Below are 55,485 nucleotides of genomic sequence, written 5' to 3'. Positions count from 1 at the left end.
ACGGCGGCGGATTTCGGATCGGCGCTCATACGCCGGATGTTCCGGGGCAGCAGTGGCCGTGAGGGAGAAGAGCTCCCCGCGACGGCTGGGCGGCAGGCCGCCCGGTTATACGAAGCCGAAGAGGAAGGACGCTCTGTGTCGAAGGTCGAAGAGTCCGTCGAGGTCGAGGTCCCGGTACGCACCGCGTACGACCAGTGGACCCAGTTCGAGACGTTCCCGCAGTTCATGGATGGCGTCGAGCGCATCGAGCAGCGCACCGACCGGCTGACCCACTGGGTGACGAAGATCGGTGGCGTCAGCAAGGAGTTCGACGCCGAGATCACCGAGCAGATCCCCGACGAGCGGGTCGCCTGGCGGGCCGTGGGCGGCGAGGTCAAGCAGGCCGGTGTGGTGACGTTCCACCGCTTGTCCGCGGACCGGACCAAGGTCATGCTTCAGCTCGACTACGAGCCGGAGGGGCTCACCGAGAACGTCGGTGACAAGCTCGGGATCGTCAAGAGCAAGATCACCGGCGACCTGAAGCGGTTCAAGACGTTCATCGAGGACCGCGGCCGCGAGACCGGCGCCTGGCGCGGCCAGGTCTGACCCGGCCCCCGGCCGCGAGTCCCGGAATTCCCGGCCGGAATTCCAGGGCCCTCGGACCTCGGGGCGGCCCCCGTGCGAGCACCTCGCGCGGGGGCCGCCCCTTTTTTCGTCCTCGGGTTTTCTGCCGTCAGGACTTCTTGTGGACCACCTTGCGGACGTTCTCCACGCTGCCGCAGTCGTCCTTCAGGTACTCCTCGCGCGCGCTCAGGAAGGCCGAGCCGAGTTCCGTGCGCCGGGAGTCGGCGACGTTCTCGCGGGCCCCGTTGAGGATGGTGCGCTCCTCCTCGTCCAGGTGGTGCGTGACCGCCTCGACCAGTTCCTCCAGCTTCTCGTCCCAGTCGTCGGAGCCGACCTCCTCGACCTCCAGGAGGGCCAGCAGGGCCTCGTTGCCCTCGTCGTGCTCCTCGGAGCCGTGCTCGACCTCTTCGTCGTCGATGTTCTTGTAGCGCTTGAGAGCGGGGTACACCTCGTCCTCCTCCGCCTCCCCGTGCGCGATCAGCAGCGCGGAGAACTCCCGCAGCGCCCCGGCCCGGTCGTCCTCCACGCTGCGCATCCGGCGGAACAGCTCCTCCATCCGGCGGTGGTCCTCCAGGATCAGCTCCACCACGTCCTGCGACTGCTGTGCCACGGTCTTCTCCACATCGGTAGGCGGCAACGTCCCCCCTCGGGTACCCCGTCCCACGCCGTCACCCCCTTCCGACTGGGCCGAATGCGTTTGCGCACCGGTCTCACTGTTCGTGGGACTCGCCGCCGGCGTCGCGGGGGCCGCTGCGGGGGTCGCCGAAGGAGACCTCGTCCGCCTTGACGACGTCGGCATCCATATTGCGCTCCATCATCTGCAGGGCCGCCTCGGCGAGGTCCTCGTGGATGTGGGCGACCGCGTCGCGCGGGATCGTCACCCGCAGGTGGCGGATGTGCGCGTCCAGGGCGGAGTACAGGACGCACTGCTCGGTGACCTGGCCGCACAGCACGATGTGCTCCCTGCCCTGCTCCCTGAGCAGATAGCTGAGCGGGGTCTCGTAGAAGATCGAGTGCCGGGCCTTGAGGACGAAGAGCGACCGGTCGTCCGGCACCAGCGGACGCACGAGGTCGGCGTGCGGCCCCTCCAGCGCCCGGTCGAGAATTTCGCCCTGGTGGGAACGCCATGCGCCGTAGTTGTCGTTGACGTAGATGACCGGGACGTCCAGCCCGCGGGCCCGCTCGATGAGCCGGACGATCGCGGGGAGAGCGGTTTCGGCCGACGGGAGCAGGAGGTGGGCGTCGTCGTGTTCGTAGGTATTGATCATGTCGATGACGATGAGCGCCGTCGGCCCGGTCTCGTCCCGCCCCGTGTCGTCGCGCCCGGTGTCGTCCCGTCCCGTGTCGTGACCCGTGCCCCGGCCGGTGTCCCGTTCCGCGTCCTGCCCCGCTTCCTGTTCCGTGTCCTGGTCCATGTCCTGTGCCGTGCCCTGTTCCATGCCCTCCACCTTGCCCTTCGCGTACGCGTTCCGCCCCTTCACCTGCCCAGGACCGCCGCCTTCTCCCGAATCCCCGTGCGTCGCCGGGGGTACGGTCCGGCTTCCCGGGTACTGCGAGGTGGAGCGTCCGCCCCCCGATCCGCTGAGGAGTCCCCGTGTCCCTCCCCGACGAGCAGCCGACCGACCGGTCGACAAGCGTGACCACGTCGACCGCCGCCGCCGAACTGCTGGCCGGACTCCAGGTCGACGAGCAGCGCCCGGAGCAGCCCGTGCTGCTGAACGAGGACGGCGGGCCCCTGCAGACCTGGCGGGAGAACTACCCGTACGACACGAAGCTGCGCCGCGCGGCGTACGAGCGGCAGAAGCGCATCCTCCAGATCGAGCTGCTGAAGCTCCAGAAGTGGGTGCGCGACACCGGGCAGCGGGTGGTGGTCCTGTGCGAGGGGCGGGACGCGGCGGGCAAGGGCGGCACCATCAAGCGCTTCACCGAGCGCCTCAATCCGCGCGGGGCCCGGGTCGTGGCGCTGGACAAGCCCACCGACCGCGAGCGCGGCCAGTGGTACTTCCAGCGGTACATCACCCAACTGCCCGCCGCCGGGGAGATCGTCTTCTTCGACCGGTCCTGGTACAACCGGGCCGGGGTCGAGCGGGTCATGGGCTTCTGCACGCCCGAGGAGTACCGGCACTTCTACGCGCAGGCGCCGGTCTTCGAGCAGATGCTGGTCGACGACGGGTTCGTGCTGGTGAAGTTCTGGTTCTCGGTGTCGCAGGGCGAGCAGCGCACCCGGTTCGCGATACGCCAGGTCGATCCCGTACGGCAGTGGAAGCTGTCCCCCACCGACCTGGAGTCGCTGGACCTGTGGGACGCGTACACGGCGGCGAAGGTCGACATGTTCCGCGCCACGGACACCGAGCACGCGCCGTGGACGGTGGTGAAGAACAACGACAAGCGGCGGGGGCGCATCGAGGCGATGCGGCACCTGCTGCTGCGCTGCGACTACACGGCCAAGGACGAGGAGGCGATAGGCGTCGCCGACCCCCGCATCATCGGGGCCGCCGACACCCTGCTGGAGTCCGGCGAGGCACCGACCGCCCTGTCCCCGACCCCGCTCCTGTCGCAGCCGGAGGGGGACGGTCCCGGACGCCATCCGGAGACCGGGAGGCCCGGGGAGGCCGAGCGGACCGGGAAGCCGGAGGAGAAGGTGAAGGGGGCCGGGAAGCCGGAGGAGGAGGCGGACGGGGCCGGGAAGACCGAGGGGTAAGCCGCTCAGGCCACTGCCCGGAGCCTGGCCGCGGCCAGGGCCTCCTTGACCTCGCGGGCGACGCGGGCGGCGTCCGCGGGGTTGTTCACCACGTCGGTGCACGTCATGTCCACGACGAGGACGTCGCTGGCCGAGTAGTGCAGGTGCACCCAGTCGTCGTAGCCCGACCACAGCGTGCGGTAGTACTCGACGAGGCCCGCGTCCTGCTCGAAGTCCCGGCCGCGCAGCCCGATGCGGTGCAGCACGGTCTCGAAGTCCGCCTTGAGGTAGACCATCAGGTCGGGGGCCTTGCGGTAGGGCAGGCCCTCGATCTCGCCCATCATCTCGCCGAGCAGGCCCTCGTACACCCGCATCTCCAGGGCGGTGATCCGGCCCAGGTCGTGGTTGACCTTGGCGAAGTACCAGTCCTCGTAGATGGAGCGGTCCAGGACGCTGTCGTCGTTCTTGTAAGCCTCCTTGATCGAGGCGAACCGGGTCTGCAGGAAGTAGAGCTGGAGGAGGAAGGGGTAGCGCTTGGCCTGGATCTCCTCGGGGCTCGCCGTGTAGAAGAGCGGGAGGATGGGGTTGTCGTCGACGCTCTCGTAGAAGACGTCGCTGCCCAGCTCCTTGGCGATCAGTTCGGCGACGCTCGTCTTGCCGATCCCGATCATGCCACCGACGCAGATCACTGCCATTCCTCGCTTCTCCCCCGGGGTTCTCGCACGCGCGGCCGGGCGGGCCGGGCGCCCCGCACCGCGGGGAGACGGGCCGGCGGGCCGCGGTGTCCCCCGGGTTGCTTCCCGGTGGTCCCTGCCGGGCCACGCGGCGACGAGTCGCTGCCCCGCGACCGGCTAGAAGCATAGACGACGCCTTGGCCACGACTCGCGCGCCGGTCCGCGCCCGCCGGGAGCCCGCTCGCACGCGCTCCCGCGCCCGCCGGGGGCCCGCTTGGGCTCGCACGTGTTCGCGAAGGGAGACCGGATGGAGTGGCTGTGCGACTCACGTGTTCCATGTTCGGCTCAACTGGCCTACGTTCGTTGGCACTTGCCACCCGCCGTTGCCGAAGGCGGGTTTCGGGAACGGAGGGGCGGCGCGGTGACGACTGCCGGTGAGGAGTGGGGCGAGCGGGCCAGGTGCCTGTCCCTCGATCCGGACGACCTGTTCGTGGAGGGCGCGGCCCAGAACAGGATGAAATCGGTGTGCGGGAGCTGTCCGGTGCGCACGGAGTGCCTGGCGCACGCACTGGACCGGCGCATCGAGCACGGCGTCTGGGGCGGCATGACCGAGCGCGAACGCCGTGCCCTGCTGCGCCGCCGTCCCCTGGTGACCTCCTGGCGCGGTCTGCTGGAGGCGGCCCGCCGCGAGCACGAGCGCGACAGCCGGGCGTCACGGGCGGGGTGAGGCCGGGCGGGGGGCGGCGGCCCCTCCGCCACCCCCTGTCAGTTGAGCCGGATCAGCGCCTCCACCAGGCCCGGCCTGGTCTGCGGGAAGTCCAGCGGCACGACGCCCGGGCCGCGTCGGCCCCCGGCCTCCGGGCGGCTCAGCAGGGCGTGCACCTTCGGGTTGAGGCGGTCGGAGTTCCAGCGGGGCGGGAGCCCGGCGGCGGCGCTCACGAGGTTGACGTACTGCTTGCCCGGCCGGGCCACCGCCTCCCGGAACCGGGCCTCGATCCGCGGGTACTTCGCGAACGGCTCGGCCTGGCAGTCGTCCTGGATGTCGGAGACCGGGGAGTCGCCCCAGCGGATTCCGCCCGGCAGTCCGCTGTCGTCGGCGAGCAGGACGACCCGGCCGCGCGCCTGGCCCAGGGTGGGCGGCGCGTCGGCGACGAGGAAGAGCGGGCGCCCCCCGGCGGTCGAGGCAGTCCGTGAAGAGGGCCCCGAACTCCGCCCCGGAGACCTCGGAGTACTCGTGCTTGACCCGCATCAGCACCGTCTCCGACGGGTGCGCGGCGAGGGAATCGCGGCAGGCGCTCAGCACATCGGCGAAGTCGAGGCGTTGGTAGAACGCGCCGTGATGGATCGTGTACGAGCCCTCGAAGACCCGGCACCGTATGCCGAGGGAGCGGATGCCGGACGCCAACTGCTGGGCGACGGTGGTGTTCTGGCACTCCGCCCACGGCCCGCCGCACCGCGCTCCCGAGTCGTGGGTGCCGGACACCGTCAGCGTACGCAGCGGCCGGCCCGCGTCGAGCCCGGCCGTCCAGTCCCCCGTGCCGAGGGCCCGGGCGCTCTCACCGGCCCGGGCCGTTCCCGTACCGGCGCGGGCCAGTGCCCCGGCGGCGGAGAGGGCCACCGCTCCTCTGAGGAATCCACGCCGATCCACGCGCAACCCGTCTCCCCGGTGTCGCCGCGGTCAGAGGGACGCAGCGAAGCACACCTGACGCCCCGTCAGCCAGGGTGCGCGCCGGGCCGGCCTCCCACTGGCGGCCCCTTCGTCGCGCGCGCAGACTGGTCCGCATGGTCAAGGACAAGGACACGCGCCCCGGCCGGCGCAGCGCCGGCCTCCTGCTCTTCCGCCGCACCGGCACGGCCGGGCCGCAGGACGTCGAGGTGTTGATCGGCCACCTGGGCGGCCCCTTCTGGGCACGCCGGGACAAGGCCGCCTGGTCGGTCCCCAAGGGCGAGTACGGCCCCGACGAGGAACCGGCGGCGGCCGCCCGCCGGGAGTTCCAGGAGGAGCTGGGCCTGCCCGTACCGGAGGGAACGTGGCTGCCGCTCGGCGAGGTGCGCCAGAACAACGGCAAGACGGTCGTGGCCTGGGCCCTGGAGGCGGACCTCGACCCGGCGGACGCGGTGCCGGGGACCTTCGTCATGGAGTGGCCGCGCGGCTCCGGCGTGCAGCGGGAGTTCCCGGAGATGGACCGCTTCGCCTGGTGCACCCCCGCGCAGGCGGCCGAACGGCTGGTGTCGGGCCAGTCCGCCTTCGTCGACCGCGTCCTCGCACTGGTCCGGCCCTCCTCCTAGCCTCCGGCTCCCTTGGCCGGGGACGGGTACCGGCGGGCCGTGCCGTCAGGGCCGGCCGGGGAGAGCGTTGTACAGGGGGTCGAGCGGTTCGCCCTCGGCCCCGACGACGAGACAGGCCACCGCGAGCGGCCCCCGGGTGCGCTCCAGGAGCCGGGCGAGGACCGCCGCCTCGGACGGCAGCCCGGCCGGTTCGAGACCCAGCGCCCGGGCTGCGCGGTCGCGCCTCAGGTCGAGGTCCGGCAGGTCCTCCCGATACTCGTCGGCAAGCCACCGGAGTTCTTCGGCCGTCCGCCCGGGAGCGTCCCGCCACCACGGTGCCACCAGACACAGCCCGGCCAACTCCGGCAGACCGAGCGCGAGCGGCCCGGCCTGCCCGTCAAGGCTGACGTACACCACCGGGCGTTCCTCTCCGCCCTCGCCGACGAAGCAGTACGCGTCTCCCGAGGCCGCCCGCGCGAACTGTTCCAGCCGGTCCCCCGAGGCGAGACGCACTCCGTCCTCCAGCTCGTGGTCAGCCGGGCTCGTCGCGTCGAGGTCCGCGACCCCGGCGAAGTACGCGGCGGCCTCCGGGTCGGCAGCCAGGAAGGGCAGCAGTGCGGCGGGACGGGCGGGGTCCGCCGGTGCGTTCGATCCGTTCACCTGGTGACCGTAACCGGAGGCTGTGCTCTCAGGAGCGGGAACGGACAGAGTCCGTAACCGCGGGGCCGCTCATCCCGTCCGGCCGTTCGGGCTCAGCGTCTCGTCGAAGAAGTCGGCGACGTGTGCCAGGACGTGGGCGCGGTCGGATCCCGGGAGTCCCATGGCGACATGGGTGCTGAAGCCGTCCAGCAGGGCCCGGACGCGGGTGGCGATGCGCTCGGCGTCCACGGCGCGGAACTCGCCCCGGGACGCGCCCTCGACGAGGAGGGCCACCAGGTCGCGGTGCCAGGACAGTTCGATGTCCAGGAGCCGGTCGCGGGCGGCGTCGTCGAGGGAGCGGGCCCGGTTCCAGAGCTCCAGCCAGAGCGTCCAGTGGGGATCGCGGGGCGCCTGGGGAACGTACAGCCGCACGAAGGCGTCGAGCCGCTCCCGCACCGGGACCTGGCGGGCCAGGGCCTGGCGGCGCTCCACGCCGAGCTGTTCCTCGCTCCACTCCAGGGTGCGCAGCAGCAGCTCGTCCTTGGAGCGGAAGTAGTAGAGGAGGTGGCCGCTGCTCATGCCGACCTCCCGCCCGAGTCCGGCCATGGTCAGCCTGTCGAGGCCGTCCTCGGCGATGGCGGCCATGGCGGCGGCGAACACCGTCTCGCGCGGCGGCGCGGTCCTGCGCCGCCGCGGGGCGGGACCGGACGCGGGACCGGGGCCGGGCACGGAGCCGGGCGGGGGGTCGGCAGGGGCGTTGTTCACTCGTACGTTCTACCTGATCGGTGCGGTACGGAGGGGGGCGGTGCCGTCGGGGCCGGTCAGGCCCCGGTCGTCGGGCGGGCGGGCTGCTGCTGGGTGATGCAGTGGATGCCGCCGCCGCCCGCGAAGATCGTGCGGGCGTCGACGAGCACCACCTCGCGGTCCGGGAAGAGGCGGCGGAAGAGCGCGGCGGCCTCCTCGTCGCGGGGGTCGTCGAAGGCGCACAGGACGACGCCGCCGTTGCAGAGGTAGTGGTTGATGTAGGAGTGGTCGAGCCAGTGGCCCTCCTCGTCCTTCACGCCCGCCGGGGCGGGGACCTCGATGACGGTCAGGGGGCGGCCCTTGGCGTCCGTCTCCGTGCGGAGCTGCACGGCGATGTTCCGGCAGAGCTCGTGGTCGGGGTGGGCGGGGTCGGGCTGGGAGTGGACCAGGACCACGCCGGGGGCGGCGAACGCGGCGACGATGTCGACATGGCCGAGGGTGCCGTAGCCGTGGGGAGGGTAGTCGCCGGTGAGGCCGCGGGGCAGCCAGATCGCCTTGGTGGTGCCCAGCCGGGCGTGGATCTCGGCCTCGACCTGCTCGCGGGTCCAACCGGGGTTGCGCTCCGGGCCGAGCTGGACGGTCTCGGTGAGCAGGACCGTGCCCTCGCCGTCGACGTGCAGGCCGCCGCCCTCGTTGACCAGGCGGGAGGCGTGGGTGGGGACGGACACCAGGTCCGCGACGTGCGCGGCGACCTTGGAGTCGTGCTCCCAGGAGGCCCATTCCTGGGCGCCCCAGCCGTTGAACACCCAGTCCACGGCGGCCAGTCGGCCCGACTCGTCGTCGGTGACGAAGGTCGGCCCGATGTCGCGCATCCAGGCGTCGTCCAGGGCGTGCTCGACGAGGTCCACGTCCGGCCCGAGCAGGGCGGCGGCGCTCTCGGGGTGGCCCGGGGCGACGACCATCGTGACGGGTTCGAAGCGGCGCACCGCGCGGGCGACGGCGGCCCAGGCCTCGCGGGAGGCGGCGAGTTCGGCGGGGTCGTGGAAGGTGGTGTTGGGGCCGGGCCAGGCCATCCAGGTGCGCTCGTGCGGGGCCCATTCGGGGGGCATGCGGAACATGGTCGTGTCCTTGTGTCAGGGGGCGGCGGGGCTCAGGGGGTCGGCGGGGCTCAGGGGGCAGCGGGGCTCAGGGGAGCGGCCGGTCAGCCGGACGGTCGGTCCGCCGGTCAGAGGAAGTACAGGCGGTTGAGCGAGACCGAGTCCGAGGGCTCGGAGCGCAGCGGGTCGCCGTCCAGGGTGACCAGGCCGGTGCGGCCGTCCACGTCGACGGAGCCCGTGCGGGAGTTGCGGAGCAGGTCGGCCGGGCCGATGTTCCGGGTGCCCCGGACGGCGACCCGGCGCCGGCGGGTCGGCATGCTGTCGTTGCCCTGGTCGAGGGCGGCCTGCGCGACGAAGGCGACGGAGAGGTCGGCGGGGGCGGCGCCGTGCGCGCCGAACAGGGGGCCCAGCACGAGGGGCTCGCACGTGTCGGTGGCGGCGTTCGGGTCGCCCGTGACCCCGTACGCGGGGAAACCCGACTTCAGCACCATCTGGGGCTTCGCACCGAAGGAGTCGGGCCGCCAGAGCACGATGTCGGCCATCTTGCCGACCTCCACCGAGCCGACCTCGTGGGCGAGGCCGTGGGCGATGGCGGGGTTGATGGTGAGCTTGGCCAGGTAGCGCAGGACGCGGGCGTTGTCGTCGTCGCCCTCCGCGCCGCGTTCGGCCTTCATCTTCCCGGCGAGCTGGAAGGTGCGGCGCACGGTCTCGCCCGCGCGGCCCATGCCCTGGGCGTCGGAGGAGGTGATGCCGATGGCCCCGAGGTCGTGCAGCACGTCCTCCGCGCCCATCGTCCCGGCGCGGATGCGGTCGCGGGCCATGGCGGCGTCGCCGGGCAGGTCCGTCTTGAGGTCGTGTACGGAGACGATCATCCCGTAGTGCTCGGCGACGGCGTCGCGGCCGAAGGGGAGGGTGGGGTTGGTGGAGGAGCCGATGACGTTCGGCACACCGGCCATCTTCAGCACGTTCGGGACGTGTCCGCCGCCGCAGCCCTCGATGTGGAAGGCGTGGATCGTACGGCCTTCCAGGACGCGCAGGGTGTCCTCGACGCTGAGGCATTCGTTCAGCCCGTCGCTGTGCAGGGCGACTTGGACGTCGTGTTCGTCGGCGACGCGCAGGGCGGTGTCCAGGGCGCGGGTGTGGGCGCCCATGTCCTCGTGGACCTTGAACCCCGAAGCTCCGCCCTCCGCGAGCGCCTCGACGAGGGGCGCGCCGTGCGAGGAGGAGCCCCGGGCCAGGAAGCCGATGTTGACCGGCCACGCGTCGAAGGCGCTGAACGCGTGCCGCAGCGCCCACGGCGAGTTGACCCCGACGCCCCACACCGGTCCGAACTCCTGGCCGATGATCGTGGTGACGCCGCTCGCGAGCGAGGCCTCCATGATCCTGGGCGACAGCAGGTGGACGTGCGTGTCGACGGCCCCGGCGGTCGCGATGAGCCCTTCGCCCGAGACGATGGTGGTCCCGGTCCCGACCACCACGTCGACGCCGTCGAGGGTGTCGGGGTTGCCGGCCCGGCCGACGCCGGAGATCCGGCCCTCCCGGATGCCGATGGAGACCTTGCGGATGCCCTGCACCGCGTCGAGCAGCAGCACGTTGCTGATCACCACGTCGCAGGTGTCCCGCACGGCGGCGGCCTTGAGGTGCAGCCCGTCCCGCGCGGTCTTGCCGAACCCGGCGAGGAACTCGTCCCCGGGCGACTGCGAGTCGCTCTCCACGCGCACGACGAGCCCGGAGTCCCCGAGCCGCACCCGGTCCCCGGCGCGGGGGCCGTGCACGGCGGCGTACTCGTAGGGGGTGATGGCAGGGCTCATCGGTTCGCCTCCGTCGGACGGGGGGTGGGTTCAGCGGGCACGGAAGGGGTGGACGGGGCTGCGGTCCCGGGCCGCCCGGCACCGGCGGAGCCGGCGGGCACGGCACGGGCCGGGGAGGCGGAGGCGTACGGCACCGCCCCGACGGGGCCGGGACCGGGGGCGGCCGGGGGGCGGGTCACAGCGCCGCTCCCAGATAGCCGCACGCCACCGCCCTGCGCAGGGCCTCCTCCTTGGCGCCCGGCGCGTCGAGCGGGCCGTCGACCAGTCCGGCGAAGCCGATCGCGACGCGGGCGCCGCCGATCGGGACCAGGCCCACCTCGGCGCGCTCGCCGGGGCCGAAGCGGAAGGAGGACCCGGCGGGGACGGCCAGGTGCATCCCGTACGCGGCGGCGCGGGGGAAGTCCAGGCGGGGGTTCGCCTCGAAGAAGTGGAAGTGCGAGGTGACGGACACCGGGACGTCGGCGGTGTTGTGCACGGTGATGCGCACCGTCGCGGCGGGGTCCTCGTAGCCGGGGCCCGGCAGGAGGGCGCCGGGGGCGTCGTCGCCGAGTGCGCCGCCCCGGAAGGGGTCGCTCACGACCGCGAGCCGCGAGCCGTCGTCGAAGACCGCCTCGACGTGGACCTCGGTGACCACGTCGGCGACCCCGGGCAGGACGTCCTCCGGTCCGAGGACGCCGCGCGCCGCCTCGATGGCTTCCGCGAGCCGTCGTCCGTCGCGTGCCGCCTCGCAGACGGTGTCGGCGATCAGGGCGGTGGCCTCGGGCACGTTGAGCCGCAGCCCGCGCGCCCTGCGGGCCCGGGCCAGCTCCGCCGCCCCGAAGAGCAGCAACCGGTCACGTTCGGTCGGGGTCAGTCGCACGCCGTCACTCCTCCACGCACTGTTTAGAACGGCACTCTAAACAGACTGAGGGCCAGAAGGGAAGCGGCGACGTGCAGGTATCTGTGAGAGGCGTCGCCTCGTGCCGCGCTTGTTTGACCGCTGCTCAATGCCCGCCTCCGCGCTCGGGCGGCCCGACGGCCCCCTCTCCGTACGGCGGGACGCGCCTGCATACCCCCCTTCCGGCAGCCCACACGATGGCGCACTTCACACCGCTCGCCTGTCCGATCGGTCAGTTCTGACCGATCGGACAGTTACGGTGGGGGCATGGCACGCCCTGCGTCCGCGATGCGCGGAGACATCCTGAGATCAGCCCTGCGCCTGTTCGCCTCGAACGGGTTCAGCGGTACGTCCCTGCACGCCATCGCGGCCGACGCGGGCTGCTCGAAGGCGTCGCTGATCTATCACTTCAGCACCAAGGAAGCGATCCTCACCGAGCTGCTGACCCCGGCGGGCGAAGAGCTGGCCGCGCTGGCCGCACGCCTGGACGCCCTGCCCGGCGAGGAGCGCGTGACGGCGACGGTCACCGGCTTCGTGGACCTCGCCCTGCGCTACCGGCGCGAGGTCAAGATCCTCTTCGAAGACACCCCCACGATGATCTGCAACCCCGCACTGGGCGACATCCCGGCCCTCGGCCAACGCCTCGTCGCGGCCATGAGCGGCGGCTCGCAGGAGCCCGGCCGCGTCGTCGGCGCGCACATGGTGCTCGGGGCGGTCTTCGTCACCTGCGCCGGGGAGGTCGACGTGCCCGACGGGGTACTGCGCGAGGAACTGATCGCCGGTGCCCTGCGGACGCTCGGCCACCCTGCCGGGTAGGCCGACCCCGAGCGACCCGCGCTCCACACACGCCCCACGCGACCCGCGCTCCACACACGACCCACGCGACCCACGCCCCCCGCGCGCCCGCCCCGACCTCCTCCCCCCTCCGCACCGAACGCCCCTCGTGGCCGTACCGAACCAGGAGTCACACCTCCGCATGGCATCCCTGCTCTACCGGCTCGGCCGGTTCTCCTTCCGCCGCCGGGGCCGCATAGCCGCCGGCTGGCTGGTCCTGCTCGCCCTGCTCGGCACCCTGGCCCTGCTCTTCCACGGCCAGACGACCGACAAGTTCACCATGCCGGGCACCGAGTCGCAGCGTGCCCTGACCTCGCTCAAGGAGGAGTTCCCCGAGGCGAGCGGGACGACCGGCACGATCGTGGTGGCCGCTCCCGAGGGCGAGAAGCTCACCCCGGCCCGGGTCGCCCCGGTCGTGGCCGAGGCCAAGGACGTGCCCGGCGTGCTGGGCGCGATCGACCCCTTCCAGGCGAAGGCCCTCTCCCCCGACCTGCGGTACGCCCTGGTCCAGGTGCAGTTCGACAAGAGCGCCGAGGACGTCACCGACGCCGAACGCACCGCCTACGAGAAGGCCGGCGCCTCCGCGAAGGGGCTGACCGTCGAGCACGGCGGCGAGGTGATGACCGCCAAGGTCGAGGTCGGCTCGACCGAGGCGATCGGCGTCGCGGTCGCGGCCGTGGTCCTCGTGGTCACCTTCGGCTCGCTCGTCGCGGCAGGCATGACCCTGCTCAATGCCCTGATCGGGGTCGGCGCGGGCATGGCCGGGCTCTTCGCGCTCAGCAGCACCGTCGAACTGACCAGCACCGCGCCCGTCCTCGCGCTGATGCTGGGGCTGGCCGTCGGCATCGACTACTCCCTCTTCATCACCTCCCGCTACCGCCAGTACCTCGCCGAGGGCCTGGACGGCGAGGAGGCCGTCGGCCGGGCCACCGGAACCGCCGGCTCCGCCGTGGTCTTCGCGGGCGCGACCGTCGTCATCGCCCTGGTGGGCCTGTCGGTCGTCGGCATTCCGTTCCTGAGCGTCATGGGCCTGGCCGCCGCCGGAACCGTCCTGGTCGCCGTGCTCGTCGCGCTCACCCTGCTGCCCGCCGCGCTCGGCTTCGCGGGCGAGAAGGTGCTGCCGCGCCGGCTGCGCAAGGGGCAGCCCGCCCCGCAGCGCACGGAGCCGTTCGGCTTCCGCTGGGGCCGCCTGGTCGCCCGGCTGCGCATTCCGCTGCTGGTCGTCGGCATCGCCGGTCTCGGCGCGCTCGCCCTGCCCGCGCAGGACATGCGGCTCGCGCTGCCCGACGCGGGCACGGCCGCCGTGGACTCCCCCGCCCGCAAGGCGTACGACCTGACCAGCGAGGGCTTCGGCCCCGGCTTCAACGGGCGGCTGCTCGCGGTGGTCTCCTCCGACGACCCGGCGCAGACCAGGGCCGCGACCGCCCAGGCCGCCGGGCTCATCCAGGACACCCCCGGTGTCGTCGCCGTCGCCCAGCCGCAGTTCAACAAGGCGGGCACCACCGCCCTGCTCCCCGTGATCCCGAAGGCCGGTCCCACCGACGTGGCCACCGAGGACGCGGTGCACGCCATCCGCGACAAGGTCGACCAGGTCAAGGGCGTGGACATCGCGCTGACCGGTGTCACCGCGCTCGGCATCGACGTCTCGGAGAAGCTGTCGGACGCGATGCCGGTCTACCTCGGCCTCGTCGTGGGCCTCTCGGTGCTGCTGCTGATGCTGGTGTTCCGCTCGGTGCTGGTGCCGCTGAAGGCGGCGCTCGGCTTCCTGCTCACCGTCGGCGCGACCTTCGGCATCACGGTCGCCATCTTCCAGCAGGGCCACCTGGCGGACCTCCTCGGCATCGACACGCCCGGCCCGCTGGTCAGCTTCCTGCCGATCCTGCTCATCGGCATCCTCTTCGGCCTGGCCATGGACTACGAGGTCTTCCTCGTCTCCCGGATGCGCGAGGACTTCGTGCACGGCACGCCCGCCCGCGACGCGGTGGTCGGCGGCGTCGGCCACAACGCCCGGGTGGTGACCGCCGCCGCGCTGATCATGACGGCGGTGTTCGGCGGGTTCGTGCTGCTCGACGACCCGATCATCAAGTCGATCGGCTTCGCGCTGGCGGTCGGCGTGGTCGTGGACGCGTTCGTCGTACGGATGACGCTCGTCCCCGCGGTGATGACCCTGCTCGGCCGGGCGGCCTGGTGGCTGCCGCGCCCGCTCCAGCGGGCCCTGCCCGACCTCGACATCGAGGGCGCGAGCCTGGACGCGGCGACGGGCAAGGACACGGGCACCGGGGCCGAGGAGCGCGATGCGGTCCGCGTCTGATCCGCACCCGTAGGCGTACCCGTGCTCCGTACGCGTATGGAAGCGGCGCCCCGGCCCCGGTTCTGCGACCGGTGTCCGGGGCGTCCGCGCGTGACGCCCGCTCCTACGGCAGGATCACCGCGCGCAGCCCGTAGTCCAGCTCCGAGCCGTCGACCAGCAGTGCCTCGACCGCCGGTGTCGCGGCGTCGATGTCCGCCACCAGGCCGCCGCCCGCGTAGCGCGGGTAGCCGGAGGAGCCGGTCTCGCCGGTGGCGGTGACCTCCTCCGCGCGGACGGCCGTCTCCTGCACGGTGGCGGGGTGCCCCTCGACGTGCTCGGGCACCAGGTAGATCGTGAAGCGCTCGGTAGCCATGCCCGCAATCTAAGCCGCCGCGCACCGCACGGCACCCGGGACGCGCTCGCGGGGCCGTGCGCTGCTGCGGACCCGGCTCGGCGAGCGGCGCGATGCCGTCCTCGTGCGCCCCCCGCCCGTTCACCTCAAGGTGCGCCTCCGCCCGTTCACCTCAAACGCTCGGCCGCCCGGCTCGTGGGTGGTCGAAGCCCCCCAGGGTCCGCAGGTGCAGCCACAGCACGAGGCGCCGGTCGGGGTCCTGGAGGTCGGCGCCGAACTGCCGGCCGGCCTGCTTGAGGCGGTAGCGGCAGGTGTTGGGGTGCACCGAGAGCTCCTTGGACGCCCGCGCCACGTCGCAGCCCGCGTCCAGCCAGGCGGCCAGCGTGCGGGCGTACTCGGTGCCCTGCTCGGCGTCCGCCGCCACGATCCGCTGCCAGTCCCCCGCCCGGAGCCCGGGGTCCTCGCGGAGCACGGCGGCGAGCCGCAGCAGCGTCACCCGGGCGCGCACCTCGTCGACCGTGGCCACCGGCAGCCCGTCGTGCAGCAGCCGCAGCACCAGGTCGGCGTCCGCCCGCGAGCCGGGTACGCCGCCGGGTCCGGGCGCGACGGGGCCGAGCGCCGCCCGTACCGGAACGCGCAGCGCCTGCCCGGCCCGGTGCACGATGTCCTCGGCGAGCCGCCGGTGCTGCTCGGCGTCGCCGGACGCGGCCAGCAGTGCGTACACCACCCCGTCGACGCGGACGCAGGCGTGCCGGCCGCTGCGGGCCGCGCACTGGAGGCGTACGAGGTCCAGCAACCGCAGCGAGGTCCACTCGCCGTCCGGGGCGCTGCCGGTGTCCGCCGGTGCGAACGCGGCGACGCGGACCGGGCCCGCCCCCAGCAGGCGGGTCGCGTCCTCGGGTTCCGCGGTGCCGTCCAGCAGCCTGCGCAGCAGCTCGGTGTCGCGGTGGCGGGCCAGTTCCTCGGCGGCGCGGGCGCGCAGCAGGAGCAGGGCGGCGGTGGACGCGCCCTGGATGAGGGTCTTCTCGGCGTCGGCGGCCAGCGTCCCGTCGTCGACGACCCAGACGGAGCCCAGGGGCTCGTCCCCGGCCCGTACCGCGACGGCGAGCCTCGGCAGGTCGCCGTCGGTCAGCGCGGGCAGCCGCACGGGGCCCGACGCGGCGAACACCGCCCGGTACTGGGCGGCGTTCGCCAGGCCTTCGGGGACCTGGAGGCCGAGGATGCCCTGCCGCCGGTCCTCGTCGACGGCCTGTCCGGGCACGGTGGAGTAGGCCAGGATCCGCTGGTGCGGGTCCTCCAGGCTGGTCGCCCCGCCGGTCGCCGTGGCGATGGCCCCGGCCAGGGCGAACAGGTCGGCGAGGCCGTCGCCGCGGGCGGGCCGCGCCTCGATCGCCGAGGCCAAGGTGAGGTGGACGTGGTGCCAGGCCACGCCCTCCTCGACGGACAGCAGGGCCACGCCGTACGCCTGGGCCTCCGCGACCGGCGCGTTCTCGGCGCCCCGGACCAGGACACCGGCCATCGCGGCCGCGGCGGCCTCCCGCACGAGCGGCCCCGCGTCGCCCGGCCGCACGCCGACCGCCAGCAGCAGGGCGCCGGGGGCGGCCGGGAGCGGGGCGTGGGCGTCGTACAGCAGCACCTCGGTGATCCGCACGGCGCCGTCGCGCGGCACGGCGAGCAAGCGCAGCGCCGGGCTGCGGACGACGTCGATCAGGTCGCCCAGGGCCCTGGCGTCCATGCGTGCTCCTTCGGGATCTCTGCGGGGGCCCAGTCTCTCAGCGGCGGCCGGGGCGGATCTCGTTGCCCACGGCGGCGCGGACTCTGAGACCATGCAGGGAACGTCGACGACCCCGTGCGCGCGGAAGGCGGAAGGGAGTGCGCCGGGCCGACGCAATGCCAGTGGCTGAGAGTGATGTGGGGAAGGACCGTCGGGATGTCCGACGCACACGACGACGGCCTCGCCGTCGACATGCACCTCGAATCCGCCCGGGGTCTGCGGGCGGCCCAGGCGCGTGAGCAGGTACGGAAGTTGATGACCGCGTGGGCCGCCGCGTACGCGCAGGCACCGGTCGGGGACGCCTTCGCCACCAGGCTGCAGGACGCGCTGCTGGCCTGCTCCGAACTCGTCAGCAACGCGCATCGGCACGGCGGCGGGCTCACCCGGTTCGCGGCCCGCGTCGAGGGGGACGTGCTGCTCCTGGAGGCCGACGACCGCAGCCCGGAGCCGCCGGTCGCGCCCACCGGGGTGCGGGTGGGTCCGGGAGGCTTCGGCTGGGCGCTCGTGCAGACGGTCGCCACGGAGACCGCGGTGCGGGTGCACCCCGGGGGCGGCGGCAAGACCGTGACCGTACGGCTGCCGCTCGGCTGACCGGGGGCCGCGACGGGACGAGGGGGGTGCGGTCCGTGCTCAGCCCGCGGCGGGGTCCGGCGGAAGGGCCGGTGGGGCGGGGTGCGGGACCGCCGGGGCGAGGGACTGGTCGGCGAAGTCGAAGTAGCAGTGGGCCCCGGTGAGCTCGAAGAGGCGCTTCACCACCGGTCGCAGCCGGCTGTCGATCCCCAGCCGGCTGCCCCGCGCCCGGCAGTGCCGCTGTATGTCGAGCATCAGGTGCAGGAACGAGGAGTCGGCGAACACCAGATCGCTCAGGTCCACCCGGACGGAGCCGCTCGCGGCGAGGGCCGCCCGGATCAGCGCGAGCTGGAGCGTGGGCGCGGACTGCCAGTCCACGCTGCCCGTGAGGCGTACGGTGCAGCAGCCCGCACCCATGGTGACACTCAGGCGGTAGGCGCTGTCCTTCTCACCCGGCATCAAGGCTTCACCCGGCATCGGGTCGCTCATTCCTTGTTGTGCGTTCATCACCACATCGCGCAGACGTTCGTGCACTCCGCCTTCCGGTGTGAGCATGGCCAGGACGCGCATCCGTCTTTCGATGCGAGGGGGTGGAGCGGCCGGTCGGCGCCGCGGAGGCGCACCCTCCGGGGTCGTCCGCCGCCCCGGCACACCTGTCCGGGGAGCACCGGCCGCACCAGCTTCCCATGCACCGGTACCCGTGAAACAGCATGGGATGATCACACGATCGGGTGTAACTCGACGGTCATTCCTCCACCTCTGCAAGGGTGTTCGGTTCCGCGCGGCCTCCCCCGCCGGGCGGGGACGCCGCCCGGGACCGGCGGCGGGGGCCGTATTCTCTCCTCATGGAGCGAAGCACTTCTCCGAACGACGGACCTGCCGCGACCCGGACGGGCCGCGGCAGGCCGGGGACGGAAGGGACGGCAGCGTCCGCGCCCGTGGTGAGCGCGTCGGGCGACCTGGACTGGGACAGCTCCGACGCCTTCGGCGAGCGGCTGCGGCAGGCGACGGCGGGCGACGATCCGCTGGTGGTCGTCGATCTGGCCGCGGTGACGTTCGCCGACTCCTCCGTGCTGCACGCCCTGCTCACCGCGCACCGGACGCTGGAGGCGCGGGGCGGCGCGCTGGCGATCGCCGGACCGCTCTCGCCGTCGGTGCTGCGCCTGTTCGAGATCTCGCGGGCCGACGCCTACCTCAACCTCGTGGACGATCTGGAGACGGCTCGGAAGCTGTCGTAGCCCCGCGGGGCGCGGGCGCCCCGCCGGTGACGACCCTGCCGGGGCCGCCGCCAGGGAGCGCGGCGACCGTGACGGCCACCAGCGCCAGGGCGATGCCGGCGACGGTGGCGGCGGTGACCTCGGTGCCGCCGTGCGGCAGCAGCAGGTCGAGGGCGAGGGAGCCGGCCAGTTGGCCGGTGATCGTGCACAGTCCCAGCAGCAGGACCCCCAGCTTCCGCACGGCGGCGACCGCGATCGAGATGAACGCGATCCCGACGAGTCCGCCGAGATAGAGGTACGGCTCGGAGGGCAGCCGGTGCGGAAGGCCCGCGAGCGCGGCGTGCACCAGGAAGACGACGGCCAGCGCACCCGTACCGGCGAGGAAGTTGAAGAACGTGCCGGTGTACGCGGACCCGGACGCGTCGCGCACATGTCCGTTGACGGCCTGCTGCCAGCTCACGCACACCCCGGCCACCAGCGGCAGCACGAGCGCCGCGTACGGCAGGTTCCCGCCGAGCTTGTCGGCCACCGACAGGACGACGGCCGCCAGCACGAGGAGCGCGCCGACGACCCGGCGCCGGGTGGGCCGTTGCGGTCCGGCCGGGCCGAGCCCGACGCGGTCGAAGACCAGCCCGCCCGCGACCTGGCCCGCGACGACCGCCACGCTGAACAGGGCAACTCCGAGCACGCCGACGGTCAGCCCCTGGGTGAGCACGAAGGCCGCCCCGCCGAAGCCGCCCAGCACCTGCCACGGGCGCAGCCGCCGGGCGCGGACGTCCCGGACGACGCGCGTGACGCCGCGCCGGGCCGTGCGCACCGCGCAGAGCCCGAGGGCCAGCACGAGGAGCCCGGAGCCGAAGGAGAGCACGGCCGCGGCGAATCCGTCGCCGCCGAGGCCGGCGGCGAGTCCTCCGGTGAGGCGGGACTGGAGGGAGATCAGGGCTCCGGAGAAGACGGCGAGCAGCAGCCAGGGGGATGTGGCGGTGGGCATGGCGGACGACCTCCGAAGAGTGGTTCTGGCGCGGCACGCCGGGGCCCGGGACACCCGTGCGGAGGCGTCCGGGCCCGCGCCGGACCGACTGTTCTTTGTAGCCGAGACCTCCGCGGCGGGCGCGGGCGGGTCGCGGGCCCGCCGGACGGCGGCGCGCGATCGACGGGCCGCCCGTCACGTTCGCGGCCCGGCCCCCGGCGGCCCTCAGCCCGTGGCCGGGGGCCTGCGGGTGTCGAAGGCCACGAGGGTGTTCCGCGCGGCGGCCACGACCAGGGCGCGTCCCGCGACGGCCGCCCGGGGGCTCGCGCCCTGTTCGCCGGTGAGTCCGTCGGCCTGCGGGCCGGTGGTCCACAGGACGGTCCCGTCGTGCGGGGAGAGGGCGACGACCCGGCCGGTGGCGGAGCTGAAGTAGAGCGCGCCGAGTCCGGCGACGGGGCCCGAGGCGCCCTCGACGCTGGTCTGCCGCACCCATTTCCGGCGGCCCGTCAGGGGGTCGAGCGCCGTGACCCGGCCGGTCTGCCCGCTGACGTACACCGTGCCGTCGGCCATGCCCGGCGTGCCCTCGACGGGCTCGGGCAGGCGGCTGTACGTCACCCGGCGGGTGGCCGGGTCGAAGCGGGCCACACCCTCGTAGCCCGCCATGGCCGGGCCCCGCAGGTGGACCTGGAGGAGGACCAGCCGGCCGGCGGCCACGCCCATCGGCACGGCGGGTCCGTCGACGGCGACCGGCCGGCCGGGGACGCCGGAGGCCCGGTCGAGCGGGCGCAGGGTGGGGTGGCGCACCTCGACGTCGTCGATCTCCGCGCTGGGCGCACACATCGCGTACAGGTGCGGGCCGGCCGGGACCGGCGAGCACTGGGTGCGCGCGGGGAACGGCGTCGTCCAGGCGAGCCTGCCGCTGCGCGCGTCGCGGGCCTCGAAGCGGGTATTGGCGGCGTCGACCGTGACCACGGAGGAGCCCATCAGCACCGCGTCCTGCGAGCGGCCGGTGACGGCCATGGACTGGGCGCCGGAGGGCGCGGACCACCGTTCGCGGCCGTTGTCCGCGTCGAGGGCCACCACTTCGCCCTTCGGGTACCGGTCGGAGATGCGGTAGCCGAGCACCGTGTCGGCGGTGGCGCCGACCAGGTGCATGCCCTGTACGGGGACGCCCGGGCTCGTGCGCGTCCACACGCGGCTGCCGTCGGCGCTCCTGATGCGGGTCGCGAGGACGCCGCCGCCCCCGCAGAACAGGGTGTCGCCCCGGGCGATGCAGCGCAGTTCGTCCGGGATGTCCTCGCGGCCGCCCCGCACGGTGGTCCTCCAGGGGGTGAAGCCCTTGGGGAGGGGGACGCCGGGCGCGGCGACGCTGTGGCTGCGGCCGTCGTCGCGGGGGTCGGTCCTGCTGCCGAGGCCGTCGGTGGTCACCGCGGCGATGCCGCCGCCGACGGCCGCCACCGCGACCGCGGCCGCGAGCACCGGCCGCCAGCTACGGCGCAGGCGGCCGCCCGCGGGCTTCTCGGCGACGGGGTCCGGGCCGGGCGCCGTGGCGTCCCGGGCCGGGGGGTGGTGCTGGGTGGCCGTGTCGCGGGTGCGGGCGGGCGCGGCCGGGGCGGCGGCGTCGCCGAGGTCCGTGGGCAGGTCGCGCAGCCGGACGAGGAGTTCACCCGCGGTGGGGCGGCCCTCGGGCTCCTTGGCCAGGCACGGCTCGACGACCGCGCGCAGCAGCGCGGGCACGGGGCCGAGCGCCGGTTCCTCGTGCACGACCTGATAGGCGCTCAGGTACGGGCTGTCCGCGTCGAAGGGCCCCTGGCCGGTGGCCGCGTACACCAGCAGCGTGCCCAGCGAGAAGACGTCGGAGCGCGGTCCGACCCCGCGCGGGTCCTGCAACTGCTCCGGCGACATGAAGGGCGGGGTCCCTATGACGCGGCCCGTCATGGTGAGCGTCTGCTGGTCGGCGGCGCGGGAGATGCCGAAGTCGATGACGCGCGGGCCCTCGGGCGAGAGGACGACGTTGGAGGGCTTGAGGTCGCGGTGCACGACGCCCGCCCGGTGGATGTCGCGCAGCGCCTCGGTCAGGCCGATGGCGAGCGTCCGCAGGGGAGCGCCGGCCAGCGGGCCCTCGGTGGAGACGCGCTGGGCGAGGGTCGGCCCCTCGATGTACGTCGTCGCCATCCACGGCTGCTCGGCGTCCGGGGCGGCGTCGACGACGGCGGCGGTGAACGCCCCGCTCACCCGGCGGGCCGCCGCGACCTCCTGGCGGAAGCGGATGCGGAACTCCTCGTCGGCGGCGTACTGCTGGTGGATCAGCTTGATCGCGACGGGGCGGCCCGAATCCGTACGGCCGAGGAAGACCGTGCCCATGCCGCCCGAGCCGAGGCGTGCCTCCAGCCGATAGCCACCGATCTCGGCAGGGTCACCTCCGCGCAGCGTCACTGGGGCCTCTCGTTCTCCTGGTGGGTGCATGTGCCTTTCGCCCCACAAAGTAGCCGCCCGGCGGGGGTGCGGGGCAAGGCGGGTTCCGATCGTGGCGTGAAGGTGCGCGGGCGGGCGGGGGCGGGCGGTCAAGAACCCTCGTGTCACGGGTCCGTCCCGGCGTCCGCCGGGCGGCGGTCTCCCGCGGACCACGGCCCTGGCCGTACGGGGAAGGGGAACCGGGGGCGTTCCGAGGGGCGGGGCGTGTAACAGCCCTGTATGACGGGCCGGTCCGGCGGAACGATTCGGCGGCCCCGGCGGCTCCTTGTGACCAGTGACGCCGTTCCCACCGGGCGGCACGCCCCGCCCACCGACGCTGAGGAAGAAACGATGCGCGTACAGAAGTTCACCCTCGCCGCCCTCGCGGTCGCCGCCGGCCTGTCCCTCACCGCCTGCCAGAACGACGACGGCGCGGCGCGGGGCGGCCCGTCGGCGGCGCCGACGAACGCGCCGTCGGGCGGGGAGGCGGGCACGGGCGGCCCCGCCGGGAGCGAGAGCCCCGGCCCGGCGGACGGCGCCGCCACCGCGGGGAGCGGGAGCGGGTCCGGCACGGGCGGCAAGGCCGCCAAGTGCCGTACCGGCGGACTGAGGATCACCGCGACGGACGCCACCGTCGGCGGCGACGAGGACAGGACCGTCGCCGTGGAGCTGAAGAACACCGGCAGCGGCCCCTGCGCGATCTCCGGGTTCGCCGGCGTCGACCTGAGGACGGAGGAGGGCACGCTGTCCGCGAAACGCACCGGTGAGCCGGTCGTCGCCGGCACGCTCAAGAGCGGCGAGTCGACGTACTTCGGCATCCACTACCCGGCCGATGCCAGCGGCGGCACGGGGGTCCGCGTCACCGGCCTGGTGGTGACCCCGCCCGACGAGACGACCCCGGTCGCCCTCCCCTGGCCGGGCGCGGCCTCGCTGCCCGTGACGGACGGTTCGGGCAGGCCGGTCACCGTCGGCCCGGTCGGCAGCGCGGGGCAGGGCGGAGCCCAGTAGGGCCGCCGGGGGCCCGGACGCGTCAGGGTCTCGCGCGGAAGGCCCTGCGGTAGGCCGCCGGGGTCGTGCGCAGGGCGGCGTGGAAGCGGCGGCGCAGGTTGGCCGCGGAGGACAGGCCGACCCGGTGGGCGATGGTCTCCACCGGCAGGTCGGTCTCCTCCAGCAGGGCGCGGGTGGCGTCGATGCGGCGGTCGAGGAGCCAGCGGCCGGGGCTGATGCCGAGCTGTTCGGTGAAGCGCCGGGAGAGGGTACGGGGCGACAGCCGGGTGTGCAGCGCCATCTCGGCGACGGTGACCGGCTGGTCCAGGCGGGCGGCGAGCCAGTCCAGGAGCGGGGCCAGCGAATCGGTGCGGGGCGCGTGGGCGGGCAGTTCGGCGTACTGGAGCTGGCAGCCCTCGCGGTGCGGCGGCATCACCAGGTGCCGGGCGACGCGGCGCGCGTAGGCGGCCCCCTGGTCGGCGCCCACCAGGTGCAGGCACAGGTCCAGGCCGGCCGCTCCGCCGGCGCTGGTGGCGACGTCGCCGTGGTCCACGTACAGCACGGCCTTGTCCACCCGGACCCGTGGGAAGCGGTCGGCCAGTTCACAGGTGAGCCCCCAGTGGGTGGCGGCCCGGCGGCCGTCGAGGAGTCCGGCGGCGGCGAGGACGAAGGCGCCCGAGCAGATGCTGACGGCGCGGGCGCCGCGCCGGTGCGCCCGGCGGACCGCGTCCGCCACCGCCGGCGGCACGGGGGTTCCGGGCGGCCGGTCCCAGCCGGGGACGAGCACGGTGTCGGCCTCCTCCAGCGCCTCCAGGCCCGCCGTGACCAGGAGGTCGTAACCGGCCCGGGTGCGGACGGGGCCCGGGTGTTCGGCGCAGACCGCGAAGTCGTACCGGCGGGGGACGTCCGTGCCGTGATCGCCGAACGCCTCGGCCGCGCAGGCCAGCGTGAGCACCGACTGCGGGGCGCTCAGCAGGGCGACGACCCGGTGCGGGGCCGCCGGACGGGGCGGCGTCGAGGGGCGGGACATGGCGGGAAAGTACCTCATCGTGTCGTTCCGGACACTGGGATTCGCCAATTGGTCTGAACCACTATGACCGGGTGACTTACGCGCGACGCCGGACAGGCGGCCAGGATCACCCCGACCAGGCGCATCGACCCGACCGGCCCGGCCGGCCGGACCGGCAGGGCGAACCGGGCCCGCGGGGCGCCCCGGACGGCGCCCCGCACGGCTGGAAGCCGGCGCTCCGCCGCAGGCCGCCCGCCGCCGGCCGTCCCCCGCTGTGGGACCGGCCCTTCACCCTCTTCTTCACCGCCCGCACCATCTCCCAGCTCGGCGACGCCATGATGCCGGTGGCCGCCGCGCTCGCGGTCGGCGCCGTGTACGGGATCTCCGGGGTCGGCCTGGTGCTCGGCACCTGGACGGGGACGTTCGTCGCCCTGGTGCTGTTCGGCGGGGTGCTCGCCGACCGGTTCGGGGCGCGCCGGATGATGGTCGGCGCGGACCTCGTACGGGTCGCCACCCAGGGCGTGCTGGCCGTCGCCTTCTTCACCGGGACGCCTCCGTTCTGGCTGCTGGTGACCATGGCGGCGCTCGGCGGCGCGGCCGTGGCGATGTTCCTGCCGGGGATGAACGGGATGGTCCCGCTGGTCGCCCGCGAGCCGCAGCGGGCGAACGCCACCCTCAAGGTCGCCGACGCGCTCGCCCATCTGGTCGGGCCCGCCGTCGCCGGGGTGCTGATCGCGCTCACCAACGCCGGGACGGTGTACGCGATCGACGCGGGCACCTTCGTGGTCAGCGCCCTGTGCCTGGGGTTCGTCCGCCTCGCCCCGGGCGCCTCCTCCCCCGCCGCGCGCGGCGGTTCGCTGCGGCGGGAGCTGCGGCAGGGCTGGCGGGAGTTCCGGGCGCGCACCTGGATGTGGTCGGTGATCCTCATCTGGATGGTCTACGGCGTCCTCGTCTTCGGCCCGCTGGTGCCGCTGAGTTCGGGGCTGATCGGGTCCCGGCTCGGTCCGGACGCGTACGGTCTGGCGGTCTCGTTCCTGGGGGTCGGGACGGTGCTCGGCGGGCTGTCGGCGCTGCGGGTGCGTCCGTCGCGGCCGCTGGCCGCCGGGGCGGTGGCGATGGCGCTGTACACCGTGCTGCCGCTGTGCGTGGCGCTGGACGCGGGGCTGCCGGTGCTGCTGACGGGCCATGTGCTCGGGGGCGGGGCGATGGCGTTCTGGTCGGTGATGTGGGCGACGAGCGTGCAGACCCATACACCCGCCGCCGTCCTCAACCGGGTTTCCGCGTACGAGCTGGCGGGCTCGGTGTCGGGCATCGCGCTCGGTCAGGTGCTTGCGGGGCCCGCGCTCGCGCTGGCGTCCCCGGCGCGGCTGCTGCTGGTGTCGGCGGGCGTGTGCCTGGTGGGCTGCGTGGCGCTGTTCGCGATTCCGGCGATACGGGGGCTGCGACGGGCCGCCGTGGGAGAGGGGGCCGGCCCGGCGGCCGGATGAACGTACACACCGCCCTGGAGTATTCGTCGCTCCACTCGGAGCTTCCACCGAAGTGCCCGCGCGTTGCCGCGGGTTCCTTGACCCGTCTGCCCGCCGCGACTTAATTTCGAACAGTTCAACAAGGGAAGACCCGGGAGCCGTCGGGCCGGAAGGAGGCACTGTCGGATGTCTGTCATCTCCGATCTCCAGCGCCTCGCCCGGCGCACCGCCTGGGCTCCCGGCCGCGTGGCCCACGGCTGCTGAGGCGGCCCCTCCCGCCGGTGCGACCCGCTCACGGGCCCGGCGTCACCCTCTGATCTCCGCCACCGTCTGCGGGGTCAGCACACGCCTCCCCGCGTAGCGTCCGGTGTCCCCGCTCTCCGGGACGTACCGTCGCAAGCTGCACCCCGGCAGGCTGCACCGCCGAAGAGAAAGCTCCCGAAATGCCCGCTACGGCGATTAGGTCGACTGCGCCCCAAAAAGAGGTTCTGCCATGGTAAGCGCGCGCATCACGGTCAACGGCAAGGAAACCTCCCTCGCCCCGGACGCACCCCACACCACCGTGCTCGACTTCCTGCGCGAGCGCGGCCTGACCGGCACCAAGGAGGGCTGCGCCGAGGGTGAATGCGGCGCCTGTTCCGTCCTGGTGGCCCGGCCCGGCGTCAACAAGCCCACCGACTGGGTCGCGGTCAACGCCTGCCTGGTGCCGGCCGCCGCGCTGGACGGCCAGGAGGTCGTCACCGCGGAGGGCCTCGCCACTCCCGGCGCGGACGGCACGCCCGCCGCCCTGCACCCGGTGCAGGAGGAGATGGCGGTCCGCGGCGGCTCGCAGTGCGGCTACTGCACGCCCGGCTTCGTCTGCAGCATGGCCTCGGAGTACTACCGCCCCGACCGCTGCGCGCACGAGGCGTCGCCCGACACCACCGACGCCGCGGGCACGGCCGACGGCACCTCGGACCCGGAGCACGGCCCCAACGGCTTCGACCTGCACGCGCTGAGCGGCAACCTGTGCCGGTGCACGGGCTACCGCCCCATCCGTGACGCCGCGTACGCCGTCGGCGAGCCCGCCGCGGACGACCCGCTGGCCCAGCGCCGCGAGCAGTCCCCGCCGGAGCCGGTGGCCACGGCGTACACCCAGGGCGACAGCACGTTCCTGCGCCCCGCGACGCTGGCGGAGGCCCTGCGCGTCCTGCGCGAGCGCCCCGAGGCGGTCCTGGTCGCCGGCAGCACCGACTACGGCGTCGAGGTCAACATCCGCTCCCGGCGCGACACCTGCGTCGTCGCCATCGACCGCCTCCCCGAACTGCGCGAGCTGCGCACCGAGGCGGAGTACCTGGAGATCGGCGCGGCCCTCACCCTCACCGAGATCGAGCGCCGCCTGGACGGGTCCGTGCCGCTGCTGGCGGAGCTGTTCCCGCAGTTCGCCTCCCGGCTGATCCGCAACGGCGCCACCCTCGGCGGCAACCTCGGCACCGGCTCCCCCATCGGCGACAGCCCGCCGGTGCTGCTCGCGCTGGACGCCTCGCTGGTCCTGGCCGGCGCCGACGGCGAGCGCGTGGTCCCCCTGGCGGACTACTTCACCGGGTACCGGCAGAGCGTGCGCCGCCCCGACGAGCTGATCCGCGCGGTGCGCGTTCCGACGCCGCTGTCGCGGGTGACGGCCTTCCACAAGATCGCCAAGCGGCGCTTCGACGACATCTCCAGCGTCGCGGTGGCCTTCGCGGTGGACGTCGAGGGCGGCATCGTCCGCAGGGCGCGGATCGGCCTGGGCGGCGTCGCCGCCACCCCGATCCGTGCGCTGGCCACCGAGGCCGCGCTGGAGGGCAGGCCCTGGACGCAGGAGACTGTAGACGCGGCCGCCCGCGTCCTGCGCGGCGAGGGCACCCCGATGAGCGACCACCGGGCCAGCTCCCTCTACCGTTCCGCGATGCTCGGCACGAGCCTGAAGAAGCTGTACGCACAGACCACCACCGAGGCGGTTTCGTCATGAGCCATCTGTCCGAGCGCCCCGAGAAGCCCGTCGTCGGCGTCTCCATGCCGCACGAGAGCGCCTACCAGCACGTCACCGGCACCGCGCTCTACACCGACGACCTCGTGCACCGCACCAAGGACGTCCTGCACGCCTACCCGGTCCAGGTGATGAAGGCCCACGGCCGCATCACCGCCCTGCGCACCGAGCCCGCGCTCGCCGTGCCCGGCGTGGTCCGCGTCCTGACCGGCGCGGACGTACCCGGCGAGAACGACGCCGGCATGAAGCACGACGAGCCGCTCTTCCCCGACGAGGTCATGTTCCACGGCCACGCCGTGGCCTGGGTGCTCGGCGAGACCCTGGAGGCGGCCCGGCTGGGAGCGGCGGCCGTGGAGGTCGAGCTCGACGAGAAGCCCGCGATCGTCACCGTGGAGGAGGCCATCGCGGCCGAGAGCTTCCACGGGGCGCGCCCGCTGATGGAGACCGGTGACATCGAGGCCGGCTTCGCCGAGTCGGCGCACGTGTTCACCGGCGAGTTCACCTTCTCCGGGCAGGAGCACTTCTACCTGGAGACGCACGCCGCGCTCGCCCTGATCGACGAGGGCGGCCAGCTCTTCATCCAGTCCAGCACCCAGCACCCGTCCGAGACGCAGGAGATCGTCTCGCACGTCCTCGGCGTCCCGGCGCACGAGATCACCGTGCAGTGCCTGCGGATGGGCGGCGGCTTCGGCGGCAAGGAGATGCAGCCGCACGGCTTCGCGGCGATCGCCGCCCTGGGCGCCAAGCTCACCGGCCGCCCGGTCCGCTTCCGCCTCAACCGCACGCAGGACCTCACCATGTCCGGCAAGCGGCACGGCTTCCACTCCTCGTGGCGGATCGGCTTCGACGCCGAGGGCCGCATCCAGGCCCTCGACGCCACCCTGACCGCCGACGGCGGCTGGAGCCTGGACCTCTCGGAGCCGGTGCTGGCGCGCGCGCTGTGCCACATCGACAACACGTACTGGATCCCCAACGCCCGGGTCGCCGGCCGCATCGCCAAGACCAACACCGTCTCCAACACGGCCTTCCGGGGCTTCGGCGGCCCCCAGGGCATGCTCGTCATCGAGGACATCCTCGGCCGGGTGGCCCCGCAGCTCGGCCTGGACCCCATCGAGCTGCGCGAGCGCAACTTCTACCGGCCCGGACAGGGCCAGACCACGCCGTACGGCCAGCCGGTCACCCAGGCCGAGCGGATCTCCGCGGTGTGGGAGCAGGTCAAGGAGAACGGCAACCTCGCCGACCGCCGCCGGGAGATCGCCGCGTTCAACGCCGCGCACCCGCACACCAAGCGGGCCGTCGCGCTCACCGCGATCAAGTTCGGCATCTCCTTCAACCTCACCGCCTTCAACCAGGGCGGCGCGCTGGTGCTGATCTACAAGGACGGCTCCGTCCTGATCAACCACGGCGGCACCGAGATGGGCCAGGGCCTGCACACCAAGATGATGCAGGTCGCCGCCACCACGCTGGGCATCCCGCTGCACCGGGTGCGCCTCGCCCCGACCCGTACGGACAAGGTGCCCAACACCTCCGCCACCGCCGCCAGCGCGGGCGCGGACCTCAACGGCGGTGCGATCAAGAACGCCTGCGAGCAGCTCCGCGACCGGCTGCGCCAGGTGGCCGGCACCCAGCTCGGCGGCAACGCCTCCGACGTGCGCATCGTGGAGGGCGTCGCCCGGGTCCTGGGCAGCGACAAGGAACTGGCCTGGGACGACCTGGTGCGCACGGCGTACTTCCAGCGGGTCCAGCTCTCGGCGTCCGGCTTCTACCGGACCGAGGGGCTGCACTGGGACGCCAAGAGTTTCCGGGGCACGCCGTTCAAGTACTTCTCCAACGGGGCCGCCGCGACCGAGGTCGAGGTGGACGGCTTCACGGGGGCGTACAAGATCCGCCGGGTCGACATCGTGCACGACGTCGGCGACAGCCTCTCCCCGCTGATCGACATCGGGCAGGTCGAGGGCGGCTTCGTGCAGGGCGCGGGCTGGCTGACGCTGGAGGACCTGCGCTGGGACACCGGCGACGGACCGCACCGGGGCCGGCTCCAGACGCAGGCGGCGAGCACGTACAAGCTGCCGAGCTTCTCGGAGATGCCGGAGGAGTTCAACGTCACCCTGATGGAGAACGCCACCGAGGAGGGCGCGGTGTACGGCTCCAAGGCCGTCGGCGAGCCTCCCCTCATGCTGGCCTTCTCGGTACGGGAGGCCCTGCGGCAGGCCGCCGCGGCCTTCGGCCCCGCCGGGGCGAGCGTCGAGCTGGCGTCCCCGGCGACGCCGGAAGCGGTGTACTGGGCCATCGAGTCGACCCGGGAGGGCGCCGGGGAAGACCTGGAAGCCGCCGCCGGCACGTCCGCGCTCAGCAATGCCTGACATGACCTGGGTGGCCGCGGTCGCGCGGTTGCGGGAGCGCCGGGAGACCGGCGTTCTCGTGACCGTCGCGACCGTGCGCGGCCACGCCCCCCGCAAGGCCGGCGCCAAGCTCGTCGTGGGGCGCACCGAGACGTGGGGTTCCATCGGCGGCGGCAACATCGAGGCCGTCGCGATCGACCGGGCCCGCGAGCTGATGGACGCCCGGGGCGCGGAGCCGGAGCTGATGGAGTTCGCCCTCAACGACAAGGTGTCGGGCCCGCACGGCGTGCAGTGCTGCGGCGGGGCGGTCGGCGTGCTGCTGGAGCCGCTGCCCGTGGTCCCGGCGGTGGCGGTCTTCGGAGTGGGACATGTCGGGCTGGAACTGTCCCGCATCCTGGCGCGGCACGAGATCGACCTGCACCTCGTGGACACCCGGCCCGAGATGGTCTCCGCCGAGCGGCTGGCCGTCCTCGCGGACGCGGTGGCCCAGGTGCACGCGCACCACGTTCCGCTCCTGCCGGAGGAGGTGCTCGCGGAGCTGGCTCCGGGCACCCACGTGCTGATCATGACGCACGACCACGCGGAGGACGCCGCCCTGTGCGACGCCGCCCTGCGCACCGCGGGCCTCGGCTCGATCGGGCTGATCGGCTCCTCCGCGAAGTGGGCCCGCTTCCGCAAGCGCCTCGCGGACGAGGGCGGTCACGACGACGCCACGATCGACCGGATCACCACCCCGATCGGCCTGCCGGACATCACCGGCAAGGAACCGGCCACGATCGCGGTGAGCGTGGCGGCGTCCCTGCTGCTGGCCTTCGAGGCGGACCGGGGCTGAGCGCCGCACGCCCCGCCGGGTCACGGAGGGTCATGGGAAGGGGTGGGGCGGGGGGAAGTCCGCCCCGGCGCCGGGCGCCGACCCGACCACGCCCCGCCCCGCGTCCAGGCGCCCCGTGCCCACGCTCGCCAGCAGCCGCAGCCCCGCCTCCGACTCCGTCCCCGGCTCCGCGTGGTACGTCACCAGGGACTGGTCGTGGTCGTCCGGCAGCCGCAGCGTCTCGTACGACAGGGTCAGCTCGCCCACCAGGCCGTGCCGCAGCCGCTTCACCCCGTGCCCCTTCTCCCGCACGTCGTGCGTCGCCCACAGCCGCCGGAACTCCTCGCTCTTCACCGACAGCTCCCCCACCAGCGCCGACAGCCGCGGGTCGTTCGGGAAGCAGCCGGCCTCCATGCGCAGGAAGCTGACCATGTCGGACGCCTTCTGGTCCCAGTCCACGAACAGCTCCCGCGCCCCCTCGTGCAGGAAGCAGATCCGCGCCCAGTTCCGCTCCTGCTGCGGCAGCGCCCCCCAGTCCCCGAAGAGGGCCGCCGCCATCCGGTTCCAGCCGAGGATGTCGGACCTGCGGCCCACCACGTACGCGGGCACGCCGTCCAGCGCGTCGACGAGCTGGAGCAGCGCGGGCCGCACCCGCTGCGGACGCCCCGCGCGCTTCTTCTTGTGGGCGGTGGGCCTGGCCAGGTGCGTGAGGTGGGAGTGCTCCGCGTCGGTGAGCCGCAGCGCGCGGGCGATCGCGTCCAGGACCTCGCCGGAGACGTTGCGGCCGTTGCCCTGTTCCAGGCGCGTGTAGTAGGCCACCGACACCCCCGCGAGCTGCGCCAGCTCCTCGCGGCGCAGGCCCGGCACCCGCCGGTGGCGGCCGAAGTCGGGCAGGCCGACGTCCCCCGGCTGGAGCCGCGCCCGGCGGGTGCGCAGGAACTCGCTGAGCTCGGCGCGGCTGTCGAGGGGCTCGGTCGCGGGGGTGCGGGCGGAGGCGGGGCGGTCGTCCATGGTGTCCAGTATCCCGGGTCGTACGCACACCAGGGTGTCCCCGCCAGTAGTAGGACCACTGGACGTACGCAACGCGGTGACCTGGGAGGATGTCCGTACGGCTGGCACGGTGGGGACATGAGCACCGCACAGACCAGCACCCAGAACACCTCCACCGTCTCCGCCTGGGCGGCCCCCTCCGCGAAGGCGCCGCTGGAGCGGACCACGATCGAGCGCCGGGCCGTGCGCCCCTCCGACGTCCTGATCGACATCAAGTACGCGGGCATCTGCCACTCCGACATCCACCAGGCGCGCGACGGCTGGGGCGAGGGCATCTTCCCGATGGTCCCGGGTCACGAGATCGCCGGTGTCGTCTCCGAGGTCGGCTCCGAGGTCACGAAGTTCGCCGTCGGCGACCGGGTCGGCGTCGGCTGCATGGTCGACTCCTGCCGCGAGTGCGAGAACTGCCGGGCGGGCCTGGAGCAGTACTGCGCGCGCGGCAACGTCGGCACGTACAACGCCCTCGACCACGACGGCGAGCCCACCTACGGCGGTTACTCCACGCACATCGTCGTGGACGAGGCGTACACCGTGCGCATCCCCGACGGGCTCGCCCTGGACGTCGCCGCGCCGCTCCTGTGCGCGGGCATCACCACCTACTCCCCGCTGCACCGCTGGCAGGCGGGCCCCGGCAAGAAGGTCGCCGTCGTCGGCCTCGGCGGGCTCGGGCACATGGCCGTCAAGATCGCGCACGCGATGGGCGCCGAGGTGACCGTGCTCTCGCAGTCGCTGCGCAAGAAGGACGACGGCCTGAGGCTGGGCGCCGACCACTACTACGCGACCAGCGACGAGGCGACGTTCGAGCAGCTCAAGGGCTCCTTCGACCTGATCCTCTCGACGGTCTCCGCGCCGCTGCCGCTGGACAGGTACCTGGGCCTGCTGCGCTCGGAGGGCGCCTTCGTGAACGTCGGCGCTCCCGAGGAGCCGGTCTCCCTCAACCTCTTCTCGGTGATCGGCGGCGGCAAGACCCTCGCCGGTTCCATGATCGGCGGCATCCGGGAGACCCAGGAGATGCTGGACTTCTGCGCCGAGCACGGGCTGGGGGCGGAGATCGAGCTGATCGACGCCGACCGGATCAACGAGGCGTACGAGCGGGTGCTCGCCAGCGACGTCCGCTACCGCTTCGTGATCGACGCGTCGACCGTCTGAGCCGTACGGGATCTTCCGCGCCCGGCCCCGGAAGCCCGGGGCCGGGCGCGGGGCTCATTCCGCCGGGAGCGCGGCCAGCCGGAACTCCACCGCGTCCCCGTGCCGGGTGAACTCCCTGACCAACCAGGCCCGTTCGGCGATCGTGCGGCCCGCGGCCGTGGTGTGGGCGGGTACGGCCAGTACCGGGTGCCCCGGGGCGCCCGCGCGCAGTTCCGCGTCGGCGGACGTGCCGTCGGAGAACCGCAGGTCCACCGGCAGCGACCGCGGCGCGGCCACGAAGGCCGCCGCGTCGGGCAGTCCCTGGAGGCGGCAGCGCACCCCCGGGAAGAGGTGGGTGTGTCCGCACACCGCCGGATACGTTTCCGCCGCGTCGCGCTGGTGGGACATGGGAGGGCTCCGTTCGAGGGAGGGGGAGGGGGCGCAGTCTCTCCTCATCCTGGCGATGCCCGGGCGGGGCGGCCGGCCCGACCCGCCGGGGCGCCCCCGCGCGGGGCCGGTACCGGGCCGGTCGGGACGACTGCGCACAACGATGTACGTCCGTTTCGTCACCTCGGACGACGCGCGTCCGGCATGACACCGGGAGCCTGGAAGAGGAACCGAGGTTCCGCCCTCCCTCCTCCTTCGCGGAAGGAAACGTCATGCTGGGACATCACGCCCGTACGGCATCGGCGGTGCTCGTCGCCCTCCTCGTCACGGCCGTCACGACCGCCGCCACCGCGGCCCCCGCCCCCACCGCTCCCCCGGCCCCCGACCTGCGCGCCGACGTGAACCAGGACGGCCGCGTCGACCTGACCGGCGACACGGACGAGCCCGGCGAGGACCGGTGGCGGCCCGGCCGGGGCGCGGTCTTCCTGCCGAACCTGGACGACGACGCCCGCCGCTGCCGGGCCACCGCGGCCGACCTGGACCGGGTCGACCCGGCGGTGGACGAGCGGCTCGCCGCCTGCCACGACGCCGCCGACGAGCGGGTGAACGGAGAGCGCGACGCCCGGGACCTGGCCCCCCTGCGAGTGCGGCCGATGCGGGTGGCCGACGACGCCGCCGGACACCTCGGGGTGTCGCCCGCCCAGGCTCCGTACGTACGCCTCTTCGTCCGCAGGGGCGGTGAACTCATCGCTTTGAAGGGCGAACTGACGGCACGTGAGTTGCGTGCCGGAATCGAGCTCGCCGTCGAGGGGCGGGACGTGGTGCGTGATCCGTGCCGTTGGAACGGCGAGGTGGACATCGTCCTGACGGTACGTCAGGGGGGTGCGGCGGCGTCGGACCGCGTACGGATGCGGGTCGCGCCCGTGCTCGTGCAGCACGATCTCCAGCGCGCCGAGTCCGTGTTCGCCGCGGCGCCCGGACCCGGCAGCGGGATCGTGCCGGGCTGGATCGGGGCGCGGTACAGGCCCGCCGAGTGGAAACCCTTCGCGGACTCGCTGCGCCGGGCGGCCGAGCGGGCCGGGCTGCCGCGCGACAAGCTGACGTTCACCCCCGGGACCGCGCAGTGGTGGCGGGACATCTGGCGGCAGGACACGGTCGAGCCGGGGACGGTGAGCATGCCGGCGCCGGGCGGCGTGCACCGGATGCGGATGCTGCTGCGCGCGCCGGTGGTGTGGCCCGCGAGCGAGCTGGGGCCGAGCACGCTGAGCCGTTCGGCGCGGCTGCTGTTCCGGGAGCTGCGGGGGCCGGACGTGGGCGTGGTCCAGCAGTTCACCCGCGCCCGTCCCGCGAACGTGGACGACCTCCAGAACTTCGCCGGGAACTTCGAGTCCGTGCCCCCGTACCCCGGGCATCCGCAGGGCCGCATCGTCCACGGCGCCGGCGCCGACCGGGCGCCCGACCCGTCCTTCGTGCGGATGCTGGCCGCGCAGGGGCAGCAGGCTCCGATCGCGGTCGACACCTCCTGGCTGCTGGTGGGACACACCGACGAGACGGTCCACGTCGTACGGGCGGACAACGCGCGCGGCTGGACCCTGATGGTCTCCGATCCCCGGCTGGCGACGCGCCTGCTGCGCGAGGCGTCCGCGCGGGGCGGGGGCGGCCGTCTCCTCTTCGAGGGGACGACCGCCGAGGACCGGCCGACGGTCGACGCCGTGCTCGGCGACGCGGCGTTCCTCGCCGGGAACGAGAGGGCCGCCCGGCACGTCGACGCCCAGGTGGACACGCTGCTGCGGGAAACCGGCCTGTCGGAGCGGGAGTTGGTGCGGGTGCCCGTGCTGTACGCCTGGGGGAGGTTCGACCCGTCGATCCCGCGGGAGCGGGCCGTCGCCTACTCCCCCGGCCTCGCCAACGGGCTGTCCCTGTCCGCCCGGGACTACGCGGCCCCGGACCCGCACGGCCCGATGGTGGGCCGCGAGGACCTGTTCCGTACGGCGACGGAGCGCGCCCTGCGCCGCCAGGGGGTGCGCGTGAGCTGGGTGGAGAACTTCAAGTGGGCCCACCTGGCGGGTGGCGAGGTCCACTGCGCGACGAACGCCCTGCGCGACACATCGGGAGGAACTCCCTGGTGGCGGCCGTAAAGGAGTGTCCGAGCGGCGAACCCCCGCCCTACGATGGCGCGATGACCGAGATCAGGGACTTCCAGATCACCTTCGACTGCGCCGATCCCGAGCGCGTCGCCCGCTTCTGGTGCGAGGTGCTGGGGTACGTCGTGCCGGAGCCGCCGCAGGGGTTCGCCGACTGGGCGGCGTACCACCGCTCGCTGCCGCCGGAGCGGCAGGGCGCCGGATTCGTCTGCCAGGACCCGACGGGGGTGCGGCCGAGGATGTACTTCCAGCGGGTGCCCGAGGGCAAGACCGTCAAGAACCGGGTGCACCTCGACGTGCGGGCCGGCACCGGACTGGTCGGCGAGGAGCGCCTGGCCGCGCTGGAGGCCGAGTGCGTGCGGCTCGTCGCGCTGGGCGCCACGCGGGGGGAGCTGCTGTTGGCGGACGAGTTCAACGAGTCGTGCCAGAACATGCGGGACGTCGAGGGCAACGAGTTCTGCCTCGACTGAGCGCCCGCCCGGGCGCGGGCGGCGGCGGGCCCGGCCGGTGTCGGCCGGGCCCGCCGCCCCGTCCGGTTCACCAGGTCTTGCCGGCCTGTTCCCGGACGGTGTGGTTGAGCCGGTTGAAGAGGTTGGTCAGCGAGATCTCCAGGGTGATGGCGCCCAGTTGCTCCGGAGTGAAGTGGCGGGCCGCCGCCTCCCAGATCTCGTCGGTGACCCCCGGCGCGCCGTCCTGGATCCGGGTCGCCGCCTCCGCCAGGGCGAGCGCCGCCCGCTCCTCCTCGGTGAAGAAGGGCGTCTCGCGCCAGGCGACCACGTGGTGCAACCGCTCGGCGGACTCCCCGGCCTTGGTCGCCGCCTGGACGGTGGCGTGCACGCACGGGCTGCACCCGTTGATCTGACTGGTGCGCAGGTGCACCAGGGCGAGCAGTCCGCCGTCCACCCCGGCGGCGTGGATCGCCTTGTAGAGGTGCTGGACTCCCGTGATCACATCGGGGCTGGCGGGGCTCTTCATGCGTGGCGCGGTACGTGCTTCCATCGGACCTGCTCCTTCGTCGGTTACCTGTGCCCTGCCGGGCGCGTCATCCCCATGACGGAGCAGCGCCGAGGAAGGTAACAACGATGAGCCGCACCCCGCACCGCACCAGTCCCCCGAACCCGACGGCCGAACTGTTCGAGGCCGAGCGCGACCGGTTGCGGGCGGTCGCGCACCGCATGCTCGGCTCGTACGCCGACGCCGAGGACGTGGTGCAGGAGGCCTGGCTGCGGCTCTCCCGCCAGGACGCCGCCGCCATCCACAACCTGGGCGGGTGGCTGACCACGGTGGTCGGCCGGATCAGCCTGGACGTGCTGCGCTCCCGGCAGGCCCGGCCGGAGGCCTCGTACGACGACGGCGTGTCCGGGCCGGTGGTGACCCTGGACGAGGGACCCGCCCCCGAGGACGACGCGCTGCTGGCCGACTCGGTCGGACCGGCGCTGCTGGTCGTACTGGAGTCGCTCGGGCCCGGCGAGCGGCTGGCGTTCGTGCTGCACGACCTGTTCGGGGTGCCGTTCGGGGAGATAGCCCAGATTCTGGGCAGGTCCACCGCCGCGACGAAGATGCTCGCGAGCCGGGCCCGCAGGAAGGTGCGGGACGGGGAGCGGCCGTCCGGCGCCGGGCGGGAGGAGCGGGCGGTGGTACGGGCGTTCCTGGCCGCGGCGCGCCGGGGCGACTTCGAGGAGCTGCTCCGGGTGCTGGACCCGGAGGTGGAACTGGCCGTGGAGACCCCGGACGGCCCGGTCGTCTCCCTGGGCGCGACGAAGGTGGCCGCGGGCGCTCAAGTCGGCGCCCGGGGGGCCGCGGAGGGCCTGGAAGTGCTGGTCGGAGGGCTGCCGGGGATCCTGTCCCGGCACGAGGACGGCACGCCGCGCGCGGTGGTGGCGTTCACGGTCGCGGAAGGCCGGATCGTGGCCATCAGGACGGTGGTGGACCCGGCCCGGCTCGCGCGGATGTCCCTGCCGGGGGCGGGGTGAGCGGCGGCGGGGGCTTCCGGTGACGGCGGTGCGTTCCGGTGACGGCTGCCGCGCCCGGCGCGGGGCGGGGGGCGGGGGGCGGGGGCCCGGAGCCCCTGCCGGCGGCACGCGCGGCTCGCCGGTCAGGGGCGGCAGACCTTCCCCGTCAGGGGCGGTAGACCTCGCCGGCTTCGGGCTTCGCCGGGGACATGAGCTGGGAGACCGTCACGAACGTGTAGCCCTGCTTGCGGAGTTCGGCGATGATGACCGGCAGCGCGGGAATCGTCGCCGGGTAGCGCTCGTGGAGCAGGATGATGCCGTCCCGCTCGGTCTGCTCCAGCACCCGCTTCTTGATCTCTGCCGGGTCCTTGACCTGGAAGTCCTTCGCGGTGACGCTCCACAGGACCTGGGCCAGGCCCATCTCCCCCAGCACCTCGGAGACGTCGTTGCTGGTGGCGCCGCCCGGCGGACGCATCAGGGTGGGGGCCTTGCCGGTCGCCTTCTCGATGTCCTTCTGCACCGGTTCGATCTCGGCGCGGATCTGGTCCGGGGTCAGCTCGGTCAGGTTCTTGTGCGACCAGGTGTGATTCGCTGTCTCGTGGCCCTCCGCGGCCATGCGGGTCACGGTCTGCGGATAGGTGTCGGTGTGCCCCTTGCCCTGGAGGAAGAAGGTCGCCGGCACCTTCTCGCTCTTCAGTACGTCCAGTGCCTTCGGGGTCGGTGCGCTGGGGCCGCCGTCGAAGGTGAGCGCCACGCACTTCGCCTTGGCGCAGTCGACCGGCCCGCTCGCGGACTTCCCGTCGTCGACGGCGTCCGCGCGCACCTCGGCGGGTGACAGGACGCCGGTGAGACCGCACGAGGTGAGCAGGGGCAGCAGGGCGGCGGCGAGGAGCAGGCCGGTCGCGCGGGGGGTGCGGGTGCCGAGGTTCATGGTGTTCATCATGGGGGCCCGCACATGGACGGCCGCACGCAGGGGTCGCCGCCCCGCCCGCACCGCCGGCCCCGGAGCTCCCCGGCCCCCCGGTGCGGGATCGGCTCACGGGCCCGCGTTTGTGCGACGGCGGGCGCCCGTGGTGGGGTGCTCGTCATGGGCGCGACGACTGCATCACCCGTACGAACGGAATGAGGTATCCACCATGACAGCGGCCAGGACCGTGACCTTCCCCTCCGGCGCGAGCGTGCCCGCCCTGGGCCAGGGAACGTGGTACATGGGCGACAGCCGGGCCCGGCGCGCCGACGAGCTCGCCGCGCTGCGCCGGGGCATCGACCTCGGCATGACCCTGATCGACACCGCCGAGATGTACGGCGGCGGTGCCGCCGAGGAGCTGGTCGGCGAGGCGATCCGCGGCCGCCGCGACGAGGTCTTCCTGGTCAGCAAGGTCCTGCCGTCGAACGCCGACTCCCGGGGCACCGTCGACGCCTGCCGCGCGAGCCTGCGCCGCCTCGGCACGGACCGCCTCGACCTGTACCTATTGCACTGGCGCGGCGGAATTCCGCTGGCCGAGACCGTGGAAGCCCTCGAAGGCCTGGTCGGCGACGGCAGCATCGGCGCCTGGGGCGTGAGCAACCTGGACGTCGACGACCTGGACGACCTGCCCGCGGGCGACCTCCCCGAGACGAACCAGATCCTCTACAACCTCACCCGCCGGGGCCCCGAGTACGACCTGCTGCCCTGGTGCCGGGAGCGCTCGGTGCCGGTCATGGCCTACTCCCCGCTGGAACAGGGGCGGCTCCTGGGGCACCCCGCCCTGGAGTCCGTCGCCGAGGCGCACGGCGCGACCCCGCTCCAGGTGGCGCTCGCCTGGGTGCTGCGCGACGACGATGTCATCGCCATCCCCAAGGCCTCCACCGTCGCGCACGTGGAGGAGAACCACGCGGCCCTCGGGATCACCCTCACCGCGACGGACCTCAAGGCACTGGACGCCGCGTTCCCCGGCCCCGTACGCAAGCAGCCGCTCGACATGCTGTAGCCGACGCGGTGGCCGCGTCCGGCCGAGGGGGAACCCCGCCCGCCGCCCGCGCGTCCTTCCCCGTACAGGAAGTACAGGAAGCACGGGAACACGCGGACAGAAACGGGGACGACCATGCAGTACGGGGGCCGGATGTGCAGGCGCTGCGGGAGGCCGGTGCCCGGCCGTCTGCGCCGGGTGTGCCGGAACCGGCCCTGCCGGGGCGAGGGCGTGTCCGACGACGCCGCCGAACTGGGCTCCGAGGTCGTGACGTCGGGGCTCGCCGAGGGTGTCGTACGGACAGTTGTCGGCGGGGTCGTGCGGGTGGTGCGCGGCGTGTTCCGGGTGGTGTTCGACTCGTAGCGTGGTGGTGTTCGACTCGTAGCGTGCGCAGGCGCTCACGTACGTACGCGAGCGCCTGCGCACGTGACCGCCGCGCGGGAGAAGGGCCGGACGCACGCCGTGGGTGGGCAGGCCTTCTTCAGGCTTGCCCACCCACGGCGGGTCCGGGACCGGCCCGGTCAGAAATAGTGCTTTCGTCCGCCCAGCGCGTGTCCGGTCGCACCGAGAATCCACAGAATCGCTCCGACCACGATCAGGACGCCACCCACGGTCGTCAGGATCGAGATGCTGGCAAACACTCCGATGAGGAGCAGGATCAGACCAAGAACAATCATCGCGGTTCCACTCTTTCTCTCTGCACAGCGTGCGACCCACGGTCAGGCGCACTGCTGCATCACTTTTCCGCCCGCTTCATGGACCGGGTCAGACGAAATGCGGGCCCGCCGTACGGCCTTGCGACCGTTGGGCCTTTGTCCTGCCACCTCCGTGTGCCCTGCTTCCGTGCGGCAATGCATCGCACTCACACAGTTTTTATGTCCGGTTGGAGACGGGTGGCGACGAGCATCCGGCAGCGGGGGGCGCCGTCCTCGCGACGGCCGGGTTCGTCCAGTGCGTACGTGGTGACGCCGAAGCCGGCCGCACGGAGTTCGGCGGTGACGGCGGCGAGCGTGAAGCCCCGGTAGTACATGACGAACGGGGGACGCCACAGCGCGTTGCGCACCCGCATCACGGCGTCGAACCCGAGCATCGCGAGATGGGCGTACGACCCGGGGCGGGCCGGCGCGGGCAGCGGGAACGCGAACCGGCCGCCCGGCCGCAGCACTTGGCGGACCTGCGCGAACAGCGCGGGGCGCTGGGCGGGCAGGAAGTGCCCGAAGGCGCCGAAGCTCACCACGAGGCCGAAGACCGGCCCGAAGGGGAGGGCGAGGGCGTCGCCGCGCACCCAGTGGGCGGGGACCTCCGCGGGGGTGTCCGGTGCGCGCCTGCTCGCGTTCCGGCGTGCGACGTCGAGCATCCCGGCGCTGAGGTCGATCCCGGCGACCCGCGCGCGGCACACCTCCTGGAGGACGCCGACGCCCGCGCCGGTGCCGCAGCAGAGGTCGAGCCCGGCGTCGAAGGGGCCGAGGCGGCGCAGGAGGTTCGCCACCGGGGTGAGGACGGCGTCGGGGGTGCGGAAGGGGGTGTGGTCGAACTTCGGGGCGAGCAGGTCGTAGCCGTGCTCGACGGAGGAGAGCGCCTGGCGGGCGAGTTCGCGGAGGGAGGGGCCCTGGGGGGTGAACACCGGCCACAGCATAGGGGCCCGGCGCTCAAGGGGGCAGGGGGCGGAAAACGGCCCACGGGGTCGTCGCGTGCGGGCCCCGGGAGGAGGGGGGTGTTCGGGGACGCCCCGGCTGTGGTACCTTGCCCTTGCATCCGTTCTCGCCCCTTCGTGGCGGCGGTGCTCATCTCGTCGCCGGACGTTCTTCGTACGTCCTGGCCCCCATGCGGACCCCTTCTCCGGGGCCTCGTGCATCTGTTTCTCCCTCGCAGGGCCTTGTTCCCCTGCCGTTTCCCGCCCGGGGCGTCCGCGCCGTCCACCCATGGACCTGTGCGCCGACCAGCCGCGATCTCACCGGGCCTCCCCAGCTCACCTCCGCACTTCCGCACTTCCGCGTCCGCGAAAGGACCGAACCCCCATGACCAGCACACTCGAAACCCCCCGCACCACCCCGCCCCCGGCCGTCCGGGCCGCGGGCGTCCTCGACCTGGCGGCCGGCGGCAACGGCTTCCTGCGCGGGGCGAACCTCGAAGCCGCCCCGCACGACGTCCAGGTCCCCGCCGCCCTCGTCCGCCGGTTCGGCCTGCGCAAGGGCGACGCGGTGACCGGCGCCTGCGGCAGGCCCCGCACCCTCGCCGAGGTCGACCTCGTCAACGGCGAACCGGCGGACGCCGCCCGCCGCCGCCCCCACTTCCGCGACCTCACCCCCCTGCACCCGCGCGAACGCCTGCACCTGGAGGGCGCGCCCGGCGCCCTCGGTCCACGGGTCGTCGACCTGGTCGCCCCCGTGGGCAAGGGCCAGCGCGGGCTGATCGTCGCGCCGCCGAAGACCGGGAAGACCGTACTGCTCCAGCAGTTGGCCGCGTCCGTCGCCGCCAACCACCCCGAGGCCCACCTCATGGTGGTGCTGCTCGACGAACGTCCCGAGGAGGTCACCGACATGCGGCGCGGTGTGCGCGGCGAGGTGTACTCCTCCACCTTCGACCGGCCCCCCAAGGAGCACATCGCGCTCGCCGAACTGGCCGTGGAGCGTGCCAAGCGCCTGGTCGAGACCGGCCGTGACGTCGTGATCCTGCTGGACTCCCTGACCCGGCTGTGCCGGGCGCACAACAACGCGGCCGCGTCCGGCGGCCGTACCCTCAGCGGCGGCGTCGACGCCGCCGCCCTCCAGGGCCCCAAGCGGCTGTTCGGCGCGGCCCGGCTGACCGAGGAGGCGGGCTCGCTGACCATCCTGGCCACCGCCCTGGTCGACACCGGCTCCCGCGCCGACGACTACTACTTCGAGGAGCTGAAGGGCACCGGCAACATGGAGCTGCGGCTGGACCGTTCGCTCGCCGACCGGCGCGTCTTCCCGGCCGTGGACATCACGCCCTCCGGCACGCGCCGCGAGGAACTCCTGTTGCCGCCCGCCGAGTTGGCGGCCGTGCGGGGCCTGCGCCGCGCCCTGCAGTCCCGCGAGGGGCACTCCCTCCTGGAGACCGTCCTCACCAAGCTCCGCCACACACCGGACAACGCGTCCTTCCTCCGTCAGGTGCACGCCACCCTGCCGGCCGGCTGAACCCCGCCCGGCCAGCCCCGCGCCCGCCCGACGCCACCGGGCCCGCGGTCCGCCCCCGCGCCTCGCGCCTCATACCTCGTGCCTCGCGCCTCAGTCGCCGAAGACCTCGTCCAGGCTCATCGCGTCCCGCTCCGGCCGCCCGTCCGCCAGCCACATCCGGTACGCCGCCGCCGCGTGCATCCGGGCCCGTGCCGCCCGGAGCTCCGGGCCGCCCGACGCGGCGGCCTGGTCCGCCTCCAGGACCGCGGCGACGTAGTCACCGAGGTCCATCCCGGCCCGGGAGGCGGAGGCGCGCACCCGCGCGGCCAGCTCCTCGGGCACGCGCGCGTTCAGCTGAGTTGTCGCCATGGCGGAATCCTAGCGATCCGCCACCCACCGCGGAACGGAGCGATCCCGAAGGGGCGGGAACGAGCCACGCCCCCGGTCGGGCGTTCCTACAGCCCGGACACCCTCGGCGTCCCGAACGCCGCCTCGACCGCCCGGAACATGACCTCCCAGGTCTTGAACTCCGTGTTGGTGTGCAGGGTGATCGTCCGCTCGCCGTCCGGCGTGCCGACGCACACGATGTGCGAGCCCTGCATGCTGCCGCCCATCCCGCGCAGCGTCAGCCCGCCCGTGACCGCCGGGTCCAGCTCGAACACGCCGAGGCCGTAGCGGGAGTGCGGCATCCAGTGGGCGCCCTCGGTGGAGACCGTGGTCCACATCGCCCGGTGCTGCGCCTCGGGCAGCAGGGTGCCGGCGGCGAACGCCCGGATCACCTGGAGCATGTCCGAGGCGGTGGAGACGACGTTGCCTGCCGCCCACGCCCACGAGCTGTTGTACTCGGTCGTGTCGAGCGGCGGCAGCCCCGGCTCCTCGAACATCGACCGCCAGTTCTCGGCCGTGACGTCCTCGGGGTTCACGCCGTCCTTCAGGAACAGCCCGGAGTACGCGCGCGGATACGGCTCCGGGTACAGGGTGTCGCCCGCGGGCCGTACGAACGTGTGGGTGAGGCCCAGCGGTGCGGCGACGGTCCGCGCCACCTCCTCGGCGTAGCTGTTGCCGGTGACCGCCTCGATGACCGCGCCGGCCAGGTAGAAGCCGCCGTTGGAGTACGCGAAGACCTCGCCGGGCTCCGCCAACGGGGGCTGGGAAACGGTGAGTTCGAGGAGTTCCCGCGTGGTCCACAGGTCGAAGCGGTGCTCGGCGAGCGCGCCGCGGGTGGCGTACCGGTGGGAGATCTCCGGGGCGAGACCGGTGATGAAGAGGCCACCGGTGTTGCTGAGGAGGTGCCGCAGGGTGATCCGGTTGCCGTCGTAGCCGTTGGCGGCGACGCTCAGGACGCCGGGCAGCCACTTCTCCACCGGGTCCTCGATGCTCAGCCTGCCCTCCGCCTCCAGCGCCAGGACCGTGGCCGCCGTGAAGGCCTTGCCGGCGCTGCCGACGTGCAGGTGCTCGCCCCGCTGACGTGCCGTCCCGGCCTCCAGGTCGGCCACGCCGGCCGTGCCGAACCAGTGCCCGTCCGCGTCGCCGACCTCGGCGACGACGCCGGGCACGCCCACCTCGGCCACCGCCCAGTCCAGCACTTCCTGGACCTTCGCGCGGCGGGCGTCCGGGGTGTCGTCGGGGGTTGCGGGGTGCGTGGGGTGCGTGGGGTGCGTCATGGCATTCCCTTCTCCGGGGCGGCCTCCCGGCTCCCTTTCCGGAGCGGTCGTCCGCCTGTTTCTCGGTACGGGGAAGAGCCTCGCGGCCCGCGATGACAGCGCTCTGAGCGTTCTCTGACAGCGGCGGGCCCGCACTGTCAGCGGGCGGCCTCCCGCAGCCGGTCGAGCGCCCGGGCCCGCGGCACGGCCGCGCCTTCGGCGAACGCCGTCGCGTACGCGTCCTCGCCCAGACGCCGTACGAGTGCGGCCGCGAGCCCGCGCAGCTCCGGGTCGCCGTCGTCGAACGCGCCCCTGATCGCCCGGCTCGTGCCGAGCGCGGCCGCCGCGCCCGGCGCGTCCCCCTCCGCCAGCAGCAGGGCGGCCACCTGCTGGGCGGCGAGGGCCGTGTTCCGGTGCGCGAAGGCGGCCCGGACCGCGCCGGGCAGCGCCTCCCGGGCCCGTACCGCGTCGCCCGCGGCCAGGAGGTTGGCCATGCGTACCGGCGCGACCCAGTGCGCGACCTCCTCCGCGGGGAGGGAGGAGGCCGCCGCGAGCGCCTCCAGACGGCCCAGTTCCGCTTCGGCGGCCGCCGGCTCCCCCGAGCGGCGGTGCAGTTCGGACCGGCAGGCCAGGACGCCGACCCGTAGCAGGGCGTCGCCGCGCTGCCGGGCCGCCCGGTCGGCCGCGTCGAGATCGTGCCGGGCCCCCGCCGGATCGCCGCCGCGCATCCGTTCGGCCGCCAGGCCCAGCCGGTACGACACCGCGTCCTGGGGTGCGAGGGCCAGTCCCCGCCCGTACGCGGCGATCGCGGCGTCGTGCTCGCCCCGGACGGAGTGCACCCGTGCCGTGCCCGCCAGCGCCATGGCCGTGCAGAGGCGGTCGCCCGAGGCCTCGAAGGCGCGCAGAGCGCTCGCCGTCGCCCCGGCCAGGGCGGTCCAGTCGCCGTTCTCGTGGTGCGCGAGGGCTTCGGCGAGGTGGGTGCAGCCGGTGGCCCAGTGGTCGCCGCGCTCGCGGATGTCGCGGGTCAGGCGGGTGACGAGCGCGTCGAGGCCGAGCAGGTGGGCCGCGGAGAGCGTCGGCAGCAGGGCCGTGGGGCAGCGTTCCAGGGCGCCGGTGCGCGCGCAGTCCTCGACGACCGCCCGTACGCGGTCCGCGTCGGGGGCGTCGGAGCCGGTCAGCACGCGGAGCGCGGTGAACGCCGCCCGGGCGTCCGGCGGCAGCGCCTCGCCCAGCGCGCACACCGAGGCCACGAGCGCGTCGGCGCGGGCGTCCCAGCGCAGCGCGTGCCAGTACCAGGAGAGGGGGCTCAGGAGGCGGGCGGCGGCGTCCGCGTCCCGGCGGCCGACGGCCGTGCGCAGGGCGTGCACCAGGTTGTCGTACTCGACGGTGAAGAGCCCGTACGACGCCTCCTGCCCGGCGGAGCGCAGCAACGGCTCGTGCCGGGCGGCGAGTTCGGCGAAGTGCCGGACGAGGCGGGTCTCGGCGGCGGCCCGCTCCCCCGCCGCGTCGAGCTGCTCGGCGGCGTACGCCCGTACGCTCGCCAGCATGCGCCAGCGGTCCCCGGTCCGTTCCACGAGGGACTTGTCGACCAGCGCGCCCAGGACGTAGGGCACGTCGGCGGCGGGCAGGGCGTCGTCGTCCGCGCAGACCGCTTCGACGGCGGCCGCCCCGGCGGAGGCGGGGAAGACGGCCAGCCGCCGCATGAGGAGACGCTCCTGGTGGTCCAGCAGGTCCCAGCTCCAGCCGATCACGGCGTGCAGGGTGCGCTGGCGGGGCGGGCCCGCGCGGTTGCCGGACGACAGGAGCCGGAAGCGGTCGTCGAGGCGCCGGGCGATCTGCTCGACGCTCATCGAGCGCAGCCGGGCGGCCGCGAGCTCCAGGGCGAGCGGCACCCCGTCCAGCCCGCGCACCACGTCGCCCACGGCTCGTACGGTGGTCGCGTCGCAGGCGAAGCCGGGCCGCGCGGCCCCCGCCCGGTCGAGGAAGAGCCGTACGGCGGGGGCGGCGGCGCTCTCGCGCGGGCCGGCGGCCGGCTCCGGAAGCGGGAGCGGGGCGAGGCGGCACAGCGACTCGCCCAGGACGTCCAGGGGTTCGCGGCTGGTGGCCAGAACGGTCAGCCGGGGCCGCCGTTCCAGTATCCCCTGGGTGAACTCGGCCGCCGCGTCGGTGAGTTGTTCGCAGTTGTCGAGCACGAGAAGGGCTTCGTCGCCGCCGAGCAGGGCGGCGACCCGGTCCAGCGGGTCCGCGGTGACGACGGGCCGCCCACGCGGGCCGCCCAGGGCGCCGAGCACCGCGTCGAGGAGGCCGGCGCGATCCCGTGCACCCGCCAACGGGACGAACCACGCACGGCCCTGCCGGTACGACCGGTGCGCGGCCGCGGCCTCCAGCGCCAGCCGGGTCTTGCCGACGCCGCCGGGGCCGACCGCGGTCACCAGACGCGAGGTGGTCAACAAGTCGTCCAGCAGGGCCAGTTCGGCTTCGCGTCCGACGAAGGACGTGAGACGGGCCGGGAGGCGGGCGGCGACGGGGTCGGGCGCGGTGGGGGGATCGGCCGTCTCGCCGCGCACGACCGCGAGGTGGGCCTCCCGCAGCACGGGGGACGGATCGACGCCCAGCTCCTCGGCCAGCCGCCTGCGTACGTCGTCGAAGACGGCCAGCGCGTCGGACTGCCGGCCGGCCGCGTACAGGGCGCGGACGCGCAGCGCGGCCAGGCGCTCCCGCAGGGGGTCGAGCGTCGAGGCCGCTTCCAGGTCGGGCAGGATCGAGGCGCCCCGGCCGAGGCGCAGTTCCGCCTCCCAGTGGTCGGCCTGCGCCTGGGCGCGCGCGTTCTCCCACCAGACGGCGGCCGCGTCCGCGAAGTGCGCGTCCCGTACGTCGGCGAGCGCGGGCCCCTCCCACAGCGCGAGCGCCTCGCCGAGCAGGGCGCTCGCCTCCTGCGGCGCGTCGGCGAGCGCGCGGGCGGCACGCGAGGCGAGGTCGGCGAAGCGGAGGGCGTCCACGCGTTCCCGGGGCAGGGCCAGCCGGTAGCCCGCCGGGGCGGACTCCAGGAGGCGCCCTTCGGGCAGGTTCTTGCGCAACCGGTAGACCAGGGCGTGCAGGGAGTTGAGGGCGTTCGCGGGCGGGTGCGCGCCCCACAGGGCGTCGATGAGCTCGGCCGCCGGGACCGTGTCGCCCGCCGCGAGGGCGAGCCGGGCGAGCAGCGCTCTCGGCCTCGTACCGCCGATGGCGGCCGGAACTCCGTCGCCGTCGTAGACCCGGACCGGTCCGAGCAGTGCTGTGCGCATTCCCACGGGGTCAGTATCCCCGGCCGGGGCTGCGGCGCTGTGGACCCTCACCCGGGCTCTGACCGGGGCCGCCGCCGGCGGGTCCGCCGGGCCGGCGGACCCCCGGCTGTCCGCGCTCGCCCTGACCGTGGGCGCGGTGGCCGTCTCGGTCGGCCTGGGCGGCCAGGACCTCGCGCTGGACCGCACGGCCGCGCTCGCCTGGTTCCCGCGCCGGGTCGCGCACCTGGTGCTGGGCGGGGCGTCGGCCGGGGCGGCGCTGCTCGCGGTGCACGCCCTGAGCGGGCAGGGGCCGTCGGTGGGTCTGGTCGCGCGCGACACGGCGGGGCTGATGGGGCTGATGGGGCTGGTGGGGATCGGGGCGGCGTGCTGCGGGCAGCGGTACGCGTGGCTTCCGGCCTTCACCTGGCCGGCGGCGGCCTTCGTCGTACCGCCCGCGCCGAACGCAGCGACGCGGATCCTGACCTGGATGCTCTCCGCCCCGGACACGACGGTCGCCGCGTGGACGGCGGGGGTCCTGGGGGCCTGCGGTCTGCTGGCGTACGGAATCGCCGGGCCGCGGAGGTAGGGGCGGGGAGCCTCGCGGCGCCCGAAACCCGTACCGCGGCGGCCGGGCGCGCCCTAAGCTGACCGGCCGGGCCGCCCGGGGAGAGGTCGGCCCGTCGATCCGGGAAGCAGGAACGCACATGAACGGCACACCACCCGTCCGTATGGGCGCCTTCGCTCCGCTGAGCAGTCCGGGCTGGGCCGGGGCCGGGCAACAGCTCCTCGCCGGAATGGAGTTGGGGGTGCGGCACGCCAACGACTCCGGTGGTGTCGACGGGCGGGAGATCGAGCTGCTGGTGCGGGACACCGCGGCCGATCCGCGGCGGGCCGCCCGTGCCGTGGACGAGCTGGCCGCGGCGGGTGTGGTGGCGCTGGCCGGTGAGTACCACAGCGTCGTGGCCCGGGCCGTCGCGACCCGTGCCGACGCCCGGCGCGTGCCGTACCTGTGCTCGTCGTCGGTTCTCGACGTACTGACCGAACAGCCCTCGGACTGGGTCGCGCGGCTCTCGCCGCCGCAGTCGCGGGGGTGGCGGGTGTACGCGGACCATCTGCGGGAGGCGGGGCACCGGAGGATCGCCGTCGCGACGCAGGACAGCGCCTACTGGGCGGCCGGGACCCGGATCCTGCGTGACTGTCTCGCCCCGCACGGCGGCGGCGTCACCGAGGTCGACATGGGGACGCACTCGGTCGCCTCGGCGTGCGACGCGCTCGCCGCGGCCGGGGTGACCGCCCTCCTGCTGCTGGCCGGCCACCCCGAACCGGCACTTCCGCTCGTCTCCGCCGTACGCGGCGACCCACGGCTCGGGCACCTCCTCCTCGGCGCACCCGCCGGGCAGCCGGAACTGGAAGGGTGGGAGGGGCGGTCGGGGTCCGGCATCCCCTTCCTGCGCTACCTGCCCGAGCAGCTCGGCCCCCTCGGCGTCCGCGTCGGGAAGGAGCTGCGGGAACGTCTGCGCTCCGCGCCGTCCTTCGTCGCCTTCGAGGGGTACGACTCGATCGCCGTCCTGACCGAGGCCCTGCGCACCCACGGCGCCGACCGCGCCCGCGTCGCCGCCTCCTGGCCGGTCCTCGCGGTCGACGGGACCCGGGGACCGATCCGCTTCTCCCGCACCCCGGGCAGCACGGTGTGGCAGTGGGCCGACGCCCCGGTACAGGTCGCCGACCGGGACCCGTCCGCCCCGGACCGCTTCCGGGTGCTGCGGTCCGGCCGGTGAAGACAGCGGCGGGCGGAGCGATGACTTCCCGCCCTGCCGGGAGTCTCCCCTCGACACCGAAACCCGACAGGAGACCCGCCCCGATGAAGTCCACCGACTGGCCCCTGGTCCACTCCGAGCGCGCCGCGCTGGCCGACGACCTCGCGCACCTCACCGACGAGCAGTGGCGAACGCGCTCCCTGTGCACGGAGTTGACGGTGCGTGAGGTGCTCGCGCACCTCACCGTCTCGGCGCGGCTCAACTCCGTGCGCTGGCTGGCGGGCGTCATCCGCTGCCGGTTCGACTTCGACAAGCAGGTCGCCGTACGGCTGGCGGAACAGCTCGGGGCGACTCCCGCCGAGACGCTGGAGCGGTTCCGGCAGTCGATCGGCAGCACGACGAAGCCGCCGCTGCCCGTCCTGGCCGTGCTCGGCGAGACGCTCGTGCACGGCCAGGACATCCGGCACCCGCTGGGCATCGCGCACCGGCCGCCGGTCGAAACGGTCACGCGGGTCGCCGAGTACTACGCGGGCACCGACCTCGTCGTCCTCGCCAAGGGGCGGCTGGGCGGCCTGCGGCTCGTCGCGGAGGACGGGCCCTTCACGACCGGTTCCGGGGCGCTCGTCTCGGGTTCGACCCTGGCCCTGGTCATGGCGATGACCGGCCGCACCGCGTACTGCGACGAACTCGAGGGCGAGGGCGTCGACCTGCTGCGCGAGCGCTGCGGGAGCGCGTGACCCGGACCGCGGGGGCGCGGGCGGCGGCCGGTCCTCAGGAGCACCCCGGGCACAGCCCCCGGTACGTGATCGCCGCCGCCGAGACCGTGAAGCCGTAGCGCTGGTCCGGCGGGAGGTCCGTCAGGGGGTCGCCCGCCGGATGGACGTCACGGATGACGCCGCAGCCCGAGCACACCAGGTGCTGGTGCGGGCGGTGGGCGTTGGGGTCGTAGCGCTTGGCGCGGCCGTCCGTGGAGAGTTCGGTGACCTCGCCGAGCGAGACCATCTCCCCCAGCGTGTTGTAGACGGTCGCCCTGGAGATCTCCGGCAGGCGGCCCACCGCCAGCGCGTGCACCTCGTCGGCCGTGAGGTGGACGTGGTCGCCGTCGAGCACTTCCGCGACGACGCGCCGCTGCGAAGTCATCCGCCAGCCGCGCCCGCGCAGGCGCTCAAGCAGGTCACTCATGACGAACCACCCCGTCGGTGTCGAGAGACGGCCGCTGCCGCGCGTCGCGGAATCGCGCCGCCCTGTTGCGATGCGTTCAGGAGCCGTTGTCATATTTTTGACGAAACATGGAACAGGTGCGCTTCTTGACCTGGACCCAGTCCATCATAGGATCGCTTCTTGGCGACGGGCCACGGGCCACGCGACAGGACACGGCAGTCCGTACCGGCCACCGCTCATCGAAGTGCATGAGATTTGCTGCGATTTGCCGAGATTCACTGATCTGCCCAGCTGGAGAGGACCCCATGGCTGACAACCACGACGCGATCGTCACCGACCCGAAGCTTGAGGAGACCGAGGCGGCCGAGGCGACCGGCGGCTGCCCCGTCGCGCACGGACGCGCCGCGCACCCCACGCAGGGCGGCGGCAACCGGCAGTGGTGGCCGGAGCGCCTCAACGTGAAGATCCTCGCCAAGAACCCCGCGGTGTCCAACCCGCTGGGCGCGGACTTCGACTACGCGAAGGCCTTCGCGGCGCTCGACCTCGCCGCGGTCAAGCAGGACATCGCCGCGGTGCTCACCGACTCCCAGGACTGGTGGCCGGCCGACTTCGGCAACTACGGCCCGCTGATGATCCGGATGGCCTGGCACAGCGCGGGCACGTACCGCATCAGCGACGGCCGCGGCGGCGCCGGCGCCGGTCAGCAGCGGTTCGCGCCGCTCAACAGCTGGCCGGACAACGTCAGCCTCGACAAGGCCCGCCGGCTGCTGTGGCCGGTGAAGAAGAAGTACGGCCAGTCCATCTCCTGGGCCGACCTCCTGATCCTCACCGGCAACGTCGCCCTGGAGACCATGGGCTTCGAGACCTTCGGCTTCGCCGGCGGCCGCGAGGACGTGTGGGAGCCGGAGGAGGACGTCTACTGGGGCCCCGAGACGGAGTGGCTCGGCGGCGACACCCGCTACACGGGCGACCGCAACCTGGAGAGCCCGCTCGGCGCGGTTCAGATGGGTCTGATCTACGTCAACCCCGAGGGCCCCGACGGCAACCCGGACCCGCTCGCCGCCGCCCGCGACATCCGCGAGACCTTCCGCCGGATGGCGATGAACGACGAGGAGACCGTCGCCCTCATCGCCGGCGGCCACACCTTCGGCAAGACCCACGGCGCGGGCCCGGCGGACAACGTCGGCGACGACGTCGAGGCCGCCCCGATGGAGCAGCAGGGCCTGGGCTGGAAGAACACCTACGGCACGGGCGTCGGCAAGGACACCATCACGTCCGGTCTCGAGGTCACCTGGACCGCCACGCCCACCCAGTGGGGCCAGGGCTTCTTCAAGAACCTCTTCGAGTTCGAGTACGAGCTCACCAAGAGCCCGGCGGGCGCCCACCAGTGGATCGCCAAGGACGCCCCGGAGATCATCCCGGACGCCTACGACGCCGAGAAGAAGCACCGCCCGACGATGCTGACGACGGACCTGTCGCTGCGCTTCGACCCGGTGTACGAGCAGATCTCGCGCCGCTTCTACGAGAACCCGGACCAGTTCGCCGACGCGTTCGCCCGCGCCTGGTACAAGCTGACGCACCGTGACATGGGCCCCGTCGCCCGCTACCTGGGCCCGGAGGTCCCCTCCGAGGTGCTGCTGTGGCAGGACCCGCTGCCGGCGCGCGAGGGCGAGCTGCTGGACGCGGCCGACATCGCGGCGCTCAAGGAGCGGGTGCTCGGCTCGGGCCTCACGGTCGCGCAGCTGGTCTCCACCGCCTGGGCCTCGGCCGCCTCGTTCCGCGGCAGCGACAAGCGCGGCGGCGCCAACGGCGCCCGCGTCCGCCTGGAGCCGCAGCGCAACTGGGAGGTCAACAACCCGGACGAGCTCGCCCGGGTGCTGCGCGCCCTGGAGGGCGTTCGGGAGTCCTTCAACGCCCAGGGGGGCCGCCAGGTCTCGCTGGCCGACCTGATCGTCCTGGCGGGCACCGCCGCGGTCGAGAAGGCCGCCAAGGACGGCGGCGTGGACGTCGAGGTCGGCTTCACGCCGGGCCGCGTCGACGCCTCCCAGGAGCAGACGGACGTGGAGTCCTTCGAGGCCCTGGAGCCCACCGCGGACGGCTTCCGCAACTACCTCGGCAAGGGCAACCGCCTCCCCGCCGAGTACCTGCTGCTCGACCGGGCCAACCTGCTCACGCTGAGCGCCCCGGAGATGACCGTGCTCGTCGGCGGTCTGCGGGTGCTGGGCGCCAACCAGGGCGGTTCGAAGCACGGTGTCCTCACCGAGCGCGTCGGCACGCTGACGAACGACTTCTTCGTCAACCTGCTGGACATGGGCACCGCGTGGAAGTCGACCTCCGTCGCGCAGGACGAGTTCGAGGCCCGCGACGCGAGCGGCGCGGTCAAGTGGACGGGCACCCGCGCCGACCTGGTGTTCGGCTCCAACTCCGAACTGCGGGCCGTGGCCGAGGTGTACGCGAGCGACGACGCCAACGAGAAGTTCGTCAAGGACTTCGCCGCCGCTTGGCAGAAGGTCATGGACCTGGACCGGTACGACCTGGTCTGAGGCCCCACGTCACGGGAACGAGGGCCCGCCGGCGCCGAAGAGCGCCGGCGGGCCCTCTGCCGTGCTCCCCCGCAGGCGCGCGGCTGCCCCGTCCGGCGATCCGGGCGGCCCCCGGGTGGAACCGTTCGGGCCCGCCGACCCCTCTGACCCTGCGTACGGCCCGCGTGCAGACCCGCGGGCCGGCCCGTGTACCGACGAGAGGAACCGCTGACCATGACGCGTCGCCTGCGTGCCCTGCTGCTGTCCGCCCTGCTGCTGGGGACGGGTTCGGTGATGTCGACCGCGCCGGCCTCCGCCGTCATCGGCGGCGCGAAGAGCACGTACGGCCCCTGGGCGGTACGCATGCTCGTCGACGGAAAACCGGCCTGCACCGGGACCGCCGTCACGGACCAGTGGATCCTCACCGCCTCGCACTGCTTCTACGAGCAGGCGCAGCCGGTCGCCGACAAGCGGATCTCGTTCAAGGTCGGCAGCCTCGACGTCCGCAAGGGCGCCACCGTGCGCCCGCTGGCGGGGAAGCGGGTGGGCAGCGCGAAGGCCGACATGATGCTGGTCAAGGTCGCGCCGATGGGGGTCCGCGCCGCGAAACTGGCCACCGGTCCCGTCCGGCCCGGCCTGAAGGTCCGGCAGTACGGGTGGGGCGCGACCTGCACCACCGACGAGGACGCCTGCCAGTCCCCCGTGCTCAAGCAGTCGGACCTCAAGGTCGTCCGGCCGGACGACCCCCGGTGCTCGGGCCACACCCTGCCCGGCGGCCCGGACTTCTGCATGGTGAAGGGGACCGGCATCCCCGCCGGGGGCGACTCCGGCGGGCCGGTCATGAGCATCGCCCCGCAGGGCCAGGAGGTCCTGCTCGGCGTCTTCAACGGTTCCGACCGGGAGCAGAGCGCCGAGGCCGGGGAGGTCTCGCAGCAGCTCGCCTGGATCCGCTCGGTCACCCGGCGCTAGCCGGTCCCGCCCCTTCCGGTCCGGGCGGCGCGGCGCACCCCCGGGCGGCGGCGGGCGCCAACTCGCCGGTGTAAACACGGAAGTTGGTGGGGAAGGGGCGGGAGACACCGTACTACTCCCCAGTACGGCCCCGTCCCGAGGGAGAGCGCCGCGCATGAACACGCCCGACAGTGCGGAATGCGGCCGTGCGGAACGCGAGAGCGCCGTGCGCACGGGTGCCGTGGACGGCAGTGCCGTACGCATGAGTGCCACCGGTGGCGGCGCCGTGCGCGACTACGACGTCGTCGTCAGCGGGGCGAGCCTCGCCGGGTGCGCCACGGCGATCCTGCTCGCGCGGCGCGGGGTGCGCGTCGCGCTGCTGGAGCGCCACGCGGACCCGGCCGCGTACAAGACCCTGTGCTCGCACTCCTTGACGGCCTGTGCCCACCCGGTGCTGACCGAGCTGGGACTCGTACCGGTGCTGGAACGGGCGGGGGCAGTGCCCAACAAGGCGCGCTGGCACACCCGGTGGGGGTGGATCGAGCCGTGGGGCGCGGGGGCGGACGGGGAGCTGCCGATCGGGTACAACATCCGGCGCAGCACGCTGGACCCGCTGATCAGGTCGCTGGCGGCGGACACTCCGGGGGTCGACCTGCTGCTCGGGCACCGGGTGACGGGGCTGCTGCGGGAGGGCGCCGGGGCGCGCGTCGTGGGCGTGCGGGTGACGGCGGCGGACGGGGAGAGCGAGCTGCGGGCCCGGCTGGTGGTCGGGGCGGACGGCAAGGACTCGGCGGTGGCGAGGCTGGCCGGGGTGCCGGTGCGGGAGCACCGGAACGGGCGGTTCGGGTATCTGGCGCACTACCGCAACCTGGTGCTGCGGGACGGGCTCAGCCACGCCTGGTTCCTCGAACCGGACATGGCGTACGCGTTCCCCAACGACGACGGGGTGACGGTGCTGACCGTGCTGCCGGACAAGAAGCACCTGCCCGCCTTCCGGGAGGACCTGGAGGGCAGCTTCCTCGCCTTCGTCCGCGCGCTCCCGGACGCTCCGGACATCGACGCGGCCGAACGCGTCACGAAGATCACCGGCACGGTCGACTACCCGCTGCACAGCCGCAGGCCGACCGCTCCGGGCCTCGCGCTCGTCGGCGACGCGGCACTGACCGGCGATCCGCTGTGGGGGGTGGGGTGCGGGTGGGCGCTGCAGTCCGCGCAGTGGCTGGCCAGGGCGGTCGCCCCGGCCGTCGCGGGGCGGGTCGAACTGGACCGGGCGCTGGCGGTGTACGCCAGGAACCACGGGCGGCGGCTGCGCGGCCATCAGTTCCTGGCGGCGGACTTCGCGGCGTCGCGGCCGTTCAACCCGGTGGAGCGGCTGATGTTCTCGGCGGCCGCGCGGGACACGGCGGTGGCGCGGCACATGCATCTGTTCGCGTCGCGGCTGATCGGTCCGGCGCGGTTCCTGAGCCCGGCGGCGCTCGCGAAGGCGTCGGTGGTCAACGTCCGGCACCGGCGCCGGGCGGGGGCGGGGGCCGGGTACGTCAGCGGGGGGCGAGGTCGTCGAGTTCCGCGGTGAACAGGAGGGCGGGGTCGAACCCCATGCCGGCGAAGTGCCCGGCGAGTTCCAGGGACAGGACGCCGTGCAGCCGGGTCCAGAACGCCAGGGCGAGACGCAGGGCCGCGGGCGGTGCGGGGTGTCCGGCGGCCCACTCGCGGTGCCCGGCGAGGAAGCCGGGGGCGGGGGGCGCGGCCGGGCGCGCGGCGAGGGCGGCGGTGCACGCGTCGAGGAGTGTCTTCATGATCGCGTCGGAGACGCCGGTGACGTCGTCGGGGGCGTGGTAGCCGGGGACGGGGGTGCCGTAGACGAGGAGGTACCGGTGGGGGTCCTCCAGCGCCCAGTCGCGCAGGGTGTGGGCGAGGGCGCGCAGGTCGGCGCCCGTGGCGGCGGTGTCGTGCAGGGTGTCGGCGAG

At 73.9% G+C, this 55,485-nt stretch carries 51 protein-coding genes and 1 pseudogene (1 of these 52 running past the window's edge); 26 read left to right on the top strand and 26 right to left on the bottom strand.

What is annotated here, in order from left to right; genetic code table 11:
- Positions 1–135: 135 nt before the first annotated feature.
- Complete coding sequence (locus ACZ56L_RS22505; RefSeq protein ID WP_345219533.1) at positions 136–585, top strand: SRPBCC family protein; 450 nt, start codon at positions 136–138, stop codon at positions 583–585.
- 127 nt (positions 586–712) lie between these two features.
- Here ACZ56L_RS22505 and ACZ56L_RS22500 read toward each other — a convergent pair whose 3' ends face one another.
- Both ACZ56L_RS22500 and ACZ56L_RS22495 read right to left on the bottom strand, forming a co-directional pair.
- Positions 713–1,213, bottom strand: a complete 501-nt coding sequence (locus tag ACZ56L_RS22500; RefSeq protein ID WP_345219532.1) for a hemerythrin domain-containing protein — start codon at positions 1,211–1,213, stop codon at positions 713–715.
- Between the two features lie 100 nt (positions 1,214–1,313).
- A complete protein-coding gene (locus ACZ56L_RS22495) occupies positions 1,314–1,883 on the bottom strand; it encodes a cysteine hydrolase family protein (protein ID WP_471066276.1) in 570 nt (189 codons plus the stop codon).
- Between the two features lie 356 nt (positions 1,884–2,239).
- Between ACZ56L_RS22495 and ppk2 the strand changes: the two genes are divergently transcribed.
- Positions 2,240–3,304 carry a polyphosphate kinase 2 gene (gene ppk2 / locus ACZ56L_RS22490; protein WP_471066274.1) on the top strand — a complete coding sequence of 355 codons (1,065 nt, stop codon included), beginning with the start codon at positions 2,240–2,242 and terminating at the stop codon, positions 3,302–3,304.
- A 5-nt stretch (positions 3,305–3,309) separates the two neighbouring features.
- Here the strand turns inward: ppk2 and ACZ56L_RS22485 are convergent, their stop codons facing one another.
- The gene (locus tag ACZ56L_RS22485) at positions 3,310–3,978 is read right to left on the bottom strand and encodes a deoxynucleoside kinase (RefSeq protein ID WP_345219531.1); all 669 of its coding nucleotides are present in this window, start codon (positions 3,976–3,978) and stop codon (positions 3,310–3,312) included.
- A gap of 400 nt (positions 3,979–4,378) precedes the next feature.
- On the opposite strand from ACZ56L_RS22485, the gene ACZ56L_RS22480 reads away from it, so the two are divergent.
- On the top strand, positions 4,379–4,684 hold the full coding sequence (locus tag ACZ56L_RS22480; RefSeq protein ID WP_345219530.1) for a WhiB family transcriptional regulator: 306 nt from the start codon (positions 4,379–4,381) through the stop codon (positions 4,682–4,684).
- A 38-nt stretch (positions 4,685–4,722) separates the two neighbouring features.
- Here the strand turns inward: ACZ56L_RS22480 and ACZ56L_RS22475 are convergent.
- Positions 4,723–5,605 (bottom strand): annotated as a pseudogene (locus ACZ56L_RS22475) (phosphatidylinositol-specific phospholipase C domain-containing protein).
- 134 nt (positions 5,606–5,739) lie between these two features.
- Between ACZ56L_RS22475 and ACZ56L_RS22470 the strand changes: the two are divergent.
- Positions 5,740–6,246, top strand: coding sequence for an NUDIX hydrolase (locus tag ACZ56L_RS22470; protein WP_345219529.1), 507 nt, complete (start codon positions 5,740–5,742; stop codon positions 6,244–6,246).
- 45 nt (positions 6,247–6,291) lie between these two features.
- On the opposite strand, the gene ACZ56L_RS22465 is transcribed toward ACZ56L_RS22470, so the two are convergent.
- The 5 genes from ACZ56L_RS22465 to ureA all read right to left on the bottom strand — a co-directional run bounded on the left by ACZ56L_RS22465 (position 6,292) and on the right by ureA (position 11,375).
- Entirely contained in the window at positions 6,292–6,885 is a 594-nt protein-coding gene (locus tag ACZ56L_RS22465) for a hypothetical protein (protein ID WP_345219528.1), read from the bottom strand.
- A 69-nt stretch (positions 6,886–6,954) separates the two neighbouring features.
- Positions 6,955–7,509 (bottom strand): TetR/AcrR family transcriptional regulator, encoded by a 555-nt coding sequence (locus ACZ56L_RS22460; protein ID WP_401760599.1) that lies wholly within the window; start codon positions 7,507–7,509, stop codon positions 6,955–6,957.
- A 176-nt stretch (positions 7,510–7,685) separates the two neighbouring features.
- Positions 7,686–8,726, bottom strand: a complete 1,041-nt coding sequence (locus ACZ56L_RS22455) for an agmatine deiminase family protein (RefSeq protein ID WP_471065834.1) — start codon at positions 8,724–8,726, stop codon at positions 7,686–7,688.
- Positions 8,727–8,833: 107 nt separating this feature from the next.
- Positions 8,834–10,516: an urease subunit alpha gene (locus ACZ56L_RS22450; protein ID WP_345219526.1), complete on the bottom strand. Its 1,683-nt coding sequence runs from the start codon at positions 10,514–10,516 to the stop codon at positions 8,834–8,836.
- Between the two features lie 175 nt (positions 10,517–10,691).
- Entirely contained in the window at positions 10,692–11,375 is a 684-nt protein-coding gene (gene ureA / locus ACZ56L_RS22445; protein ID WP_471065832.1) for an urease subunit gamma, read from the bottom strand.
- 285 nt (positions 11,376–11,660) lie between these two features.
- Between ureA and ACZ56L_RS22440 the strand changes: the two genes are divergently transcribed.
- Together ACZ56L_RS22440 and ACZ56L_RS22435 are read left to right on the top strand one after the other, a co-directional pair.
- Positions 11,661–12,209, top strand: a complete 549-nt coding sequence (locus tag ACZ56L_RS22440) for a TetR/AcrR family transcriptional regulator (RefSeq protein ID WP_345219524.1) — start codon at positions 11,661–11,663, stop codon at positions 12,207–12,209.
- Between the two features lie 160 nt (positions 12,210–12,369).
- The gene (locus ACZ56L_RS22435) at positions 12,370–14,538 is read left to right on the top strand and encodes an MMPL family transporter (protein WP_401759965.1); all 2,169 of its coding nucleotides are present in this window, start codon (positions 12,370–12,372) and stop codon (positions 14,536–14,538) included.
- Between the two features lie 103 nt (positions 14,539–14,641).
- Here ACZ56L_RS22435 and ACZ56L_RS22430 read toward each other — a convergent pair whose 3' ends face one another.
- Together ACZ56L_RS22430 and ACZ56L_RS22425 are read right to left on the bottom strand one after the other, a co-directional pair.
- The gene (locus ACZ56L_RS22430; protein WP_345219522.1) at positions 14,642–14,890 is read right to left on the bottom strand and encodes a hypothetical protein; all 249 of its coding nucleotides are present in this window, start codon (positions 14,888–14,890) and stop codon (positions 14,642–14,644) included.
- A gap of 151 nt (positions 14,891–15,041) precedes the next feature.
- Complete coding sequence (locus tag ACZ56L_RS22425) at positions 15,042–16,604, bottom strand: PucR family transcriptional regulator (protein ID WP_471065830.1); 1,563 nt, start codon at positions 16,602–16,604, stop codon at positions 15,042–15,044.
- Positions 16,605–16,799: 195 nt separating this feature from the next.
- Here ACZ56L_RS22425 and ACZ56L_RS22420 point away from each other — a divergent pair, with 195 nt between their 5' ends.
- On the top strand, positions 16,800–17,234 hold the full coding sequence (locus ACZ56L_RS22420; RefSeq protein WP_345219520.1) for an ATP-binding protein: 435 nt from the start codon (positions 16,800–16,802) through the stop codon (positions 17,232–17,234).
- A gap of 39 nt (positions 17,235–17,273) precedes the next feature.
- Here the strand turns inward: ACZ56L_RS22420 and ACZ56L_RS22415 are convergent, their stop codons facing one another.
- Positions 17,274–17,690, bottom strand: coding sequence for an STAS domain-containing protein (locus ACZ56L_RS22415; RefSeq protein WP_345219519.1), 417 nt, complete (start codon positions 17,688–17,690; stop codon positions 17,274–17,276).
- A gap of 368 nt (positions 17,691–18,058) precedes the next feature.
- Between ACZ56L_RS22415 and ACZ56L_RS22410 the strand changes: the two genes are divergently transcribed.
- Positions 18,059–18,451 (top strand): STAS domain-containing protein, encoded by a 393-nt coding sequence (locus ACZ56L_RS22410; RefSeq protein WP_345219518.1) that lies wholly within the window; start codon positions 18,059–18,061, stop codon positions 18,449–18,451.
- Here the strand turns inward: ACZ56L_RS22410 and ACZ56L_RS22405 are convergent.
- Positions 18,408–19,421 (bottom strand): DMT family transporter, encoded by a 1,014-nt coding sequence (locus tag ACZ56L_RS22405; protein WP_471065827.1) that lies wholly within the window; start codon positions 19,419–19,421, stop codon positions 18,408–18,410. The two genes, ACZ56L_RS22410 and ACZ56L_RS22405, sit on opposite strands and share 44 nt — an antisense overlap.
- A gap of 204 nt (positions 19,422–19,625) precedes the next feature.
- Positions 19,626–21,836 carry a protein kinase domain-containing protein gene (locus ACZ56L_RS22400; protein ID WP_471065825.1) on the bottom strand — a complete coding sequence of 737 codons (2,211 nt, stop codon included), beginning with the start codon at positions 21,834–21,836 and terminating at the stop codon, positions 19,626–19,628.
- 369 nt (positions 21,837–22,205) lie between these two features.
- On the opposite strand from ACZ56L_RS22400, the gene ACZ56L_RS22395 reads away from it, so the two are divergent.
- On the top strand, positions 22,206–22,862 hold the full coding sequence (locus tag ACZ56L_RS22395) for a DUF4232 domain-containing protein (RefSeq protein WP_468689889.1): 657 nt from the start codon (positions 22,206–22,208) through the stop codon (positions 22,860–22,862).
- Between the two features lie 22 nt (positions 22,863–22,884).
- Here ACZ56L_RS22395 and ACZ56L_RS22390 read toward each other — a convergent pair whose 3' ends face one another.
- Positions 22,885–23,871, bottom strand: coding sequence for a GlxA family transcriptional regulator (locus ACZ56L_RS22390; RefSeq protein WP_471065823.1), 987 nt, complete (start codon positions 23,869–23,871; stop codon positions 22,885–22,887).
- Between the two features lie 71 nt (positions 23,872–23,942).
- Between ACZ56L_RS22390 and ACZ56L_RS22385 the strand changes: the two genes are divergently transcribed.
- From ACZ56L_RS22385 to xdhC, 4 genes are all read left to right on the top strand, one after another.
- The gene (locus ACZ56L_RS22385; RefSeq protein ID WP_471065822.1) at positions 23,943–25,337 is read left to right on the top strand and encodes an MFS transporter; all 1,395 of its coding nucleotides are present in this window, start codon (positions 23,943–23,945) and stop codon (positions 25,335–25,337) included.
- A 472-nt stretch (positions 25,338–25,809) separates the two neighbouring features.
- Positions 25,810–27,306 (top strand): xanthine dehydrogenase small subunit, encoded by a 1,497-nt coding sequence (locus ACZ56L_RS22380; protein ID WP_345219513.1) that lies wholly within the window; start codon positions 25,810–25,812, stop codon positions 27,304–27,306.
- Entirely contained in the window at positions 27,303–29,687 is a 2,385-nt protein-coding gene (gene xdhB / locus ACZ56L_RS22375) for a xanthine dehydrogenase molybdopterin binding subunit (RefSeq protein ID WP_345219512.1), read from the top strand. The genes ACZ56L_RS22380 and xdhB overlap by 4 nt, the downstream gene beginning before the upstream one ends.
- A 1-nt stretch (position 29,688) precedes the next feature.
- Positions 29,689–30,498 carry a xanthine dehydrogenase accessory protein XdhC gene (xdhC, locus tag ACZ56L_RS22370; RefSeq protein ID WP_471065819.1) on the top strand — a complete coding sequence of 270 codons (810 nt, stop codon included), beginning with the start codon at positions 29,689–29,691 and terminating at the stop codon, positions 30,496–30,498.
- Between the two features lie 30 nt (positions 30,499–30,528).
- On the opposite strand, the gene ACZ56L_RS22365 is transcribed toward xdhC, so the two are convergent.
- A complete protein-coding gene (locus ACZ56L_RS22365; RefSeq protein WP_345219510.1) occupies positions 30,529–31,488 on the bottom strand; it encodes a helix-turn-helix domain-containing protein in 960 nt (319 codons plus the stop codon).
- A gap of 117 nt (positions 31,489–31,605) precedes the next feature.
- Between ACZ56L_RS22365 and ACZ56L_RS22360 the strand changes: the two genes are divergently transcribed.
- Complete coding sequence (locus tag ACZ56L_RS22360; RefSeq protein WP_471065817.1) at positions 31,606–32,676, top strand: NAD(P)-dependent alcohol dehydrogenase; 1,071 nt, start codon at positions 31,606–31,608, stop codon at positions 32,674–32,676.
- A gap of 54 nt (positions 32,677–32,730) precedes the next feature.
- On the opposite strand, the gene ACZ56L_RS22355 is transcribed toward ACZ56L_RS22360, so the two are convergent.
- Complete coding sequence (locus tag ACZ56L_RS22355) at positions 32,731–33,063, bottom strand: hypothetical protein (protein ID WP_471065816.1); 333 nt, start codon at positions 33,061–33,063, stop codon at positions 32,731–32,733.
- 251 nt (positions 33,064–33,314) lie between these two features.
- On the opposite strand from ACZ56L_RS22355, the gene ACZ56L_RS22350 reads away from it, so the two are divergent.
- On the top strand, positions 33,315–35,180 hold the full coding sequence (locus ACZ56L_RS22350) for a protein-arginine deiminase family protein (protein WP_471065814.1): 1,866 nt from the start codon (positions 33,315–33,317) through the stop codon (positions 35,178–35,180).
- 41 nt (positions 35,181–35,221) lie between these two features.
- A complete protein-coding gene (locus ACZ56L_RS22345; RefSeq protein WP_468689906.1) occupies positions 35,222–35,656 on the top strand; it encodes a VOC family protein in 435 nt (144 codons plus the stop codon).
- A gap of 67 nt (positions 35,657–35,723) precedes the next feature.
- Here ACZ56L_RS22345 and ACZ56L_RS22340 read toward each other — a convergent pair whose 3' ends face one another.
- Positions 35,724–36,185, bottom strand: a complete 462-nt coding sequence (locus ACZ56L_RS22340; protein ID WP_345219505.1) for a carboxymuconolactone decarboxylase family protein — start codon at positions 36,183–36,185, stop codon at positions 35,724–35,726.
- An 83-nt stretch (positions 36,186–36,268) separates the two neighbouring features.
- Here ACZ56L_RS22340 and ACZ56L_RS22335 point away from each other — a divergent pair, with 83 nt between their 5' ends.
- On the top strand, positions 36,269–37,159 hold the full coding sequence (locus ACZ56L_RS22335) for a sigma-70 family RNA polymerase sigma factor (RefSeq protein WP_345219504.1): 891 nt from the start codon (positions 36,269–36,271) through the stop codon (positions 37,157–37,159).
- 145 nt (positions 37,160–37,304) lie between these two features.
- Here ACZ56L_RS22335 and ACZ56L_RS22330 read toward each other — a convergent pair whose 3' ends face one another.
- Complete coding sequence (locus ACZ56L_RS22330; RefSeq protein ID WP_471065811.1) at positions 37,305–38,069, bottom strand: polysaccharide deacetylase family protein; 765 nt, start codon at positions 38,067–38,069, stop codon at positions 37,305–37,307.
- 205 nt (positions 38,070–38,274) lie between these two features.
- On the opposite strand from ACZ56L_RS22330, the gene ACZ56L_RS22325 reads away from it, so the two are divergent.
- The gene (locus ACZ56L_RS22325) at positions 38,275–39,108 is read left to right on the top strand and encodes an aldo/keto reductase (RefSeq protein ID WP_471065809.1); all 834 of its coding nucleotides are present in this window, start codon (positions 38,275–38,277) and stop codon (positions 39,106–39,108) included.
- 210 nt (positions 39,109–39,318) lie between these two features.
- Positions 39,319–39,450: a hypothetical protein gene (locus ACZ56L_RS22320; protein WP_345219501.1), complete on the top strand. Its 132-nt coding sequence runs from the start codon at positions 39,319–39,321 to the stop codon at positions 39,448–39,450.
- 158 nt (positions 39,451–39,608) lie between these two features.
- Here the strand turns inward: ACZ56L_RS22320 and ACZ56L_RS22315 are convergent, their stop codons facing one another.
- A complete protein-coding gene (locus tag ACZ56L_RS22315) occupies positions 39,609–39,764 on the bottom strand; it encodes a DUF6131 family protein (protein ID WP_345219500.1) in 156 nt (51 codons plus the stop codon).
- Between the two features lie 185 nt (positions 39,765–39,949).
- Positions 39,950–40,711, bottom strand: a complete 762-nt coding sequence (locus ACZ56L_RS22310) for a class I SAM-dependent methyltransferase (RefSeq protein WP_471065807.1) — start codon at positions 40,709–40,711, stop codon at positions 39,950–39,952.
- A 394-nt stretch (positions 40,712–41,105) separates the two neighbouring features.
- Between ACZ56L_RS22310 and rho the strand changes: the two genes are divergently transcribed.
- Positions 41,106–42,245 (top strand): transcription termination factor Rho, encoded by a 1,140-nt coding sequence (rho, locus tag ACZ56L_RS22305; protein ID WP_401759911.1) that lies wholly within the window; start codon positions 41,106–41,108, stop codon positions 42,243–42,245.
- Between the two features lie 90 nt (positions 42,246–42,335).
- On the opposite strand, the gene ACZ56L_RS22300 is transcribed toward rho, so the two are convergent.
- From ACZ56L_RS22300 to ACZ56L_RS22290, 3 genes are all read right to left on the bottom strand, one after another.
- Positions 42,336–42,593, bottom strand: coding sequence for a hypothetical protein (locus ACZ56L_RS22300; RefSeq protein ID WP_471065805.1), 258 nt, complete (start codon positions 42,591–42,593; stop codon positions 42,336–42,338).
- Positions 42,594–42,679: 86 nt separating this feature from the next.
- Entirely contained in the window at positions 42,680–43,888 is a 1,209-nt protein-coding gene (locus ACZ56L_RS22295) for a serine hydrolase domain-containing protein (protein ID WP_468692476.1), read from the bottom strand.
- Positions 43,889–44,025: 137 nt separating this feature from the next.
- Entirely contained in the window at positions 44,026–47,151 is a 3,126-nt protein-coding gene (locus ACZ56L_RS22290; protein ID WP_471066272.1) for a BTAD domain-containing putative transcriptional regulator, read from the bottom strand.
- Here ACZ56L_RS22290 and ACZ56L_RS22285 point away from each other — a divergent pair.
- The 3 genes from ACZ56L_RS22285 to ACZ56L_RS22275 all read left to right on the top strand — a co-directional run bounded on the left by ACZ56L_RS22285 (position 47,144) and on the right by ACZ56L_RS22275 (position 49,624).
- Complete coding sequence (locus ACZ56L_RS22285; RefSeq protein ID WP_471065803.1) at positions 47,144–47,716, top strand: hypothetical protein; 573 nt, start codon at positions 47,144–47,146, stop codon at positions 47,714–47,716. The genes ACZ56L_RS22290 and ACZ56L_RS22285 overlap by 8 nt on opposite strands.
- A gap of 118 nt (positions 47,717–47,834) precedes the next feature.
- A complete protein-coding gene (locus ACZ56L_RS22280; protein ID WP_468692472.1) occupies positions 47,835–48,908 on the top strand; it encodes an ABC transporter substrate-binding protein in 1,074 nt (357 codons plus the stop codon).
- 83 nt (positions 48,909–48,991) lie between these two features.
- Positions 48,992–49,624, top strand: coding sequence for a maleylpyruvate isomerase family mycothiol-dependent enzyme (locus tag ACZ56L_RS22275; protein WP_345219493.1), 633 nt, complete (start codon positions 48,992–48,994; stop codon positions 49,622–49,624).
- Between the two features lie 34 nt (positions 49,625–49,658).
- On the opposite strand, the gene ACZ56L_RS22270 is transcribed toward ACZ56L_RS22275, so the two are convergent.
- Positions 49,659–50,069 (bottom strand): Fur family transcriptional regulator, encoded by a 411-nt coding sequence (locus ACZ56L_RS22270; RefSeq protein WP_401759897.1) that lies wholly within the window; start codon positions 50,067–50,069, stop codon positions 49,659–49,661.
- 284 nt (positions 50,070–50,353) lie between these two features.
- Here ACZ56L_RS22270 and katG point away from each other — a divergent pair, with 284 nt between their 5' ends.
- From katG to ACZ56L_RS22255, 3 genes are all read left to right on the top strand, one after another.
- Positions 50,354–52,591, top strand: coding sequence for a catalase/peroxidase HPI (gene katG, locus ACZ56L_RS22265; protein ID WP_471065801.1), 2,238 nt, complete (start codon positions 50,354–50,356; stop codon positions 52,589–52,591).
- A gap of 213 nt (positions 52,592–52,804) precedes the next feature.
- On the top strand, positions 52,805–53,539 hold the full coding sequence (locus ACZ56L_RS22260) for a S1 family peptidase (RefSeq protein ID WP_345219490.1): 735 nt from the start codon (positions 52,805–52,807) through the stop codon (positions 53,537–53,539).
- A gap of 154 nt (positions 53,540–53,693) precedes the next feature.
- Complete coding sequence (locus ACZ56L_RS22255; RefSeq protein ID WP_471065799.1) at positions 53,694–55,091, top strand: NAD(P)/FAD-dependent oxidoreductase; 1,398 nt, start codon at positions 53,694–53,696, stop codon at positions 55,089–55,091.
- Here ACZ56L_RS22255 and ACZ56L_RS22250 read toward each other — a convergent pair.
- Positions 55,057–55,485, bottom strand: partial view of a TetR/AcrR family transcriptional regulator gene (locus tag ACZ56L_RS22250; RefSeq protein WP_471065797.1) — the 3' portion only. 234 nt of this gene lie beyond the right edge of the window; the window shows 429 of its 663 coding nt (coding positions 235–663); the start codon falls outside the window, past its right edge; the stop codon is at positions 55,057–55,059. The two genes, ACZ56L_RS22255 and ACZ56L_RS22250, sit on opposite strands and share 35 nt — an antisense overlap.

The organism is Streptomyces sp. NPDC039736 (assembly GCF_055596485.1).
This window is presented reverse-complemented; position numbering and strand designations above follow the sequence as displayed.

What these genes read in the sequence shown, in the direction of transcription:
- ACZ56L_RS22335 (WP_345219504.1), top strand. Translation starts at nt 36,269, where the DNA reads ATGAGCCGCACCCCGCACCGCACCAGTCCCCCGAACCCGACGGCCGAA.
- ACZ56L_RS22275 (WP_345219493.1), top strand. Translation starts at nt 48,992, where the DNA reads ATGAAGTCCACCGACTGGCCCCTGGTCCACTCCGAGCGCGCCGCGCTG.
- ACZ56L_RS22350 (WP_471065814.1), top strand. Translation starts at nt 33,315, where the DNA reads ATGCTGGGACATCACGCCCGTACGGCATCGGCGGTGCTCGTCGCCCTC.
- ACZ56L_RS22430 (WP_345219522.1), bottom strand. Translation starts at nt 14,890, where the DNA reads ATGGCTACCGAGCGCTTCACGATCTACCTGGTGCCCGAGCACGTCGAG.
- ACZ56L_RS22330 (WP_471065811.1), bottom strand. Translation starts at nt 38,069, where the DNA reads ATGAACCTCGGCACCCGCACCCCCCGCGCGACCGGCCTGCTCCTCGCC.
- ACZ56L_RS22410 (WP_345219518.1), top strand. Translation starts at nt 18,059, where the DNA reads ATGGAGCGAAGCACTTCTCCGAACGACGGACCTGCCGCGACCCGGACG.
- ACZ56L_RS22270 (WP_401759897.1), bottom strand. Translation starts at nt 50,069, where the DNA reads ATGAGTGACCTGCTTGAGCGCCTGCGCGGGCGCGGCTGGCGGATGACT.
- ACZ56L_RS22420 (WP_345219520.1), top strand. Translation starts at nt 16,800, where the DNA reads ATGTCCGACGCACACGACGACGGCCTCGCCGTCGACATGCACCTCGAA.
- ACZ56L_RS22415 (WP_345219519.1), bottom strand. Translation starts at nt 17,690, where the DNA reads ATGCCGGGTGAAGCCTTGATGCCGGGTGAGAAGGACAGCGCCTACCGC.
- ACZ56L_RS22460 (WP_401760599.1), bottom strand. Translation starts at nt 7,509, where the DNA reads ATGGCCGCCATCGCCGAGGACGGCCTCGACAGGCTGACCATGGCCGGA.
- ACZ56L_RS22315 (WP_345219500.1), bottom strand. Translation starts at nt 39,764, where the DNA reads ATGATTGTTCTTGGTCTGATCCTGCTCCTCATCGGAGTGTTTGCCAGC.
- ACZ56L_RS22455 (WP_471065834.1), bottom strand. Translation starts at nt 8,726, where the DNA reads ATGTTCCGCATGCCCCCCGAATGGGCCCCGCACGAGCGCACCTGGATG.
- ACZ56L_RS22300 (WP_471065805.1), bottom strand. Translation starts at nt 42,593, where the DNA reads ATGGCGACAACTCAGCTGAACGCGCGCGTGCCCGAGGAGCTGGCCGCG.
- ACZ56L_RS22340 (WP_345219505.1), bottom strand. Translation starts at nt 36,185, where the DNA reads ATGGAAGCACGTACCGCGCCACGCATGAAGAGCCCCGCCAGCCCCGAT.
- ACZ56L_RS22485 (WP_345219531.1), bottom strand. Translation starts at nt 3,978, where the DNA reads ATGGCAGTGATCTGCGTCGGTGGCATGATCGGGATCGGCAAGACGAGC.
- ACZ56L_RS22255 (WP_471065799.1), top strand. Translation starts at nt 53,694, where the DNA reads ATGAACACGCCCGACAGTGCGGAATGCGGCCGTGCGGAACGCGAGAGC.
- ACZ56L_RS22260 (WP_345219490.1), top strand. Translation starts at nt 52,805, where the DNA reads ATGACGCGTCGCCTGCGTGCCCTGCTGCTGTCCGCCCTGCTGCTGGGG.
- ACZ56L_RS22360 (WP_471065817.1), top strand. Translation starts at nt 31,606, where the DNA reads ATGAGCACCGCACAGACCAGCACCCAGAACACCTCCACCGTCTCCGCC.
- xdhC (WP_471065819.1), top strand. Translation starts at nt 29,689, where the DNA reads ATGACCTGGGTGGCCGCGGTCGCGCGGTTGCGGGAGCGCCGGGAGACC.
- ACZ56L_RS22280 (WP_468692472.1), top strand. Translation starts at nt 47,835, where the DNA reads ATGAACGGCACACCACCCGTCCGTATGGGCGCCTTCGCTCCGCTGAGC.
- ACZ56L_RS22470 (WP_345219529.1), top strand. Translation starts at nt 5,740, where the DNA reads ATGGTCAAGGACAAGGACACGCGCCCCGGCCGGCGCAGCGCCGGCCTC.
- ACZ56L_RS22405 (WP_471065827.1), bottom strand. Translation starts at nt 19,421, where the DNA reads ATGCCCACCGCCACATCCCCCTGGCTGCTGCTCGCCGTCTTCTCCGGA.
- ACZ56L_RS22435 (WP_401759965.1), top strand. Translation starts at nt 12,370, where the DNA reads ATGGCATCCCTGCTCTACCGGCTCGGCCGGTTCTCCTTCCGCCGCCGG.
- ACZ56L_RS22290 (WP_471066272.1), bottom strand. Translation starts at nt 47,151, where the DNA reads ATGCGCACAGCACTGCTCGGACCGGTCCGGGTCTACGACGGCGACGGA.
- xdhB (WP_345219512.1), top strand. Translation starts at nt 27,303, where the DNA reads ATGAGCCATCTGTCCGAGCGCCCCGAGAAGCCCGTCGTCGGCGTCTCC.
- ACZ56L_RS22440 (WP_345219524.1), top strand. Translation starts at nt 11,661, where the DNA reads ATGGCACGCCCTGCGTCCGCGATGCGCGGAGACATCCTGAGATCAGCC.
- ACZ56L_RS22380 (WP_345219513.1), top strand. Translation starts at nt 25,810, where the DNA reads ATGGTAAGCGCGCGCATCACGGTCAACGGCAAGGAAACCTCCCTCGCC.
- ACZ56L_RS22395 (WP_468689889.1), top strand. Translation starts at nt 22,206, where the DNA reads ATGCGCGTACAGAAGTTCACCCTCGCCGCCCTCGCGGTCGCCGCCGGC.
- ACZ56L_RS22345 (WP_468689906.1), top strand. Translation starts at nt 35,222, where the DNA reads ATGACCGAGATCAGGGACTTCCAGATCACCTTCGACTGCGCCGATCCC.
- ACZ56L_RS22390 (WP_471065823.1), bottom strand. Translation starts at nt 23,871, where the DNA reads ATGTCCCGCCCCTCGACGCCGCCCCGTCCGGCGGCCCCGCACCGGGTC.
- ACZ56L_RS22450 (WP_345219526.1), bottom strand. Translation starts at nt 10,516, where the DNA reads ATGAGCCCTGCCATCACCCCCTACGAGTACGCCGCCGTGCACGGCCCC.
- rho (WP_401759911.1), top strand. Translation starts at nt 41,106, where the DNA reads ATGACCAGCACACTCGAAACCCCCCGCACCACCCCGCCCCCGGCCGTC.
- katG (WP_471065801.1), top strand. Translation starts at nt 50,354, where the DNA reads ATGGCTGACAACCACGACGCGATCGTCACCGACCCGAAGCTTGAGGAG.
- ACZ56L_RS22295 (WP_468692476.1), bottom strand. Translation starts at nt 43,888, where the DNA reads ATGACGCACCCCACGCACCCCACGCACCCCGCAACCCCCGACGACACC.
- ACZ56L_RS22325 (WP_471065809.1), top strand. Translation starts at nt 38,275, where the DNA reads ATGACAGCGGCCAGGACCGTGACCTTCCCCTCCGGCGCGAGCGTGCCC.
- ACZ56L_RS22365 (WP_345219510.1), bottom strand. Translation starts at nt 31,488, where the DNA reads ATGGACGACCGCCCCGCCTCCGCCCGCACCCCCGCGACCGAGCCCCTC.
- ACZ56L_RS22425 (WP_471065830.1), bottom strand. Translation starts at nt 16,604, where the DNA reads ATGGACGCCAGGGCCCTGGGCGACCTGATCGACGTCGTCCGCAGCCCG.
- ACZ56L_RS22355 (WP_471065816.1), bottom strand. Translation starts at nt 33,063, where the DNA reads ATGTCCCACCAGCGCGACGCGGCGGAAACGTATCCGGCGGTGTGCGGA.